Raw genomic sequence first — 56,437 nt, forward strand, 5'->3', positions numbered from 1 at the left:
CGTCGCCGCCCAGCTCAACGGCCGACCACGCAAAACGCTCGGCTGGGAAACCCCAGCCGAGCGCCTGCATAAACTCCTCGCGGCCTGAACAACCAACCACGTGTTGCGACGACCCCTAGAAACCGCCCTCCTGGCGGAGGGACGGGGGCCGTTCTGTGGTGCTAGACCAGCCTGATGGGACTAGGCGGGCAGGGTGTTGCGGAGCGCGGTCGGGGCGTGGCCCAGCTCGGTCGCGACCTCTTCGAACTCGGTGACATCGCTCATGTCGACCGTCTTGCTCATCGAGATGTTGGTGATGCGCTCGAGGATGGCCTCGACGACGACCGGGACCTGGTGCTCCTGGGCCCACTTCTTGGCCGTCTCGAAGGCCTCGCCCAGCTTGTCCGGGTCGGTGACGCGGATCGCCTTGACGCCCAGGCCCTCGGCGACCTTGACGTGGTCGACACCGTAGACACCCAGCTCGGGGGTGTTGATGTTCTCGAACTCGAGGTTGACCTCGAAGTTGATGCCCAGGCCGCCCTGCGCCTGACGGATCAGGCCCAGGTAGGCGTTGTTCACGAGGACGTGAACGTAGGGGACCTTGTGCTGGGCGGCGACCGCCAGCTCCTCGATCATGAACTGGAAGTCGTAGTCGCCGGACAGCGCGACGATCGGGGTCTCCGGGTCCGCGGTGGCGGCACCGATCGCTGCCGGGATGGTCCAGCCGAGGGGGCCGGCCTGGCCACAGTTGATCCAGTTGCGCGGCTTGTAGACGTGCAGCATCTGCGCACCGGCGATCTGGGACAGACCGATGGTGGTGACGTAGCGGGTCTCGGGGCCGAACGCCTTGTTCATCTCCTCGTAGACGCGCTGCGGCTTCATGGGGATGTTGTCGAAGTGCGTGCGGCGCAGCAGCGTCGCCTTGCGCTCCTGGGCGGAAGCGGCCCAGGCGCTGAAGTCGGGCAGCTTGCCCTCGGCCTTGAGCTCCTTGGCGATCTCGACGAAGAGCTCCAGGGCCGCCTTGGCGTCCGAGGCGATGCCGAAGTCCGGGGCGAAGATCTTGCCGATCTGGGTCGGCTCGATGTCGACGTGGACGAACTTGCGGCCCTTGGTGTAGGCGTCGAGGTTGTAACCGGTGTGGCGGTTGGCCCAGCGGTTGCCGATGCCGAAGACGAAGTCCGACTCGAGGAACGTCGCGTTGCCGTAGCGGTGCGAGGTCTGGACACCGACCATGCCGGCGGCCAGCTCGTGGTCGTCCGGGATGACGCCCCAGCCCATGAGGGTGGAGATGACCGGGACGTTCGTCAGCTCGGCGAACTCGACCAGCAGGTCGGAGGCGTCGGCGTTGATGATGCCGCCACCGGCGACGATCAGCGGACGCTCGGAGTCGAGCAGGAACTGCAGGGCCTTGCGGGCCTGGGCGCGGGTGGCGCTCGGCTTGTAGACCGGCAGCGGCGCGTAGGTCTCGGGGTCGAACTCGATCTCGGTCAGCTGGACGTCGATCGGGAGGTCGATCAGGACCGGGCCCGGACGGCCGGAGCGCATCAGGTGGAAGGCCTCCTGGAACACGCCCGGAACCTGGGCGGCCTCCAGGACGGTCGTCGCCTTCTTGGTGACCGGCTTGGCGATCGAGGCGATGTCGACGGCCTGGAAGTCCTCCTTGTGGAGCTTCGAGACCGGAGCCTGACCGGTGATGCACAGGATCGGGATGGAGTCCGCGATCGCCGAGTACAGACCGGTGATCATGTCGGTGCCGGCCGGGCCCGAGGTACCGATGCAGACGCCGATGTTGCCGGCCTTGGCGCGGGTGTAACCCTCGGCCATGTGCGAGGCACCCTCGACGTGGCGGGCCAGGGTGTGCGCGATTCCGCCCACGTTCTTGAGCTCGCGGTAGAACGGGTTGATCGCAGCACCGGGGACGCCGAACGCTTGTTCGACACCCTCGAGCTTGAGGATCTCCACTGCAGCGGCGGCGGCTGTCATACGAGGCATCGAGTTCTCCTGCGGGTCTGGCGGTCAGGCTTTTCCGTAATCCGGAAGTTTTGTTCTGCTATACGGAACAAGCTAAGCGGCGACTCCCCACAACGTCAAGGCGGTACGGCACCCCGGAACCCACCAAAAGCCGCCGATGGGGCAGTGAGTTGTACGAAAATCCAGTGCCCGACCGAAAATCGGGGGTCTGCCCACCTCTCCGGTGGCAGGTGGTGGACCATGGGCCTACGCACAGCGACGAAGAGCGACGAAGGGGGTCCGGTCCTCATGGCGGATGCGGTACCGGTGCGCTGCCCGGGGTGCCTGCGCGAGAACGGCTACGCCGTCCCGGTCTTCCCCTGCGCCTGCGGGAACCCGGTCACCCCTCCCCTGGACCTGGCGTCACCGCCCCGGGAGCTGACCCACCGCACCTGGACGGAGAGCTGGGTCGCGGTGCGGTGCGAGGCCTGCGGCCGGGAGAGCGAGTGGCCGCACCCGGAGGTGGGGTGCACCTCCTGCGGGACGGTGGTGCTGGTTCCGGTACATCCGCTGGAACCGGTGGGCGGGGTCGCGGGGGCGCTCGGCGGCGGGGCTTCGGGCGGGACCCCGGGCGGGGACGTACGTACTCCCCCTCGCGCGGCGGAGTCGCCCGGGCGGCCGGCGGCGCCCTCGGGGCCGGCCGCGGCGGCCTCGGCGCCCGGCCCGAGAGCCGATCCGGCGCACGGCCCGGCGCAGGACCCGGCGCAGGACCCGCTGCACGCCCCGCCGCACGCCCCGCCGCAGGACCCGTCGCACACCCCGGCCGGCCGGCCCCCGGCCGACCCTGCCGTGCCCCGCCCCGCTTTCCGCCCCGTGACCATCCGTACCGCCCGGGACGCGGTGGTCACCGCCGCGCTGTACCTGCGCTGGCTCGGTTTCCAGGACGTGCGCCAGCCCGACGGGCGGCCGATCCCGTCGACGGCGGTGGACCTGCGGGCCCCCGGCCTGGTCGCCCAGGTGGACCCGACCACGGCCCCGGCCGGGCTGCGGGCGGTGGAGTGCGTCTGGCTGAACGGGCTCACGGCCTGCGCGACCAGCGTCTACTTCTCGCTCGCCGGATACACGGAAGACGCGCGAGCCCGCGCGGACGACCTCGGGATACCCCTCTTCGTCATGGACCTCACGGGCATGCCCCAGCCGGTCAACGACCCGGCGGAGGACCTCCTCGGCATGGGGGCCTAGGCTCGGGGGGGTATGACGTGTGTTTGCCTGCCGAGGAGAGCTTGATGAGCCTGTACGACATCCCGCTGACCACCCTGTCCGACGAGCCCACCAGCCTCGCCGCGTACAAGGGCAAGGCGATCCTGCTCGTGAACACCGCCTCGCAGTGCGGCCTCACCCCCCAGTACTCGGGTCTGGCCCGCCTGCAGTTCAAGTACGAGGAGAAGGGCTTCACCGTCATCGGTGTGCCCTGCAACCAGTTCGGCGGCCAGGAGCCGGGCAACGCCGACGACATCCAGACGTTCTGCGCGGCCGGTTTCGGGGTCACCTTCCCGATGCTGGAGAAGTCCGAGGTCAACGGAGACGACCGCCACCCGCTCTACAAGGAGCTGGTGAAGGTCCCGGACGCCGAGGGCGAGGCCGGTGACATCACCTGGAACTTCGAGAAGTTCCTGATCTCCCCCGCCGGCGAGGTCGTGGCCCGTTTCCGCCCGCGCACCGAGCCCGAGGCCGCCGAGGTCATCGCGGCGATCGAGGCCCTGCTGCCGGCCTAGCACCACCCGGGGGCCGGTACGGGGCTGCGCGCGCAGCCCCGTACCGGCCCTCGGTCGTCCGTGGGGGTCGGGGTCAGTTCACCTGCCGCTCCTGGCCCGACCAGTACGGCTCGCGGAGCTTGAACTTCTGGATCTTCCCGGTGGCCGTACGCGGGATGCCGGCGCGGAATTCGACCGTCGTCGGGGCCTTGTACCCGGCCAGTCGCTCCTTGCAGTGGGCGATGATCTCCGCCTCCTGGACGGCCTCTCCCTCGGCGAGGACCACGAGGGCCTTGATCGTCTCGCCCCATTTCTCGTGCGGCACGCCGATGACGGCGACCTCGGCGACCGCCGGATGGCTGAAGATCGCGTCCTCCACCTCGATCGAGGACACGTTCTCGCCGCCGGTGATGATCACGTCCTTCTTCCGGTCGGAGATCGTCAGATGGCCGTCTGCCTCGTCGACCGTGCCCCCGTCCCCCGTGTGGAACCAGCCGTCCTTCAGGGCTGCCGCGGTCTCCTCCGGCTTGTCCCAGTACCCCTCCAGTACGACGTTGGACCTGGCCAGCACCTCGCCGCCCTCGGAGACCCGCAGCTTGACCCCGAGCGCGGGCAGCCCCGCGCGCGACAGCCTGTGCGCCCGTTCCTCGGCCGGCAGGTCCGCGTCGGCGGGCCGGGTCCGGTTGAAGGTGAGCAGCGGCGAGGTCTCGGTCAGGCCGTAGATCTGCGTGAACTCCCAGCCCAGCTCCTCGCCCATGCGCTGGATCGTCCGGCTCGGCGGCGGGGCGCCCGCGCAGACGACGCGTACCCGGTCGCGGCCCGGGATCTCGCCCTCCCAGCTCGCCGCCGCGTCCAGCACCGTGTTCCACACGGCGGGCGCACCGCACATCAGCGTGACGCCGTGCTCCTGGACCCGGCGCAGGATCTCGGTGCCGTCGACCTTGCGCAGCACGACCTGCTTGACGCCGAGCCCGGCCATCACGAAGGGCATGCCCCAGCCGTTGCAGTGGAACATCGGCAGCGTGTGCATGTAGACGTCACGCTCCCAGACCCGGGTGTGCAGGCCGAAGGTGAGCCCGTTCACCCAGATGTTGCGGTGGGTCAGCTGCACCCCCTTGGGGCGGGCCGTGGTCCCCGAGGTGTAGTTGATCGTCGCCGTCGCGTCCTCGTCCGGGTGCGACCAGGGGCGCGGCTCCACGCCGAAGCGCATCAGCTCCGCATCCGTCTGCGGCCCGAGGACGAAGCGGTGGCGGGCCGTGACGGCCGACAGCGACTCGTCCAGTTCCGGGTCGACGAGCAGGACCGAGGCCCCGCTCTGCCGGACCACGTACGCGACCTCCTCCGGCTTGAGCCGGAAGTTGACCGGCACGCAGACGCGCCCGCTCATCGGCACCGCGAAGAGCAGCTCCAGGAGCCGGGCGGAGTTGTGGCTGACCACCGCCACGCGCTCGCCCTCGCCGACCCCCAGCGCGTCGAATCCCGCCTGCCAGGCCCGTACGCGCTCGCCGAGCCTCCCGTAGGTCGAATCGGGGACCGGTGGACCGGGCTGATCCGGCTCGTCCACCACGCCCGGACTGGACGAGAACCCCAGCTCCGCCCGGTCGAGGAAGTCCGTGACGGTCATGGGAATCCGCATTGCTCTCTCCTAGGTCCCGAATCCCGAACAGCTGCCTGGATGACGCGCCGCGTCCCGTCGGTGGTCGAGCGGCCCGCCACGAACGAGAACGATTGCGGGTGATCTCGGTCGTGCCAGGCATCGTGCCGTGTCCGGCGTACGGGCCACCAGAGCGCGGCGGGGCCGGGTCGCCCGCCCTCCCGTGCCCGCCCGCCCGACCCGCCCTCCCTATCGACTCAGCCGCGGATGGACCCGAAGCGGACGGAGCCACCCGAACGGCCCTCGCCCTCACTGCCGCTGTCCCCCATGGCGGCGAGAAGCGCCTCCCCCTCGGCCACGATCTCCGCCTTGTCGGCCTTGCCGGCCTTGCCGGCCTTGCCAGTCTTGGAGACGTCGGCGAACAGCTCGACGGTGAGCGTCCCGCCGTCCAGCTTCCAGAGCCCGGCGAGGAAGCCGTCGAGGAGCAGCGTGCAGTGGGCCTGGTTCCCGGACCAGGTACGACCCTTCAGCTCGGGCGCGATCACCCGTGAGCGGTCGGCATGGGAGAGGAGCAGGTTGTCGAACTCCGGAAGGAAGCGGGGCGGCGCGGGCTGCTCGGCATCGGGGCGGGGCCCGTCGGGCAGATCGAAGAGCTCGACGCCGTTCTCGTCCTGGAACACCTCCAGGACCGGCCTGAGCCGCTCGAAGGCCTCGCGCAGCCGGGTGAGCCCGGCCCACGTCTGCATGTCCTTGACGGAGGCGGGCCCGAAGGCCCCGAGGTACCGCAGAACAACATCATCGATCCCCCGCCCCTCCCCACCAGGCTCTCCCCCCTCTCCCCTCTGCCCTCCCCTCTCTCTTCCTCCCTCTCCTCCCTCTCCTCCAACCCACTCGCTCAAGGTGGTGAGGCGGACCTGCCCGCTCTTCCCCCACACCCCGCGCGGGGTGACCTGGACGAGCGGCAGCCGGCAGCGCGCGGCGACGGACAGCGACTGCGGGTCGGCTCCGGGCCACTCCTTGAGCAGTTCCTCCCGTATCTCCGCCATGGTCCGCGGCTCGGCCTCCACGAACGCCCGCGCACGCTCGGTGAGCCTGTCCAGGTCCACTCCGACCAGGCCCTTGCGGAAGTAGTTGACCTCCCGGTCGCGGGCGGGCTGGACGAGGGGGCGCAGGGTGAGCGCGTCGTGGACCGTGTGGGTGTGGATGGTGGACCTCATGGTGACCATCCGGACCACCTGCCGGGACTCCATCAGCCCGGCGAGCTCGGCCGGCCCGAATCCGGCGAGGCGGGCGTGGAGCTGGAAGTAGGGCGGCTTCACGTTCTGGGCCTGCAGTCCCAACAGGTGCCGCGTGGCGTCCTGCGCGGACATCTCGGTGCGGGTCAGGAGCAGCTGACGGGCGAGCGTGGCACGGTTCAGCGCACGGGTATCGAGTACGGGACGCGTCGTCTTGGAGGCCATGACAGCAACGTAGCGGCCCATGCGGACACCTTCTGTCCGCAACTCCGGACCGGTCGCACCCGCGCGCACGGACCCGTTTGAACCCCGGGTTCCATTCACCCGGATATCCTGCCCCTTGCCCGTAAACACCCGTTCGACCGGGAGCTGACCTGCGATGTCGGAGCGACCAGACCGCCGCCCCTCGCCCCCGTCCACCTCCGCGCCCGCGAAGCGTACGGGATGGCGGCGCCCGGCCGCCCCTCCCTCCGCCCCCCCGGCCACACCCCCACGGGCGCCGAAGCCGCCCCCGCCGGCCCCCACCCCCGCGGACCACCGCAGCGTGATCGACTCCGCGGTCTACCGCGACGGCGTACGGGTCGCCTCCCCCACCACCCTCGCCGACACCTTCCGTCGGCTGCGCGAACAGCCCGACGGCATGGCCTGGATCGGCCTGCACCGACCCACGGAACCCGAACTCCACTCCCTGGCCGATGAGTTCAACCTCCACCCGCTCTCCATCGAAGACGCCCTGGAGGCCCACCAGCGCCCCAAGCTGGAGCGCTACGGAGACACCCTCTTCGTCGTCCTGCGGGCCGCCCGCTACCTGGACGCGCTGGAGGAGGTCGACTTCGGGGAGCTCCACATCTTCGTCGGCCCCGACTTCCTGATCACGGTCCGCCACGGCGCGGCCCCGGACCTCTCGGCCGTCCGCCGCCGCATGGAGGAGTCCCCCGAACTCCTCTCCCTCGGACCGGAAGCCGCCCTGTACGCCATCCTCGACGCGGTGGTCGACGGCTACGCCCCAGTCGTCGAGGGCGTCCAGATCGACATGGACGAGATCGAGACCGAGGTCTTCAGCGGCGACCCGGAAGTCTCCCGCCGCATCTACGAACTCTCCCGGGAAATGGTCGAGTTCCAACGCGCCACCCGCCCCCTGGTCGGCATGCTCCACAGCCTGATGGCCGGCTTCGCAAAGTACGGCACGGACGAGGAACTCCAGCGCTACCTCCGCGACGTAGCCGACCACGTCACCCACACCAGCGAGCGAGTCGACGGCTTCCGCCAGGCCCTGACCGAAATCCTGACGGTCAACGCCACCCTGGTCTCCCAACAACAGAACGCCGAAATGCGCGCCTTGGCCGAGGCCGGCTTCGAACAGAACGAGGAGATCAAGAAGATTTCCTCATGGGCTGCCATTTTGTTTGCTCCCACACTCGTCGGAACCATTTACGGCATGAACTTTGAGTCCATGCCTGAGTTGGGTTGGAGCCTCGGATACCCCCTTGCGATCTGCCTCATGGGGATGGTCTGCGTCAGTTTGTACGTAATTTTCAAGCGGCGGGACTGGCTCTAAGCCCCTCGCGTGACGCTCAGCCATCCTTCGCACTTCGCTTTCGCATCACTCACAGATCGGCCCAGAAGCGGCCGTGGGGGGTTTCTGGGGGGAATAGATGCGGGTGATCTCCTCACCTTGCCTCAGACAGACCTCTGACCAGGCCTTTTGTGGCGTCGGCAGGCCCTGGGGGGAATCTGGGGAGAATAGACTGGCAGCCTGCGCCTCGCGCCCGCCGCATCCGGGTTCTGCCGGAGAGGGAGACCTCGTCGCCACACTTCTCGCCCTGGGCACGTGTTCGCCGTAGACCGGGTGCTGGACACTCACAGTGAACGGATCCGCGACTGTCGGGGAGCACGGTCGACGCCCAGGCTTCCCCGTTGGCATTCTCGGCGCGATCACCAGAACGGTCCGGTCCTGCGACCCATCCCCGGGCCGAGGCGGCCACGCCTTCCGCGGTGCTCGCTGGGCCCACCGCGTCAGGATCTGACGCTCGTTGAGATCCACCGCCAAGTCGGAGAGGAAGTTCGCGAACACGACGATCGGGCCCGTCTCAGTCACCGCTCTGCTCGCCGCACGGCCGTCTACGGTCAGCGTGGGGGCACCTGCTCAGCCCCTACCGGGTGCGGTGCTCCACGAGAAGTCCCCACCTGAACGTGGAGGCAGGCAAGGGGAACGGTTCCCACGCCTCGGGCCCGGCCCCGCGCCACTCCACGAAGTCGGGGCCGGCGAGGTCGACGTCCTCCGCGTTCTCCAACCCGGCAGCGGCGAGGAAGGCTCGGTCATCGGCTGGGCGGTGCGCCACTCCGATGGCGACGCCGTCATAGCGGGCACGGCGCCAGCCTTGCTGGTCGGACGGGCAGATGATCAACTTCGCGGCCATGGGCCCAGCCTCTGCCGCACCAAGCAGCTGTCACCATGGGCCCGCTCGATGTCGGTCCACGCCATACCGTCCGCCCGCAGGCTGGAGCGTGCCCACGGACCACACGCATCCAGTCCCGCCTCTGCCTGCTTGACGGCCGGTAGAAACCAGCGCCACCCGCACCTCACCCCGCCTGCCCAGGCCGCACCCAGGGCCTGCGGCCAGCACAGGCCGTTCGGATTGGATTCCTACCCTGCGAGGAGGCGTGTAGCGGTGAATGACTTCTTCGTCCCATTCTCATCGGCGGTGGCCTTGTTCTGACCCATGAGACAAAACGGTGAGACGAACTCCCGTCTGATGCTTCGCCCGTACTAGTGGTGATCTGGTCTCGATCCATGCAGTGTCGTTTTCCTCCATGATCGTGGAGACGTCTCAGCGACCGAGGCCGGGGCTCTGCTCCCCGGTATTGCTGCTCGGTGCCGTGGCATACCTTCCGCTGGCGGCAAGGTCAGAAGCACTGCTCGGGTACGTGCTGGCTCTCCACGATGCGCGACCACGTCGTGACGAAGGCAGGCCTCCGCCGGCCATTCCCGAATGCGTGACCCCCGTCGGCGGTCCCCGAAGAACTGCGTGTGGCGGGGCCCGCATACGTGTGTACTGAACTACATCCGACCGAAAGGGAAAGCACAGTGCTCTCCGCAACGACGGAACCGCTACCGATAGCGCAGTTGTGGTGTCCTATCCCAGCCTCGGTGCACCCTGGCCGCAAGCTGCTGGAGCCGTCCATCGACACCGCGACGTTGAACTGGCTCGACCGGTTCGCCCTCATCGACGACGAAAGCCAGCGAAGACGCTTGAGGGGCACGCACATCGCGGAGCTCGCGCTGCGGGGCACGCCCCGGGGCAAGGAGGACCTCCTGCAGATCCAGGCCGACTACATCGCCTGGCTGTTTGCCTTCGATGACGCCTTCTGCGACGAAGGCCCTTACGCCACCGATCCCCAGCACATCCTGGGCATCACCACCGAGCTCTACCGCGCTATCGAGTTCCCCCATGCCGGCCCCCGCCCCGAGCATCCTTATGCCGCCGCGCTGCGCGACATCCGGCTGCGCCTGGAGGAAGCGTCCACGCCGGTACAGGCCGCGCGTTGGGTCGGCGCGGTGAGCCGCTACCTGCAGGCCCAGGTGATCCTGACACAGATGCGCGCCAGCGGTCATGTGATGAGCCTGCCCGAGTACGTGACGCTGCGGATCGATGGAGGTGCGGTCAAGAGCTTCGCCGTCATTCTCGACGCCATTGACGGCTATGTCCTCCCGCACAGCGTGTACACGAAGGGCGAGACCGGCGCGCTGATCGAGATCTTCTCCTCGGTCATCAGCTGGTCCAACGACATTCTCTCCTACGACAAAGAACGGCAAAACAGCAACGACCAGCAGAACCTCATCGACGTCATCGCCCACACCCGCCGCTGCGACCAGGCCACCGCGCTCGCAGAAGCCACCACCATGTACGAAGCTGCGATGACCTGCTTCCTGGACCTGCACGCCCACCTGCTGCAGCCGACGGCTCCACCAGCCATGGCCGACTACGCCACTACATGCGGTGCGTGGATCCGCGGCAATCTCGACTGGAGCCTGACCACCAAGCGCTACCGCGGTAGCGGACACCTACCGCAAATCGTCTCGGCTCATCCGGGCAGGCCCGCCAGCGCACCAATCTCCATACCGGCGATCTCCTGGTGGTGGTCCGTCATCCCCACCAAGCCGCCCTCCCCTACGACTCCATCCTGAGTCCTTCCGGAACCGCGGCCCACGGCTCCTTTCACCAGCGATCACACTCTGCACTGAGAAGGCGGGCACACATGAACAGCAGGAGTGAACACAACGCGCCCCCGGCAGCCGCAGCACGCGAGCGCAGCTACGTTCGGCCGACTGGCGTGACGGCGGCCTCCTCGCCATCGAGGAACGGGACATTCCAGTTGCGGGCCTACACCACTTGTGGGCTCGCATTTCTGATGTCCCATTCTCATTGACGGTGGCCTCCTTCTGCCCCAAGGGACAAGGCAGTGACGACGAACCCGGAGGTTCCGTTCGAGCCGCGCGGCAAGCACTGACGAATGCGCAGCCCTGTACAGGAGACGGTGGAGCGGAACAGAGCGCCCCGTACGAGTGATCATCGGTGTGTTTACGTGGAGTCATGGGCCGTCGTCGCCAAGGATGCGCGCATGCGCCTTACTTCCTCCTTTCTGAGCCGTGCGCTCGTCCCCTTCGTGGCCTCCATCGCACTGCTGACCACGACCGCCGCTGCTTCGTCTGCCGCGCTGGAGTCGTGCGGTTCGGTCATCACCGCCCCGCTCGCACCGGCGGTTCCCGCCGACGATCCCTGCCCCAGCACCGACCCGGTCGTGTGCCGCATCCGCGTCCTGCCGATGGACAAAAAGGTGGAGGCGCAGCGGACCAGGATCCGCTACCACGGCCTCCTGGAGGACATGCACCAGACCGAGGCGAACATGCGCGAGTCGGGAGCCTCCGAGGAGGAGATCGCGAGGGAACTGGTCGACATGCGCAACCAGGCCAAGGAGATCACCCGCGCCGGCATGACCCCGGAGGAGGTCCGCATCCTGGAGGAGCGGAACACGGCCAAGTACGGCAACCCGCTCGGGCCCACCGCGGACCAGCTCTACGCCAAGTACGGCTCCTGGGAGAAGGTCACCGACGCCTCGATGCGTACCAGCTACGCCGTCGACCGCGAACTCAGCCTCGAATACCGCCCCTGCCCCGTATGACAACCGGCCACCCCAAGGCCATCCACAGGCCACGGCATGGCAGCGGGTGAGCGCTTCGGAACCCTGGCTGTCACGGTCGGCTCCCTTCCGGCGGGAACATCCAGTCGGTGAGCCTGGCCAGGTAGGCCTCGTCCATCAACGGGGCGTTGATTCTCCTGGCGGTGAGTAGGGGCGTGACCCGGGACGGGGTGAGGGCCGGCAGTCGGTGCTCGGGGGTCGCCTGGATCAGGTAGGGGAGCATGTCGAACATCGCGTACAGCGAACGGGCGGGTTGTACGCGACGGTTGGACTCCAGCAGTGCCAGCCATGCGTCGACCGGTAGGGATGTGATCTCGTGCCCGGCTCGGCGCAGGGCATGGACAGCCTCGGTGAGCGGGAACGGGGCCGGGTCGTGCAGGTTGAACGCCTGGGGGTCCTGTGTGCGTGCCGCGCCCGGGGCCAGTGCCGTGATGGTACGGGCGGCGTGGTCGACGGTGCAGACCGGCACGTGGGGCAGCGTCTGGGGAGCCGCGCGGAGCTGGACGCACACCCTCATGAGGGTGCTGAGCGGTTCGCCCGTGGCGATCATGCCGGTGGCGCTGTCCCCCAGGACGAAAGGGGGGCGGTAGATCGCGGCGGGGACGCCGCGTGCGGCGGCCTGCCGCACCAGTTCCTCGGCCACGTACTTGGAGGCCGGGTAGCCGAACGTGCCGGAGTACCCCAGCGACGGTGTGCTGTCATCGCCGACGAGGTCGGTTCCGCAGGCACGCGCGGAGATGAACACCGCCATGGTCGAGACGTGGTGCACTGCCTTGACCGGCCCGTACGCGGCGAAGCGCAGGACCTCGACGGTTCCTTGGACGTTGGGGACCCGGGCCAGCTGGTAGGGGTCGTTCATATTGACCGACGCACCGCAGTGGTAGACGGTGCCGGTGCGGTCGGCGAGGGCCTGGTAGCGCTCGTCGTCCAGGCCGAACCGCGGCTGGGTGAAGTCGCCGACGACCGCGACGGCCGCTTCGGCGGGCACTCCGACCGCGGTGCAGCGCGCGGCCAGCCGTGCGGTCGCCGTCCGGTCGTCGGCGGCACGCACCAGGCACCGGACCGTTCCCGTGGTGAGGCTTTGCAGTTCGCGCAGCAGGTAGGCGCCCAGATAGCCGGTGGCGCCCGTGAGGAGTACGTCCGGTGGGGGTTCGTGCTGTGCCGTGCGGCCGGGGCGGATGTCGGCCGGGAGCCGGATGTCCGTGGCCGGAATCGAGAGGGTCGTATGAGTGGGGGTGCCCTGGGTCATGGCTTGGCGGTCGCTTCCCCTCGGGTGCTGTTCACTTCAGTGCGCCATCATCGAGGCGTATGCGGGATGGGTGATCGACAGGCCGCCGTCGGCGTGCAGGACCTGTCCGGTGATCCAGCTCGCGGCGGGTGACGCGAGGAACAGGACCACCTGGGCGAGTTCGTCGGGTGTGCCGATCCGACGCAACGGGGTGCTGGCGCGGGCGGCGGATTCCAGGCGGTCGTTGCCGGGCATTCCGGCCCGGGCGTCTCCTTCGATCAGGCCGCCCGACGCGGTGTTGACCCGGATGCCGGAGGGCCCGTACTCGACGGCCAGGTAGCGGGTGAGCGCCTCGAGCGCGGCCTTGGAGACGCCCGTGCTCGTATAGGCGGGCAGCACGGCGCCCGCCCCGGACGAGGAGACGTTCACGATGGCAGGCCGCCGTGCCCGCTCCAGCAGGGGCCGGGCCGCCTGCGCGCACCACAGAGGCCCGGCCGCGTTGGTGGACAGGGCCCGGAGCCAGTGCCGTTCGTGGACCGCGTCCACTGCGGCGAACCGGCCTGCCGCGGCGTTGTTGACCAGGACGTCCAGTCGGCCGTGTCGTTCGGCGACCGCGTCGAACAGGGCGTGGACAGCGGTCCGGTCGGCGACGTTGCCGGGAAGCAGGTCGGCCTTGCCACCGCTGTCCCGTACCTCGTCGACGGTGCGCTGGGCGGAGTCCGGGTCGCGGAAGCAGTTGACGAGGACGTGGGCGCCCTCGCACGCGAACGCCTGGGTGATGTGGCGGCCGATCCCGCGTCCGCCGCCGGTGACGAGGACCACCTCGTCGGCGAAGGTTCCCTTCACGACAGGGGCCTCCATCCGGGCGGAGTCAGGACGAGGCAGGAGTTCTGCCCGCCGAGGCCGAAGGAGTTGGACAGCACCGGTCGGCAGCCGGTGTCGCGTGGCTGTCCGGTCACCACGTCCAGCCCTGCGCAGTCGTCGGCGAGTTTGCCGTGGCCGGCGGTGGGCGGGACGAGGCCGCGGTACGCGGTGAGGGCGGCGACCGCGGCCTCGCCGGCGCCCGACGCCCCCATCAGATGACCGAAGACGCTCTTGGAACTGGTGACCGGTGGAGGAGTGCCGCCGAAGGTGGCGAGCAGGGCGCGGGTTTCCATCGCGTCGCCGAGCGGGGTGGATGGTCCGTGTGCGTTGACGGATCCGATGTCGGCGGGCGTGAGTCCGGCGTCGGCGAGGGCGGTGTTCATGCAGGAGGTGACCCACGTCCCGGCCGGATTCGGTGCGGTGAGGTGGTGGCTGTCGGTGCTCTGCGCGGTGCCGGCGATCTCCGCGTAGACCCTGGCCCCCCGGGCGAGGGCGTCATCGAGAGGCTCCAGAGCCAGGAAGGCAGCGCCCTCGCCCATGACGTAGCCGTCGCGGCCGACCGAGAAGGGGCGGGACGCGGTGGCGACGTCGTCGTTACGGGTCGACAGCGCGTCGGACTGGCAGAAGGCGGCCATCATCAGCCGGGTCACCCCGGCGGAGTCGGTGGCTCCGGCCAGCACGAGATCACAGCGCCCGTCGCGGATCAGAGCGACGCCGGTGCTGATCGCGTCGATCCCGGAGGCACAGGCGGTGGACAAGGTGGTGGATGGACCGTGCCAGTCCAGCTTCATGCCGATGAACGCGGCGGCGGAGTTCGGGATCAGCAGGGTGGTCGTGAGCGGGCTGACCTCTTCGGGGCCCCGGTCACGGCAGTTGAGCGCCTGGAGGGTGTAGGAGTGGGCCCCTCCGAAGGAGGAGCCGCAGACGATGCCGCTCCGGGTGGGGTCGCAGGGCGGCGCACCGGCATCGGCGTGGGCGTCCAGCGCGGCGCACAGGGCGTACTGGGCGAACAGGTCCGCCCTGCGCAGGTCTTTGCCGGACAGGTATCGGCCAGGGGCGAAGCCGGTGACCTGGCAGGCGAACCGGGTGGGGAGACCGGTCGGGTCGAACCGGGTGATGGGGCCGGCAGTCGGTGTGCCCGCCATCACCGTGCCCGTGAACGTGTCGAGGTCGCATCCGGCCGGGGTGGTGACGCCGATGCCCGTGACGACGACCCGACGGCGGCCCAGGTGGTCGAGGAGGTGCTCGCGGTACGTCATGGCCGCTCCGAGCCGCAGGGCGTGGGGATGATGAGCAGGGCGGCGTTGTGGCCGCCGAACCCGAACGAGCTGGACAGCACGGGGCCTGCCGGCACTGGCCGGGGCCGGCCGATGACCAGGTCGATCTCCAGGGCGTCGTCGACCTTGACGGTGTTGGCGGTCGGTGGCACCACCGCGTGGGCGAGGGAGAGGAGGGAGGAGACCACCTCCGCGGCGCCCGAGGCAGCGATCATGTGGCCGGTGACGCCCTTGTTGGCGGTGACCGGCACTCGGCGGGGGCCGAAGACCGAGGCGATCGCCCGGGCTTCGGCCGCATCGCCGACCGGCGTCGAGGTGGCGTGGGCATTGACGTGGGTGACGTCCGCCTCGTCGACAGCGGCATCGGCCAGGGCGGCGCGCATGCACTCCGCCGCTCCCTCGCCTCCCGGGCTGGGACTGGTCAGATGGTGGGCGTCGCAGTTGGTGGCGTAGCCACTGATCCAGCCGTACGCGCGGGCGCCCCGGCGGGCGGAGTGATCGAGGCTCTCCAGCACCACGAACGCCGCTCCTTCGGACGCCACTGTTCCATCGCGGTCGGCGTCGAAGGGCCGTGCCGAGTGCAGCGGGTCGTGGCCACGTCCGGACAGCGCTCCACTGGCTCCGATCCCGGCCAGCGACTTCGCGGTGAGCAGTTCGGCCCCGCCCGCGACGACGACGTCGGCGATGCCCTCACGGATGAGCCGTACCCCTTCGCCGACGGCCACCGCGCCGGTGGCGCAGGCGGCGCTGACAGCCAGCGACGGGCCGGTGAAGCCGGCGGTCAGACTGATCGTGGCGGACAGCGCGTTGTGCATGGCCATCGGCACGAAGAAGGTGCCCCGCTCCGGCGTCTCCAAGGTGGTGGAGGCACCGAACGCCGTTCCCGCCACCACCGCGAACCGGCCGGACCCTGCACGCCCCGCGCCCCGTGGCCGGTCGGCCAGGCCGGCGTCGGCAAGGGCGTTGAGCGCGGTGTACACGCCCAGCCGGGTGGCCGGGTCCAGGCGACGGCCCAACTTCCCTATCTTTGCGGCAAGTTGCTGTTCACCGGCGACGGCAGGCAATCGGCAGGCGAACCCCGGGGCTCCGCGGCTGACATCCGGCGTCCCGAACGCACTGGCCAGCGTCCCTTTGGCCGAGAGGAGTTCCCTCCACAGGTCTTCGGTGCGGACTCCGGCCGGCGTGGTGGTGGCCATCCCGGTGACCGCCACTGGTCGCCTGGTCGGCTGCGCGTTCATCAGACGGGCTCGGACGGTGAGCCGACGAGTGCGATGAGGTCGGCCACCGTCGCGGCCCGGGCCTTCACATCGGCCCTGTCCACGAGAAATCCGCGTGCGGCGAGCGCTGCGGCGATCTCGGCAAGGTCGAGGGAATCGGCGTCCAGGTCGTCCGCAAGCCGGGATTCGGGCGTCACTTCGTCCGCGGATACCGACAGGATGCGCATCAGGATCTCGGTGACGGCGCTGGAGACCGGGGTGTCGGGCTGGGTGTCGCTCATAGCGGAGTACTCCTTCAGGTGGGATTGCGGCGCGCGGGCGCGGCCGGTGGTGGGTGGGGGGAGAGACAGTCAGGCAGGGGCTCAATGACCCATGGACATCCCGCCGTCCACGGGCAGCACGGCGCCGGTGATGAAGCTCGCCTCCGCCGAGCACAGGAAGGCAGCGGCAGCGGCAACTTCGGGAACGGTCCCGAACCTCTTGAACGGGATCACGTCGGCCAGTTGGCGTCGGCGCTTGTCGGTCAGATGGCTGATCATCGCGGTGTCGACGGGGCCCGGCATGACCAGATTGCACGTGGTGTGCGGGGCCAGCTCACGGGCGAGCGATCTGGTCAGGCCGATCAGCCCCGCCTTTGCCGCCGCATAGTTCGTCTGCCCGGCCGAGCCGAGAACGCCCGCAGCCGATCCGACGGTGACGATCCGGCCCCACCGTGCGGCAGTCATGCCCGCGGCGGCGCGGGACGCGCAGAGGAAGGGACCGGTGAGGTTCACCTCCAGCGCGGCCCGCCACTGGGCGACGGTCATCTCGCCGACCAACGCGTCGGACAGCAGACCCGCGCAGTTGACCAGGATCTGGACATCCGAGCCGAAGTGCTCACCGACCTTGCGGAACAAGGCGTCGACCTGTGCAGGGACGGTGACATCGGCCTGCACGGCCAGACAGCCGGTCTTTGCGGCGGTCTCGGCGGCCGAGGTCTGGTCCCGGGAGAAGGCGATCGCGACGCGGTGCCCCTGTTCGGCCAGCGCGGCCGCGATACCGGCGCCGATGCCCCGCGACCCGCCGGTGACCAGAGCGACCTTGGCGCCAGGTTTCTGCACCTTCATGGGGAGGTGCCCATCTCGAAGGACGGCGCCGCACCGTTGTTCTCGCACCCTCGAACGTGCGCGGAGATCACGTCGCACGCGCCGGGTGCCGACGCGTTGTAGAGCCGCACTCGCCCCAGCGTGCGCTTGGCCAGGCCGGTAAGCGTGCGGCCGTAGCCCGCCTCGACGACGGCGTCGGCTCCGAGGCGAGCCAGTGCGTGCTGGGTGTCGCGCCACCGGACCGGAGTGGTGAGGTCGGCCGCGACGAGCTCGCGCCATGCACTGGGGCCGGTGGCGCCGGGCCGGTGCACGTGTCCGTTGTGAACGATCACCGTCCGCGCGCGGCTGAAGGGAATGGCGCGCAGCCCTGACAGGAACTCCTTGGATGCCCAGTGCATCAGCGGCGTGTGGAAAGGGCCGGCGACATCGAGCGGAATGACGTCGCCCGCTCCCAGTGCGGTAGCGGCCGCCTCCGCCTCCCGCAGGCTCGCGTGCTTCCCCGAAATAACCGTCTGCGTCGGCGCATTGTCGTTGGCGACCCAGCAGCCCGAGACATCGGCGCACGCTGCCGCGGCCCCGTCGACGCCGAGCAACAGGGCCGTCATCCCGCCCGTTCCATCACAGGCCGCTTCGGTGAGGCGAGCCCTCAGGGCCACGACGCGCGCGGTGTCCCCGGCAGTGAGAACGCCCGCCGCGTACAGTGCGGAGATCAGCCCCAGGGAGTGGCCGGCCAGCATAGGCTGAGTGTCCCGCTCACGGGCAAAGGCCAGGGCCAGCGCCTTCCAGGACATCATCGAGCACAGCACCACCGACAACTGCGTGTCCGTGGTCGAAGTGGGGACGGACCCGGCACTCAGCAGCATCGGTTCCAGCGTGCGCCCAAGGATGCTCTCGGCTTCCTCGACGACCGACCACGCGGGATCGTTCCGCCAAGCCGCACCCGCACCGCGGGAGATCTCAGAGGGGCTCTGTTCATTCCTTGCGCTCCTCGCTCCGCCCCGACGGCCGCGTACGACCAGGGCGGTGGTGACGGTGGCCCACGTCGGCGAGCCGGGTCAGCGCGCCCGGACTCGTTCGTAATGGCGGAGGATCGGTTCTCGTGGAGACGGGGAGGAAGTCCGGACGCGGCTACAGGTGGGGAACCGGCAATGGCCTGGTGCCCCAGAGGCACAGCTCCATGATGTCCCGATACGTGACCTCCGTCAGGGCGCAAACCACACGGCCATGATGCATACGCGGGGTATGGAGTACGCCGGGACGCATTCCCTACCAGCGCACGCCGTGGGTGCTGTCGCTGCTTCGGCGGCGGGTGGGGTGGTGAGCGGGAGCCGGCGGCCGTCGGGGAGTCCCGGGACGCGGGCGCGGACAGGTGCGGAGGGCGGTGTCGTCAGGGCGTGCAGGGTCGCGTCCACGAGACGCCCGAACGCGTGGTGGAGAACAGACCTCCGTTGCAGGAGGTGTTCTCGCCGAGGCGGGCCAGGTGTGCGGCGAATTGCCTCGCTGCACGGCGGCGCGAACGTCGGGTGGCGCTTCAGCTCGTAGGGCCGCCGAGCGTGGGCGCCTGCGGAGCCGCGTGCCGTCACGGAGGCGCGTGGTCCGGTCGGGGCATTTCCGGTGTCTGGCGCGATATCGATATGACCCATTTCAGGCGGTTCGCACGCCAAGGAGTGCTACGCGTTGATTTACTCGTGTGAGGCGATCATGAAGGAGTGCACGTGGGCAGGACCGCTCTGATCACGGGGATCACCGGGCAGGACGGTTCGTACCTGGCCGAATTGTTGTTGTCGAAGGGGTACGTGGTGCACGGTCTGGTGCGTCGTTCCTCGACACCGAACACGTCACGGATCACGCATCTCCTCGGCGTCGGAGAGGACGGCCGGTCCCCGCTGGTCGGGATTCATTGCGTCGAGCTGTCCGACTCCGGGGCGCTGATCGGGTTGCTCCAGCGGCTGTGTCCGGACGAGGTCTACCATCTGGCGGCCCAGTCGGATGTGAGGTGCTCCTTCGATTCTCCGGTTCACACGGCCGAGGTGACGGGGCTCGGAACGCTGCGGCTGCTCGAGGCCGTGCGCCTGTCGAAGCTGCCCGTTCGGGTCTACCAGGCGTCTTCGTCGGAGATGTTCGGTTCCAGCCCGCCGCCGCAGAACGAGGAGACTGCGCTGCGGCCGCGTAGTCCCTATGGGATCGCGAAGACCATGAGCTACTGGACGGCGGTGAACTACCGCGAGGCGTACGGGATGTTCGTCGCCAACGGCATTCTGTTCAACCATGAGAGCCCCCGGCGGGGTGAGGGCTTCGTCACGCGGAAGATCAGCCTCGCCGCTGCCCGCATCAAGGCCGGTCTGCAGCGCCACGTGTCGTTGGGCAACCTCGATGCGGTGCGCGACTGGGGGTACGCACCCGAATACGTCGACGCGATGTGGCGGATGCTGCAGGCCGACGATCCCGGCGACTACGTCATCTCCACCGGCCACGCCGGCACCGTGCGCGTCTTCCTCGACGCCGCGTTCGCCCATGCGGGGCTCGACTGGCACGAGCACGTGGTGCACGATCCGGAGCTGGTGCGGCCGACGGAAGTGCATCATCTGTTGGGAGACCCCTCCAAGGCGGCCGCGGAGCTGGGCTGGGCCGCGGGGGTGCGGCTGCCCGCGCTCGCGCGGATCATGGTGGACGCCGATATGGCGCGTCTGGGTCAGTGTCTTGCCGGGTCGTCGCCGGGGACGGGGCCATGAGGCTCCGCGGGCCGGTCCGTGCGGTACGGGTGTCAGGGGTGGCGGACGAAGAGCTCCACGCGGTTCGCAGAGGCTGTTGGAGCGGCCGCCGTGCGGGCTTGGAGGCGCGTGTAGCCGGCTCGGGTGAGGGTGGCGCGCACGGCGTTTCCGTCGAGGTACTTGTCGTGGATCTCCACCAGGATGTTCTCGACGCGGTCCAGCCACGGCTCGGCGTGGTCGAACAAGGCGGCCTCGCCACCTTCGATGTCCACCTTCAGGAGGTCGACACGGCTGATCCCGTGGGTGTCGAGGAGTTGGGGCATGGTCATGGCCCGTGCCCAGAGGTTCGGCCGGGCAAGCAGCGGCTCCAGCCGGTGAGGATCCTGACGGCGGGCCCGGGCGACGGCCGGGTGGGCGGTGCAGCTGTCCCACAGGGCGCTGACGAAGATCTCCACCTCGCCGGGTTCGGCTGCGACGGCGGCCTGTTCCACGATCCAGCTGCTCCCCGACAGGCGGGCATTGACCTGCAGTACGGCCAGCGTCTGCGGAACCGGTTCGACGGCCAGCAGGACGCGGGGCCGGTGGCGGGCGGTGAGGTAGGCCGCGGCAAGGCCGGTGTTGGCGCCCAGGTCGATGATCGTGTCCAGTCGGCCCGCGTCGAACCCGTAGGTCTGCTGAAGGTCGTAGGTCCGTTTCAGCAGTACCTCCCAGAGAATGATCAGGTCGCTCTGGTTGCGCCGTACGCGCACGGTCACCGGCTTGGACGGGGTGGCGAAGACGAATGTCAGGAGCCGGTCGTCGTCGAGCGGCTCGCCGAGCACACCGGCGAATCGTCGGGCCATCCAGTACGGCGCCGTGATCCGGCTACGGCCCCGGCCGTGCCACCCGGCCAGGGCCATGGAGTGCAGGCAGCGGGCAGCCTCCCGGGCCAGGACCCTCCACGCGGGTGTGGTGTGGTCGTGATCGGCCTGGGTCATCAGCCGGTGAACGTGTACGGGCATACGAGCCTCCGAGCAGGTGGCGGGCATGCCCAGAACCGGCACTGCGCCCAGCGGACTGCGGCCTGCGGTTCGACAGCCGACCGCGGAATGCCGCTTCCCTTCCCCGGCACAGCCGGACCGCCGGCAGCCACAGCGTCACCGGAAGGTGTGAGGGCCACATGAAGCGCCGCCGCAGGGCTCCCGGCACGCCCGGCGGCCCCCAAAGGCTGCCCGGCGGCGATTCGGGCTGGCAGCACCTGGGTGGTGAAGTGCTGCAAGCAGGGGCCTTCCTGACGCTCCACAGGGACCGGGTGGTCCAGCCGGACGGGACGCACAGCACGTACGACCATGTCGGCATGGCAGACGGGGCGCGTGTCGTGCCAGTCGACGAGGAAGGGAGGGTCGGTCTCGTCGAGGACGGCTTCTACCTCCTGGGCCGGCGTGCCCTGCACGTGCCGGGCGGCGGGATCAATCCCGGCGAGCGGCCCGAGGACGCCGCACGACGGGAGTGTGCCGAGGAGACCGGCTGGGAGCCCGCACGCCTGCGGTTCCTGACGGTCTTCCACCCGCTGCCCAACACCACGGCCGCCTCCACCCACGTCTACCTCGGTACGGGACTCCTCCCCCGCCCCGCCGCGCGGGACGGCAGCGAGTCCGCCATGACCCTGCACTGGACCGCGATGCAAGACGCCCTGTACGCCGTGGAACAGGGCACCATCACCGAGGCCGGAAGTGTCATCGGCCTCCTCCTGACCGCACGCCTCTTGGGAGATCGCACATGACCCGCGTCCTTGGACCGACCGTCACCGGGCCGCCCCGGCTCTCGCGCCTCGGCAAAGCCGCCTGGAACGCACAGGTAGCCGCCAGCGGCTTTCTGCGGACCATCGGCCTGGACCACGTCCCAGCCCGGGGTACCAGCTCCGCCGACCGGATCATCGAGCACTGGATGCGTGTCGCCGCCTGGCGGGCCTTCGGACCCGGCCCCGACACCGTCATCCACACGCCGCTGGGCCGCTTCCACCTCACCGACGGCATCACACCGCCCAGCGGACCGCAGGTCGCCGGCCTGCACGACGGCGAGGTCCGCCGCTGGGCCGACGACCACCTCCGGCCCGGAATGACCGTCATCGACGTCGGGGCCAACATCGGCTACTTCTCCGTCCCCGCCGCCCGAACGGTCGGCGCCACCGGCCGGCTCATCGCCATCGAGCCGGTCCCCTCCAACCTCGACCTGCTGCGCCGCAACCTCGCACTCAACAAGATCACCAACACCGACACGGTCGAGGCCGTCGCCCTGAACCAGCCGGGGACGGCCAGCCTGAACCTGTCCTCCTTCACCAACGCCCGCAGCAGCCTGCTCCGCAACGCCTGCGCCACCGGCCGGCCCATCCAGGTACGCGCCACCACCCTCGACGACGTAGCCGCCGAACTGGAATTGCACCGGATCGACCTGATCAAGATCGATGCCGAGGGCGCAGACCTGGACGTGCTCCTGGGCGCCCGCAAGGTCCTGACCCACCACCGGCCGCGCATGATCGTCGAGTTCTGGCCCCGCGGCCTGCGGCGCCTCGGCCGTGACCCGCACCAACTCTTCGACATCGCCGACGAACACGGCTACCGCATCACAGCCCACCACCGGGGCCGGACCATCACCGTCAACCACGACCGGGCCGCCTTCGCCGCCTTCACCGCCCACCTGGCCGGACGCAACTACGGCTACGCCAACGTGCTGTGCGTCCCCGCAACCACTCCTCCGAGCTGACCTGCTTGCGCGCCGGCGTGCGCCGGCTCGCCGCATACCGGATGGGTACCGCCGGCGAGGCGTCACCCGGCGTACCCGCTGCCCGCGGCCGTCACCGTTCAGCCCAGCGGGTGACCGCCCGCCCTCACTTACAACGCCCCCGGCCTGCCGCGATCGGGGTCGCTGCCACAGGCCGAGAACCGGTCATGGGCCCGGCTACGCTCGCGTCCCGGCCGGCTGCGGCCCCTGTAACCGAGTTGGTCACGCTGACTGGCCGAGAGCTGTGAGAGCGTGCCCTGGCCCGGCAAGAAAAACGCATAAGGAGGCCCTCCGTGGCTCTCAAGACGGCAACCGACGCTTCCTTCGACGAAGACGTCCTCATGAACGACAAGCCCGTCCTGGTCGACTTCTGGGCCGAATGGTGCGGCCCCTGCCGCATGATCGCCCCCTCTCTGCAAGCCATCGCGGACGAGCATGGCACCAAGATCGACGTGGTGAAACTCAACATCGACGAAAACCCGGCGACCGCAGCCAAGTACGGCATCATGTCCATCCCCACCATGAACGTCTACGTCGGCGGAGACGTCGTCAAAACCATCGTCGGGGCCAAGCCGAAAGCGGCCCTCGAACGAGAACTCGCCGAATACATCGCCAGCTGACCGGCTCCTCCGCCCCTCATCGGCCCAGCCCTTCGCCGAGGTCTGGGCCCGAGGCCAGGAACGTTGCCGCGAAGCCGCTGCGGTGGGGAGCCGCACCGCCTCTGGCACCGCCCACCGGTAACGAGGTGCGTGGCGTCATGAACTGCCGGGACAGGGCGCATTGCTGCTCAGCCCGCAGCTGCGGCCGTGCGCCGAACGGAGGCACATCCTCGGCCGCGCGTCCAGGCGCAGGCGCACGCACCGCACCGCGTGCCGGCACAGGCCCCCACTGCCGATCGCGACATCGGCACTGATCTCCGCAATTGGGCCGGGCCGAAAAGCGACCGCGCCGAGGAAAGCGCAGCGCCCCCTCACCGAGGAGAACTTCGCCCTGCTCCGCGAATGTCCCGCTGCGGCGACAAGAATCGAGCCAGAACGACAACCCATGTACAAACCAGTAAGGACGTACAGATGAGCCGTACGGGTGAATTCCCGCGACATTGGCGGTCTGTCGTCGCATGCGGAAACGATCGTCCGTGAGCACCGAGCGTAACGATCACCCTGAACAGCTCCTCGTGCGAAGGAGCTCCGAGGGATGAGGCTGTGAAGAGATTGCGCTCGATCAAGCTGTCCAAGCCCGTGGCGATGTGTGGTGTCCTCGCTGGTGTGGCTGCGGGGGTGATGGGAGGCGTCGCAATCGCGGACGACTCTGCCGTCAAGGCGAAGGCCCCGCATGCACAGGCGTCCGCGATGGTGAATACCGACGGCACACGCCACTACTCCAAGGGGATCAAGTCCCTCACTAAGCCCGAACTGGGCGTTTACTGCGTGACGTTCGACGACGACACAAGGATCGAGGTCGCAAGGAGCACGCCGACCGCCACTCTGTGGGGCATCCCGGGCACCACACCTTGGCAGTACCAGGTCTTCCTCAACACCCAGCCGACTACGCCGTGCGGCTCAGCCGCAGACACCCTTACCGTCTTCGTCGGCAACGGCAGCGGTCCGGCCGACTCCCCGTTCTTCCTCTTCGTGCCCTGATCGCGCCCACTCGCCGTAGACGAGAACGCTGCCCCCTCTCTCTCCGGACAATGACTTCGCTCCGTAGCGCCGCTCCATGACTCGACGAAGATCGACGTGGTCACAGGCATCCCGATGACGTCCTCGCCGGGCGTCCCCGAAAGTCCCTGGCCCACGGTCATGGTCTCCACCGAGGCGCCGCCCGGCAATGACGCGAACTCGCTCCGCTTGGACCGGTACCCCTTCACGGGCCCGACGACAACCCGTTCCGAATCACCGCCCTGCAGCCGCAGCAGCCTCAGTTGATCAACCGGCCACCGCAGGACCGAAAGAAGGAAACCCCTGACGCCTTCCAGCAAGACCCGCGCCGCCTGGATCACCGCCACCCTGGCAGCGGCCACCATGGCCACCGCCGGTGTCGCCCATGCCATCCCGGACACCATGTATGCCCCCCACGCCCAGGCAGCCGTCCGAGTCGCCGCGAGCGGCACCCCCCTGGCCAGCAAGGGCATCGACGAGGTCAACCGCCCGTCCGGCACCAACCGGACCGGGACCTACTGCATCACGTTCACCGCCCCCGACCTGGAACTCACCCAAACAGCGCCGCAGGTGACCATCGAAGCGGACGGCGGTACCGCCTCCATGCACACCACGCCTCACAGCTTCTGCAACAACGCGCAGAACACCCTCACCGTCTTCACCCGCAACGCCAGCGGGACCCGCACTGACCTCGCCTTCGCAGTGAGCATCCCTTAGCCCCCGGGCGCGCGTCACCGCGGCCCGAACCTCACCATCGGCTACAGCCGACGCCCGCAGTAACCAGAGGGCCCCGACGACACCTCCGCCGGGGCCTCTGCGCGCCAACCGCCGGATGATGCGCCGCAAGGGAAACATCCGCCCAAAGGCCAAGCGCAGCAGGGGTGGGGAGGTCCATCGAGCGGGCCTGGTGGCCTTGAGTAGCGGCGGCCGTTATCACCGGACGCCAGCATGGGCGACGCGGTCGCGGACGACGTCGGCGTACGACCTGGGAACTAAAGCCGCGGACCACCAGGACGAGAACGTACGCGAACCGAGCCATCCGGTCAGATGCCGGCACAGAATGTCCTTCCCCGCAGCAACGAACAGGGCCCGCCTCTGGCTTACGGAAGCGGTCGAGGCGGAACCAGCCAGGCGTCTGGGCGACGAAGGCGCCGGCGTCTGGACAGTCCGACGGGACGTCACTTCGCCAACGGCGTCGATCAGTTCGGGAAGGCGGCCCTCCCGGCGGACGCGGGGGCAGCTGCACGGACCGCCGCCGGTACATCGGCGGCGTACGCCCTCTATGCGCGCTTGAGCGCGCCGCACACCAGCCCTACGCCGCGTCGCGCCAGGATGGGGCTCCCGTAGGTCCGGAGCCTTCGGGTCACGGGAGCAGAACATTGATCAACGTTGATGTCCAGCACTGCGGTAGCTCGGTTCTGATCAGCGCAACCGGGGAGCTCGACGAGGGTGCGGGAGAACTCCTCCAGCGCGCCCTGGACTACGTGACCGTGGACGAGCGCGATCTCCTGGTGGATCTGCACGCCGTCGCGGCCATGGACGTCGACGGCCTGCTCCACCTCCTCAACCTGCACCGGCGCGCAGAGCGCATGCGCCTACGGGTTCAGGTCGCCGGCTGGCAGACCCAGCCCCAGCAGTGCATGGCCACCGTGGCCGGCATCCCCGGGCCCAGAGCGGCGACGGGAGAACGCTACGCCCTGGCAAGCTTCCGCCGACTTCTCGAGGAAAGAGCGCAGCGCGCACGGGAGCGCTCCGACTTCGCCGACGGCTGGCTGCCCCGCACCTAGCGTTTAGGGGAGGGATCCCGCTCCTCTGGGCCGGCCCCTCGCCACTCCGCCGAAGTCGGCAGCGGTGAGATCCACGTTCTCGAATTTCTCCAAGCCGGCGGCCGCGAGGAAGTCACGGATGTCGGCCGGGCGGGTGCGCGACTCCGATGGCGATGCCGTCGTAGCGCACCCGGCGCCATCCCTGCTCGTCGGGCGGGTAAACGATCAGCTTGGCGGACATGCGCCCAGCCTCTTCCCACACTTTTCACCGGAGCCCTGCTGCGTCCGAACAGGTGGGCCGGCATCGAATGACAGCGCGACCAGCTCGCTCGGCGGCGGGATACGCTCGGCCGTACGCGGTGCGGCCCTGGCCACCAGGCCGCACCGGGAGCCGCGGCCGGCGGGACAGAGGCCAGGCGCGGGATCGGGGCCGACTGCGAGCGGAGCGCCTGAACCTGACTGACCAGCAACCGCGCTCGGGGTCCAGCCACCACCGACTGAGTGACAGCGAATCGTTACAGCACCTACTTGTGCGCTCCGGCCCGGAGGCGATGGCGGAAGCTTGGCCGTAACCCGCCCCCTCCGGAAGGACCATCCATGGCCCGGTCGATCCCCCTAGTCGTCGCTACTGCCGTCCTGTTGGGACTCCTCGCTTCGCCCGCAGCGGCAGGCATCGTGTGGACACCCGGGGACCCGAACAGCAGCTATCCAGACTGCTGCCCCAAGGCGGGTTTCGACGACGACGTGGAAGGGGATCTGCCCCAGCCGCCTGCCCCCGAGCGCTGTGTGCAGGTTGTCTACGAGCCGGCCACCGGGCGTATCGAAGAGGTGCGTTGCGCTACCTGGTGAACTACGGCAGGGGTTTACCTTGCCGCCCGCTCCTTGCTGTCAGCTGATCAACAAGGGATCCGATTGCACACACTCCGCCAACAATCTGGCGACGGAGACGCTGCGAGGCCACATCCGCTGACTCAAGGGAGCCAGGCAGACGCTGGTGCTCAGCCTGCGACGGCCCAACCGACAGACGGCCCAAAACCGGCCGGCCGTCAACCGATCAGCCCCTCCCAGTGCGCCCCGACCGGGGTCACAAAATCGCGGCACGTCGTCGATGGTGGCGTCCAGGCGCAGGAGCACGTAGCGCATCGGATGCTGGTCGCCGCCCCTGGTCGACGGCAGTGGCGGCACTGACCTGCGACGAGCTCCGGCTGGACGAGCGTGGTGACGAGGACCTCGAGGGTGCCCTAGCGGGAAAGCAACATCGCGGCGATCCACGGCTGGCGGGGGCCGGCCGAGGTGAGGTCTCGGCGAGCTCGCGGCCCTCGTCGGGACGCAGCGGCACGGTGCGGCCGACGGGGGCGGAGGCGGCCGGTCGCATCGTGGCTGCCGCGGATGAGGAGTTTGGGGGCGGGCAAGGGTGCCGGTGATGGCGCCGACAATCGCTTCGGCCGTCTCTGCGTGTGATCTTGGTCCTTCTCTGCGTCAAGCCGGGTGTTGTCAGGTCAGTCGTGCCGGGCGAGCTTGACGGCGGAGACGAGCAGCATCACGGCCAGCAGGGGGATCAGTATGAGGTCCGGGAACACACCCAGGAGTAGTCCGCCCAGCACTGCGCCGAGGATCGAGCCCGCGGCCATGGTCACGGTGAAGCGGATGTTGGCGCCGAGGACGGCGAAGCTGTCGTCACGGCCGTAGCGGGCGAACGCGACGAGCATGGTCGGCAGGGAGACCAGCAGGGAGAGGCTTCCGGCGGTCTTGATGTCCTCGCCGAACAGCAGCACGATCGTCGGGATCAGCAGCTCACCACCAGCAACGCCCATGATCGCGGCCACGACCCCGATACCGAAGCCCGCCACGACCCCGACGGGGACCTGCGCCCAGAGCGGCAGCGCGAGGGAGTTCAGGGTCGTGGTGTGGGTGACCACCAGGGCGGCCGCCGTGACGACCATCAGCGCCGCCAGCACCTTGTAGAGGGTGCTGCTGCGCATGCGGATCGCCCAGCCCGATCATCCCGCCCAGCACTCCGATCGCGGCTCCAGCGCCGAAGACGGCGAGGGCTGAGTGCGCCGGGCGGAGCACAGTGAGGTTCTGGTCGGTCGTCATGGCGGGCATCCTCGCTGGTGAAGGCCGCCTTTTGCCATGACAAGAAGGCACGGGGCGTCCACTGAGGGTTCGTGCGGTTCTCCGAGCATCTCTCCCCTCACCCAACGAACGAGTCCAAGAAGGTGCCGTCAACACGCCAGCCCCAGGATCCGGGCTGGTAGCGCTGGTTCATGTTCTTGAGGACCAGCCCTGGAGGCCGGGGATATCCATGGGATCTCCGGCCTCTCCCCCGCCGTGGCCGGATCGGTAGTCATCGGGCACAGCGCCCTGGCCGTGAAGAGGACTTCGAACCTTCGGCGGCGCTTCAGAGTAGGGCAGCGCCCAAAGCGCCGGCCGAGAGCACACACGATCCGCTCTCGCGCCCGCAGGCCGATGCGGCTGCTCCCGCCAGCCCAATGGGGTCCCCCGTGCGGGGGCGAGGAGACGTTTCCGCTGTTCCGGTCGCCTCATACGCCGAGCCATGATCGCGACACCCGCCCGTACCGGAACCTGCACGCCGTCCTCGGAGGCATCCGCCCGTGACCCTCGTCATCGTCGTCGCCGTACTCGCCCTGCTCACGGGCCTCGCCGCCAACCGCTACCTGCGGCCCCGGCTGCTCAGCGAAGACGACGACACGGGCATGGCCGTGAAGGACCTCGTCGGTCCCCTGCTGACGCTGACCGTCCTGCTGCTGGCCTTCGTCCTGGTCACCGCCAACGGTTCCTACGGCAAAGCCGAAGTCGCCTCGCGCGGTGAGGGCCGGGCACTGGACCAGCTCGTGGAAACCGCCGAGTACGCGCCCCAGGTCCAGCGTGCCCGTATCCAGGCCGACGCCGTCTGCTACGCACGCGCTGTCCGCACACAGGAGTGGCCGGCCATGGCCGACGGCAAGGGCTCCGCCGCACCGAGCGTGTGGTCGACGGACTTCCGGCAGACTTTCCGCGATCTGGAGGGCAAGCCGGTCTTCGGCATGCTGATCGCCGCCGACAACAAGCGCTCCGACGAGCGGGAGGAACGGCTGACCCAGGCCACCGCCAGCATCCCCAGCGCCATCCTCTGGTTCCTGCTCGCCACCCTGGCCATCACCGTGGTGGCCCTCGGCGTCTGTCTGCCCCGCAGGAACAACCGCGGCCAACTGGTCACGCTCGTCGTGATCACCGCGTTGCTGACGACGGCCCTGTGCATCATCCGGGACGTCGACCGCCCCTTCGGCGGCATCATCAACGTGCGGTCCACCGCGATCAGCGAGGCCGAACGACAAGCGGCCCGTGACTTCACGACCAACCACCCCGCCTCCGAACTGCCCTGCGACGACCAGGGCAACCGCAAGGCCGCCTGACCCCCGCACTGCCTGCGACGGCCACCGTCTCGCTGCCGTACCCGACCCCGAAGCTACGCAGATCCGGTGTAGCGGCAGGCCGCCACCATGATCGAGCTCGGCAGGCCCTGACCGTCCGGGGACTGACGGTCATGGAGTTCCAGCAGCTCGAAACCCTCCGCTCCCAGCAACTGCTCCAGCTCTTCGGGCGCGAGCATCCGAAACCGGACGAAGTCCTCCTCCATCGGCTTCCCCGATTCGTCCTGCCAGGAGCGCCGACGGAGGAGAAGACGGCTGTCTGGATCGACCTCGTAGCGGACCTGCGCCGTGGCCCGGAATCCGGGAGTATCGATGGTGAACTGCGAAGGCAGGGTGAGCGGTGTGTCCGGCTGGAACGCGAGAGCTTCCAGGAGCAGGAGCGTGCCCGCTCGCGCGTGCCGGGCCATCGAGTGCAGGGCAGCGGCAATGTCCTGGTTGCTGTGGAGGTTGGCGATGGCATACCCGAAGCTGATGATCGCCTCGAAGGAACGCTCCAGGCGCAGCCGGCGCATGTCCGCCTGCACGAACCGGGCGCCGGGGAACTTGTGGGCCGCCCGCTCCAGCATCTGGGGCTGCAGATCAACGCCCACCGCGTCCACGCCCCTGGCCGCGAAGTAGGCGACGTCCTCACCGGTACCGCAGCCGACATCGAGCAGCGAAGCCGGCGTGCCGTCGAGGTACCGCTGGAAGGCCCGCTCGCACAGCAGGACATCGTGGTGGTGGCTGTCTCCGTAGACCTCGTCGTACAACTGCGGATTGCGGTACAGGAAATTCCTCAACTGCCCCTCCACGACGCACTCCCCTCGCACCACGTCCCTGGGCCGTCACCGGCCCCCGCACCGCCGGAAGCCGACGGCGGCGCGCTCACCCTGCCCGGAGCCCGCTCCGCATACCAGGGGCATCTGGCGGCGCACGGGTGCACCACCACCTCACGCAGAGACGGGCACCCGCGGCCAGAGTCTGCAGAGGAATGCCGGGATGGCCCGGGAGGACAAGGCTTGGTTCTCCGCGCGGCACCCCCATCGCCTGTTCCGTGCCGACCTGCAGCCGGATCACCGACGAGTGGAGCTCCAGGCCGTCGTTCTCCGTCACCACGTCCAGCGCGGACCTGGGTCGCGGAACAGCCGTCCAGGCCGCCGACGAGCTTGACGTCGTCCCAGCCGGCTCCCGACAGGGAGGGGATGCCCAGGCGGGCCGCGGGCTTCACCCCTGGACGTTCCGCTACGGTGCGCGACAACGGCATCACTCCTGGTGCTGGGGTGCAACAAGGAAGGGACGGGCGGGCGATGGATCGGCTGGCAGCGGCGGCGGAGCCTTTCGACAGGCTTGGTGCGGAGTACGAGCGGGCCTTCGGGCGCCTGCCGGAGCAACTCGCTGCGGTTCAGTGGCTGGCGGCGCGGCTGCCGCAAGGGGCCAGGGTGCTGGACATCGGCAGCGGGACCGGCCGGCCGGTGGCCGAGGCGCTGGTCCGGGCCGGGTTCCGGGTGACCGGGATCGACGTGTCGGCGACGATGGTCGGTTTGGCCCGCGAGCGGGTGCCCGGCGGCCGGTTCGAGCAGCAGGACGTACGGGACTTCCGGGCGCCGGACGGCTCGTTCGAGGCGGTGTGCGCGTTCTTCCCGCTGCTGCGGATGTCCCGCGTCGAGCAGGCGGCGGTGCTGGAGCGGATCGCCGGCTGGCTGACCGCCGGCGGCCTCTTCGTGTCGGCCACGGTCCCCGCCGACATCGAGGACCACCCCATGGTGTGGATGGGCATGCCGATGAAGGTCACCAGCTTCCCGGCCGAGCAGTACCTGAAGGAGATCGAACGGACCGGGCTGAGCGTCCTGCACTCGGCCCGCTCGGTGTTCTCGCCCGACAGTGAACTGGCCGAACCGGAAGACCACCTCTTCGCCTATGCCCGCCGCCCAGGCGGGCCCGTAGTGCCCGAGCACACCCTGCTGGGCCCCTACCCGCTGCCCGAGGAGTACCGCGGTCCGCACGGGCTGAGCGGACAGGCCTGGGCGGCGTTCGAGCCGCATTTCGAGCGCGAGGACATCCCCGCTGTCGTCGACGCGCTCGAAGGCAACGAGCGGGTCCTGGACGTCGGCGGCGGCACCGGGGCCGGGGTGCGGGCGATCGCGGCCCGGCTCGGGCAGTGCACCACCGTGGAACCCCACGCCACGAGGGAGGAGGCGATCCGCACCGCGCTGCCGGGCATCGAGGTCCACTCCGGCCGGGCCGACGCGCTGCCGCTGCCCGACGACTCCTTCGACGCCGTCGTCGCCACTTGGGTCCTGCACTACACGGACGACCCGGACGCCGCGGTCGCCGAGATGCTCCGTGTCCTGGACCTGTCCCACCCCGCGGCGAAGGTCGTCCTGATCCAGGGCACCCCCGACAACGAGATGGTCCGCCTCCTCAACACCCACTGCACCGCCCTCGCCGGAGAGGAACCCGACCACCAGGGCTACCTCCTGACCCGCGCCGCCCACCTCCTGGCCGAGGCCGGCCTGGACGACGTCTCCTTCCGCCGGGTCGGCGCCCGCCTCACCCTCGACGGACCCACGCCACAGGACTCCGCCCGTGCGGCGGCCGGCATCCTCGCCGACTTCTGGCACACCGACCACCCCCACAACCCCGCCATGCGCGAAGCCCTCCAAACCGAACTCGCCCCGGCCTTCGCCTCCGGCCCCCACACCGTCCAGGACGACGCCGTCCTCCTCATCGCCCAAGCCCGCCAAAGCAGCATCCCGCGCTGAGACCCCAGCCGTGCCGATGCCCGTATATTCACACCCCGGGAGCGGCTGCCCATTGAGACCACGGCGCCCTCTCCGCCTGCGCACGGCCGCCGGCCGCCCGCGCCCAGCGGCGGCCACCCGCCCGGACGCCCCGCCGCCGGGCCTCGCCGAGCTGGTCCGGCCCCGCCTTGTCACCTGCTCCTGCCCTGCCGCCACTCCCCTGAGTAACCTGTCGTGAGCGACGTTGGACGGCCCCGACCTGCGGTGCCCCTCTTGGCGAGACAGTGTCCGCTGGGGGGGAATCTGGGGGGAATGAGGCCTCGTTGGGGGGCGGCTGGGGGGAATCGGCTGCATATACGGGCAGCAGGGTGAAAGACTCGGAAAGGTCGATCGCTGCAGGTCAGGCCGCCTGCGTAGGCAATTTCCGCAGGTCAGCGGCGTGAGGGTGACGACTTCAAGAAGATCTCCTCGTGGGCTGCCATTTTGTTTGCTCCCACACTCGTCGGAACTATCTACGGCATGAACTTCGAGTCCATGCCTGAGTTGGGATGGACCTTCGGATACCCCCTTGCGATCTGCCTCATGGGGATGGTTTGCGTAAGTTTGTACGTGATTTTCAAGCGGCGGGACTGGCTCTAAGTGGTCGGCTCCGGAAGTCCTTCGGGGGTTGACTTGAGCACTGGTCGTGTGGGGTGCATGGGTCGATGGCGGAGCGATTGCGCCCTGTTGTGTGGTCATCAAGTCAATCGGTTCGCAGGGCCTGCAGCAGTTGCGTCAGCGCGGCTTTGGTGTGGTCCAGGTCTTCGGGGTCGGAGGAGGACGCGAGCCACAGGGCAGCCTCGTTCATTGCCCCGGAGAGCAGGTGGACCAGTGGTGCGACTGGCTGCGGGGCGATGATCCTTGCGTCGATGAGGGAGGACAACGCGTCGGCGAGGTGGCGGGCCGAGGCGGCTTCGTCCATCGCCCGCCATTGGCTCCATCCCAGTACGGCAGGCCCGTCGACCAGCATGACGCGTTGGATGTCCGGATCGGTGGTCGCGGTGAGGAACTCCTGGCAGCCGACGGTCAGCTGGGTCCAGGGATCGTCGTAGGCGTCAGCGGCCGCCGCCACGCGCCGGCCCACGTCCTGCTGAATCTCCTCCAGGACGGCGCGGAAGAGGTCCGCCTTGCCGGTGAAGTGGTGGTAGAGCGCGCCCTTGGTCACCCCGGCTGCCTGGACGATTTCCGCCAGGCCCACCGCGCCGTAGCCGCTGCCTGAGAACAGGCGCCTGCCCTCCCGCAGCAGCGCCTGCCTGGTCTGCTCCCGCTGCTGTGCCCGGATGCCCATCGCACTCCTCGTTGACATACCGAAGGTATGCGAATAGCGTCATTCGCATACTGATGGTATGCGAAAGAGGTTCAGGTATGAAGCTGACCGGTTTCTATCCCGTGATCGGCACAGCGAAGCTGCGAGAGTCTCGCGACTTCTACACCCGGCTGCTGGGGTTCGAGACGACGTTCGAGGCCGACTGGTATGTCAGCCTGCGCCAGCCGGGAGATCCCGGGTACGAGCTCGCCCTCCTCGACCACAGCCACCCGACGGTTCCCAAGGGCCACCGGGTCCCTGTACAGGGACTGCTGCTCAACTTCGAGGTGGAGGACGTGGACGCGGAATGGGAACGGCTCGTCACCAGCGAGGGGCTGCACCCCGTCCTTGAACTGCGCAGCGAGGACTTCGGGCAAAGGCACTTCATCGTGGCCGATCCCAACGGTGTCCTGATCGACGTGATCACGCCCATCGCCCCCACCGCGGAGTACCGCGAGCAGTACGTCACCAGCTGACCCCCGAGGGGCGTGTTCGTCAACGACCTATCGGGCACGCCCTGGCCACCGGGGACTTGAGGGCTGTGCCGGTGAGGGAAGCCGGAGCTGTCCCTCCCGTTCACCGCCCCGAGAGATGGGCCGCTCTCCTTCCATGCCCGTGTGCTCTGCCGTGCCCGTGGAGCTGACCGCTTCCGAGCGCCACCGGCTCAAGAAGATGGCCTTCGGCCACAAAACTCCGCACCAGGCACGCCAGCGGGCGGCGATTGTGCTCCTGGCGGCACGAGGTCGCGGCAATGCCCGGATCGCAGCCGAAACCCACCTGCACGTGGATACCGTGCGCCGCTGGCGCGGCCGATTCACGGCCGGCAGGGTGCCTGCCCTGGCCGACCGCAAGCGATCGGGACGACCGCCGACATTCACCGCGCTGCAGATCGCCGAAATCAAGGCGCTGGCCTGCCAGTTACCCACCGAAACCGAAACTCCGCTCTCCCGCTGGTCATGCCCCGAGCTCGCGCGCGAGGCCGTCACCCGGGCCATCACCGAGACGATCTCCGCCTCCACGGTGCGCCGCTGGCTCAAGGGCGACGCACTCAAGCCCTGGCAGCACCGCTCCTGGATCTTCATCCGCGACCCGAACTTCCGCGCCACCGCTCAACGGGTCCTGGACCTCTACGCCCGCACCTTCGACAGCGTCCCGCTCGGCGAAGACGAGTACGTCATCTCCGCGGATGAGAAGACCTCCATCCAGGCCCGCTGCCGCTGCCACCCCACCCTGGCCCCCGGCCAGGCCCGCGCAATGCGCGTCAACCACACTTACGGGCGCGGCGGAGCCCTGGCCTACCTGGCCGCCTACGACATCCATCGGGCCGAAGTCTTCGGCCGTTGTGAACAGACCACCGGCATCGTGCCGTTCATGAAACTGGTCGAGCAGGTGATGACCAGCGAGCCCTACGCCAGCGCGAAACGCGTGTACTGGATCGTCGACAACGGCTCCTCGCATCGCGGCCAGTCGGCCATAGACCGCCTGGCCAACAGGTTTCCGAACGCCGTCATGGTCCATACACCCGTCCATGCCTCCTGGCTGAACCAGATAGAGATCTTCTTCTCCATCGTGCAGCGCAAGGTCGTCTCACCCAACGACTTCACCGACCTCGACCAGGTCAGGGACCGTCTCCGAAGATTCGAAGACCGCTACAACACCACGGCACAGCCGTTCCAGTGGAAGTTCACCACCTCCGACCTGGACGATCTGCTGGCCAGACTCGACCGGCACGCAGGCACCGACCTACTGGAGGAATCCTCCACGGCACTCGCAGCATGATCAACCCCCGAAGGACTTCCGGAGCCGACCACTAAGCCGCTCGCTCCCGCTCAGTCATCCTTCGCGCTTCGCTTTCGTATCACTCACAGATCGGCCCAGAATCGGCCGTGGAGAGTCCCTGGGGGGAATAGATGCGGGTGATCTCCTCGCCTTGCCCCAGACAGGCCTCTGGCCAGCTCTTTTGTGGCAGCGACAGGCCCTGGGGGGAATCTGGGGAGAATCGACTGGCAGCCTGCGCCTCGCGTCCGCCGCGACGAGCCCCTCCGGGTTCGCTGCCGGAGAGGGAGGCCTCGTCGCCACGCTTCTCAGCCTCGGGCACGTGTTCGTCGCAGACCGGGTGCTGGACTCTCACAGTGAACGGATCCGCGACCTATGGGGATCACGGCCGACGCCCGCGGGGCTTCCCCGGCGATCGGGGCTCGCCTCCGGAGGTCTGGGCGGCCATGGCTGCGGCCGGGGAACTGCTGGCGGCCGAGGAGGGCCCGGCCAATCAGAGGCGACGGCAGGACCGAAAACGATCAGCCTGGGCGAGGCCGACACGGCCGCACGACCCAGTGGTTGCCCTCGTCGGTGGCCACCGACATGGGCAGGCCGCCACGCGCAAACTCGGTGATGCCGGGGATCATCGGCTCGCGCCGCAGGCCCAAACCTGGCAGCACCCGCTCACGTCTACTGTCCCCTGTCAGCGTCAGGTGTGGCCACGCCCGCCGGAGCTCCGTCGGCGGTGTCGGGCTCCAGGACGTCGATCGGGATCCACTCGTGCTCCAGGATCGAGTAGGTGATCGAGTCTCGCCAGGCTTCGTGAACGAAGACGTGCTCGCGGATCCGCCCGTCCTCGGTCATGCCCGCTCGCAGGAGGGTGCGCGCGGATGCCTCGTTGAGTGGTGAACGCGCAGCCCATATGCGGTGCAGGCCCAGGACCTTGAAGCCGAGCGTGCACAGCAGGTGGACGGTCTCCGTGCCGAGGCCGCTGCCCCACTGTGCCGGGTGCAAGGCAAAGCCGATGGTGGCCGCCTGATGCGGTTCGGTAGCCAGGCGTGCGTAGCCGATCAGGCGGTGTTCACCGAGCAGGGTGAGGGCAAGGCAGTACTCGGTTCGCGGGCTGTCCTTCGCGGAGGCGATGGACCGGTCGGTGATCGCCTGGACCTGGTCGCGGGTGCGGGGTTCGAAGCTGAGGTGACGGGTGGCCTCGGGGTCGCCGTAGATGGCCAGGATCGCGGCGGTGTCCTCGGGTTCGACTTCGCGCAGCGCCAGGCGGGGGCCGGCCAGGTTGACTGGGGTCATGCCTTCGGAGCCTACCGGCGGGGTCACCGGACGAGGACCGACGGTCGGAGACCGCCGTCGCCGCGTACCGCACGGCCCCGGAAACGACCTCGCCCTCCAGGCCAGGACCACCCATAGCTCCGCGTCGCGCGAACGGGCCTCCGCGGCATCCCTGTGCAACGCGGCCAGACTCCCCGGGGTGCCCGTAGCACCGACCACGACTCTCCGCACGGCCTCTTCCTTCTCTTCGTCGTCCGTCGCCTCCCATGGACGGACGACGAGGGAGGGGAGGGGCGGTTGTTGATGGCCTTCTCACGCGGGACAGCAGAGATTTGAAGGATTCCTGATGGTGGCGGCCTCGTGCCGTCAGTGATCCGTATGGACTTTGCCGCCCGTCGTCAAGGGCCCGTCATGGGGTGGGCTCGGGGGCGGGAAGCTGGGTTAGCTTCGATGTCGTGCCCCCGGTCTGTCTCCCCGGATCCGGGGCCTCACCTGCCATTCGTGGTTCCTCTGGGAGGGCCCCATGCGTTTGTTCCAGTACGACGACGACCCGGAGCCTGAAGAACGCGTCCCGGCCGGACCCCTGTACGTACCGGTCCTGCCGGGAAGGGCGGAGGTGGTGGTACACCTGTTCCGCACCCCGCTGGGAGCCCGTACCGCCGTGGGCTTCACGACCGCGGAGCGGCTGGCGGCCACGCTCGGCGCCGGCCGGCCCTGGATCCGGCTGTCCGAGTCCGCGCTCCGTGCGATGGCCGGGCCCGTCGGAGCGTCGCTGCTGACCGTCGATCCGACGCTGACCGCTCCTGCGGTCACCCCGGCGGCGACGGCGACGGCGACCGGTCCGGTCACCACACCAGTGCCGCAGGATCCTGACGTCGCTGCCCGGACCGTCTGAAGGGGGCCCGCACCATGACCATCACCGACCTCCCCGATGCTCCGGCTGCTGCCGGCGAACTGTCCGTGTGGCCCGCGTCCACGACCCTGCTGCCGCACGGCGACCTGGCTGTCGGTGGCGTGTCCTTGGCAGAGATCGCCGACCGCTTCGACACACCGGCCTACGTACTGGACGAGGGCGAAGTCCGCGACCGGTGCCGCGCCTACCGCGCCGCCCTCCCCAAGGCCGACGTCCTCTACGCAGCCAAGGCGTTCCTCTCCCGCGCCATGGTGCGCTGGGTGGAGGAAGAGGGACTGGGCCTGGACGTGTGCTCCGCCGGGGAGCTGGAGCTCGCCGTGACAGCCGGTTTCCCCGCCGAGCGCATCGTGCTGCACGGCAACGCGAAGTCACCCCGTGACCTGGAGGCGGCGCTGCGGCTCGGGGTCGGTCGGATCGTCATCGACAGTCCGTCCGAGATAGCCCGGATCGCGGCCACGGTCGGTCCCGACGGACATCAGAAGGTGATGGTGCGCGTCGTGCCCGGCGTCTCGGCCGGGGGCCACGACAAGATCCGTACGGGTACGGACGGCCAGAAGTTCGGGCTCTCGCTCGCCGACGGATCGGCGCAGCACGCCATCGTGCGCGTACTCGGCCAGCCGCAGCTCGAACTGACCGGCCTGCACTGCCACATCGGCTCGCAGATCACCGAGGTGAAGCCCTACGTGGTGGCGCTCCGCCGGATGGTCGGGCTGATGGCCCGGGTCCGCGACGCACACGGGATCGTCCTGCCCGAGCTGGACATGGGTGGCGGCCACGGCGTCGCCTACCGGCCCGGCGAACCCGCCCTCGATCTCACCGCGCTCGCCCGCCGGATGCGCGCCGAGCTCGGCGGGGCCTGCGCCGCCGCGGGCCTGCCCGTGCCTCGGCTCGTCATCGAACCGGGGCGTGCCGTCGTCGGACCGGCCGGAGTCGCCCTGTACCGCGTACTGGCCGTCAAGCGCACGGGCGAGACCGTTTTCGTCGCCGTCGACGGCGGCATGAGCGACAACCCGAGGCCCGCCCTGTACGGGGTGCGCTACGCGCCCCGCCTCATCGGCCGCCACTCGACGGCCGCCCCGCGTACGACGACGGTCGTCGGCCGCCACTGCGAGGCTGGGGACATCCTCGCGAGCGGCGTAGAGCTGCCGGGCGACATCCACCCCGGCGACTTGCTCGCCGTACCGGTGGCGGGCGCGTACCAGCTGTCCATGGCCTCCGGGTACAACTTGGTCGGCCGCCCTCCGGTCATCGCCGTCCACGAAGGCACGGCCCGGGTACTCGTACGGCGCGAAACGCTGGACGACCTCCGGATCCGTGACATCGGAGACTAGGCCGTCTAGTGGCCGTCGGCCGGCGCCCTCAGCAGTCGGTTCAGTTCGCTCCCGGCCTCGTCGTAGCCGGCGTCGGAGATCCGTTGCAGCTCGCGGAGGTCGCCGGAGGCGACCGCGCGTCGAGTGAGCAGGAGCCCGGCGTGCATCGACCCCTCGTCCAGCAGCTCGCTCAGCTCCCGCAGGTCGCCGGCCTCGTCCGCGAGATCGGCCAGCCGGTCCAGTGCGGTCTCGTTGCCCTCGTCGGCCAGCTCGCGGAGGGTCTCCCGATCGACATTCGTGTTGTCCATGACGCCATGCTGCAGCCCTGCCCCTGGGGCAAGGTCAAGTGAGACGATGGCCGGGTGATCACCATCGGGCAGCTGGCCGGCTACATCGGAGTGTCGATCAAGACCGTCCGCGTCTACCACGCCAAGGGGCTACTCCCCGAGCCCGACCGCGATGCGTCCGGCTACCGGCGTTACGGTGCGGGCGACGCCGTCGCCTTGATCAAGATCAGGACACTAGCCGAAGCCGGTGTCCCCCTGGCCCGTATTCGCGACCTGAGGGCGTCGGGCGAGGAGGAGCTCCGACAGGCGCTGGGCGAGATCGACGACGAACTCGACGCCCGTATCCGCAGCCTGCAGGAAACACAGGCCCGTCTGCGCCGGCTCGCCGCGGGACGTCTGGTGCCGCTGCCCGACGAAGTCGCCTCCCATCTGGAAGACCTGGCCCGTTGGGGGTTCACGTCCAGATGGGTGGACCTGCAACGCGACCTGTGGATCCTCGTGTTCGCCACCCACCCGGACCGCGCAACCACCCTGTTCCACGACCAGGCCGACATCTTGGCCGACCCGAAGCTACGGCAGCTCTTCCTCGGCTACGACCACGCGCACGACCTCGACGCCGACGACCCGCGCCTCGACGACCTCGCCCTCCGTATCGCCGAGGCGAACCGGGAGCGCTACGGGTCCGGCGAACTGCCCGGCCTGGATGCGGACTCCGAGATCCCCGCCCTCGTCCAGGGCACGGTCAACGCTTCTTCCCCGGCATGGGAACGGCTCGACTCGCTCATTCGCGCCCACCTGAACGTATGACGTGAGCGGCCTGGAGCCACCTGCGCGACGCGCATCCCGACATGGCCGGCTGCACCCCAGGCACCCGTGAACGCGGCTCGCCGATCGCTGACACCCTCCACTACTCGGTGATACGGTATAGCTGTACTCGGTACTACGCAGTACTGATGACGCCGAGGAGGAAGACATGCAATGGACGACCTGACGGAGATGCTCAAGGGCACGCTCGAAGGGTGCGTGCTCGAAATCATCGACCGCGAGGAGACCTACGGGTACGCCATCACCCGCCAGTTGAACGAGCTGGGCTTCACCGACGTCATCGAGGGGACGGTGTACACCATCTTGCTGCGACTGGAGAGGAACGGACTCGTCCAGGTGACGAAGCGGCCGTCCGGCGTCGGTCCGCCGCGGAAGTTCTACGCGCTCAACGACGCCGGCCGCGAGGAACTCGCGAAGTTCTGGGCGAAATGGCAGTACGTCTCATCACGCATCGACAAGCTCAAGGAGGGCGGGCGATGAACTTCTGGGAGACCATCACCGGCAGCGATCTCACCAGGGAATGGAAGGCGTTCGAGGCCCGGGCCGCTGCCCTGCCGGACGACTACCGGGCGGCGTGGGAACAGATCAAGGTCGACCTCCTCCCCCACGGGGACTTCACCGGCCGCAACCTGATGCCGATCCTCGACGCCGCCCTGGGGCTGCTCGAAGAAACAGCGGCGGACGGGCAGAGCGTCAACGAGGTACTCGGCGACGACATCCGGGGCTTCTGCACGGCACTGGCCGGCGGCGAAGGGGCCCGAACCTACCGCGACCGCTGGCGCGAGCAGTTGAACAGGAACGTCGCCAGGAAACTGAGCAGGCTGGGAGGCTGACATGGGCATCCAGGACATCATCGAGGGCAAGAAGCAGTGGCGGGCGCACACGGCCCGGGTCAAGGCCCTGCCGCCGGACTACCAGATCGTCTACAAGGAGATGCAGAAGTACCTGTTCAAGGTCGGGCCCGTCGACCTGCCCGACGGGCCCCTGCTCCCTGGGATCGTCGATTTCTTCGAGGAGGGCGCCGCCACGGGCAAGGGGGTCCTGGAACTGATCGGCGACGACGTCGCCGCCTTCTGCGACGGCCTGATCAAGGACTCACGCACGTACGCGGACCTCTACCAGGAATCCCTCAGCAGGGAACCCGGCACAGCCGGGAAGTAACCTCCCAGAGGCCGCCGCAGACCCTGACCGCCGAGCAGGCCCGGCAAGGCCCGGCTCAGCCCTGCCAATGCAGGCCACTCCCTCGACGGTCAGGTCGCCGTGGCAGGGCGACCGCCCCAAGGCGATGTGACGTGACTGAGGCCCCGTCACAGACAGTCGCTTGAGCCGATTTCCGAAACAGCATCCACTCCCTCCCCGCGCATCCTGTCTTCGAAAGGGAAGCCACCATGGGTCTATTTGTCATGCCCACATCCACGCAGGGCGCCCGCCCGTCGCCGACCGCAGTCTCCGCCGTCGGACTGTGCAAGTCGTACGGCGAGAAGCTCGTCCTCGACGGGATCGATCTGCACATCCCGGCCGGGTCCGTGTTCGCGCTGCTCGGCCCGAACGGCGCCGGGAAAACCACCGCCGTGAAGATCCTTTCCACGCTCATCACCGCCGACGCCGGCGACCTGCACGTCGGCGGGCACGACCTGGCCGCCGACCCGCAGGCGGTCCGTGCCGCGATCGGTGTCACCGGGCAGTTCTCCGCCGTCGACGGCCTGATCACCGGCGAGGAGAACATGCTCCTGATGGCGGACCTGCACCACCTGTCCAAGCGCGAGGGGCGGCGGGTCGCCACCGAACTGCTGGAGCGCTTCGGCCTGACCGAAGCCGCGAAGAAGCCCGCCTCGACCTACTCCGGCGGCATGAAGCGCCGCCTCGACCTCGCGATGACGCTGGTCGGCAGCCCGCGGATCATCTTCCTCGACGAGCCGACGACAGGGCTCGATCCGCGCGCCCGCCACACCATGTGGGGCATCATCCGCGACCTCGTCTCCGACGGCGCGACCGTCTTCCTCACCACCCAGTACCTGGACGAGGCCGACGAACTCGCCGACCGCATCGCTGTGCTGAACGACGGCAAGATCGCCGCCGAGGGCACAGCCGAGGAGCTCAAGCGGCTCATCCCGGGCGGGCACATCCGGCTCCGCTTCACCGACCCGGTCGCGTATCAGGCCGCCGCCGACGCCCTGCGCGAGGTCCCCCGGGACGACGTGGCCCTATCACTGTCCATCCCCAGCGACGGCAGTCAGCGCGAACTGCGCTCCGTTCTCGACCGGCTCGACGCCTCCGGCATCGAGGCGGACGAACTCACCGTCCACACCCCTGACCTCGACGACGTGTTCTTCGCTCTGACCGGCCCGGCCAACATCCCCAACCAGCCCGAGGAGTCAGCCCGATGACCGCCCTCTCCCTCGCTGTACGCGACTCGAACACGATGCTACGCCGCAACCTGCTCCATGCGCGGCGCTACCCCTCAGGAACCCTGAACCTGCTGCTCACGCCGATCATGATGCTGCTGCTCTTCGTCTACATCTTCGGCGACGTGATGAGCGCCGGCATCGGCGGTGGCGGCGCCGACCGTTCCGACTACATCGCCTACATCGTCCCGGGCTTGCTGCTGATGACCGTCGGCAGCACCGTGATCGGGGCCGCAGTGTACGTCTCCATGGACATGGCCGAGGGGCTCATCGCCCGCTTCCGCACGATGGCGGTCTACCGTCCGTCGGTGCTCATCGGGCATGTCGTCGGCAGCGTGCTGCAATCCGTCATGAGCGTGGTCCTCGTCGGCGCCGTCGGCGCGGCCATCGGCTTCCGCTCCACGGACGCGACCGTCCTGGAGTGGCTGGCTGGGCTCGGGCTCATCGTGCTCTTCGCCCTGGCACTGACCTGGATCGCGGTCGGCATGGGCCTGGCCAGCCCGAACCCCGAGGCGGCCAGCAACATGGCCATGCCGCTGATCCTCCTGCCCCTCATCTCCAGCGCCTTCATCCCGGCCGACACCATGCCGGGCTGGTTCCAACCGATCGCCGAGTACCAGCCCTTCACCCCGGCCATCGAAACCCTGCGCGGCCTGCTCCTCGGCACCGAGATCGGCAGCAACGGCTGGATCGCGATCGCCTGGTGCGTCGGCCTGATCGCGCTCGGCTACCTCTGGTCGGCGGCACAGTTCAACCGCGACCCGAAGTAGCCGGGACGACGGCGTCGGCCGCCTCCCAGAACACGCCCTAAGGTCGGTAGACGAGCTCGATCACCATCGCCGCGATGAGCCCCCAGACGCCGATTCCCAAGAGCCACATGACGTCGAGGGCAGCGCCGGTGGTGACGACCACCAGGCCCCCGGCCCCGAGGGCGAGTACGGTCCTGTGGATGCCGCGGTCGGGACGCCAGTCGATGGTCACAGCAGTGAGAATCCCGCCGGATCCCCCTCGCGTCGAGGAGCCGGCGGGATTCCTGTCGGTTTCTTGACGCCCCGTCGCCTGACGTCAGCCGGCGTGGACGTGGGGGCGGCGGGCCCGGTCCGGTTCGGCCTCGCGGATGACCTCTCGGGTGACGGGGGCGACTTCGCCCTGGCCGAAGAGGAAGAAGCGGAGGAAGTTGGCCATCGGGTTGCCCTCGGTCCACTCGAAGTAGATGTGGGGGCGCTGTCCCGTCTCGTCGCGTACGTGGAGCAGGAAGGCGGCCAGGGCGTTGGGGATGCTGGAGCTCTCCAGGGTCAGGACGCGGTAGCGGCCGTGGAGCACTTCGCCGCGCACCCGCATGCCCGATTCGAACTCGGACGCGTCCAGGACCGTGACCTCGACGAACATGACGTCGTCGCCGGGCGGGATGTCGTTGTCCGCGCGGATCTGCTCCTTCTTCTGCCGGTACTCGTCAAGGTCGCGGTTGTCGGGCTCGTTCGCGATGAAGCGGATCGTGCGGTTGGACGTGTCGCGGATGAAGCGCTGCGCCATGTCGTCCAGTTCCACGTCCGTGACGCGCAACTCGAAGACGCGCGCGAGGCGGGAGAGGAGGGAGAGGGCCATGATGCCGACGATGAAGCAGGCGCCGATCTTCACACCGTCCGGGCGCTCTACGACGTTCACGGCCGTGGTGTAGATGAAGACGGCGGAGATGATGCCGAAGCCGATGGTCCAGCCGCGCTCACCGGCCCGGCGGGCGGCGATGGTCACGGCGACGGCGGCCGAGGTGATCAGGACGAGGACACCGGTGGCGTACGCGCCGCCCTGGGCGTCGACGTCGGCGTTGAAGATCCAGGTCACCAGGAACGCGACCAGGGTGAACACGATGACCATCGGGCGCAGGGCGCGGGCCCAGTGCGGGGCCATGCCGTAGCGGGGCAGGTAGCGCGGCATCAGGTTGAGCAGGCCGGCCATGGCCGAAGAACCGGCGAACCAAAGGATCATGATGGTGGAGATGTCGTAGACCGTGCCGAAGGCGGAGCCCAGGTACTCGTGCGCCAGGTAGGCCAGGGCACGGCCGTTGGCCTCGCCGCCCGGCTTGAACTGTTCGGCCGGGATCAGCAGCGTGGTGATGAAACTGGAGCAGATCAGGAAGACGCTCATGATGATGGCCGCGGTCGTCAGCAGCTTCTTTGCTCCACGGATCCGGCCGGCCGGGTTGGCCTGGGTGTCCTCGGGGTCGCCCTTGACGTGCGGCATGACCGCCACCCCGGTCTCGAAGCCGGAGAGGCCGAGCGCGAGCTTCGGGAACACGATGAGCGCGATGGCGATCATCATGAACGGGTTGCCGTGCTCGGTGGTCAGCGCGGTCGTCCAGTCGGTGACGACGTGCGGTTCGGTCATCACGTTCCACAGACCGACGGCCACGACCACGACGTTCAGGCCGAGGTAGGTGGCCACCAGGACCACGGCCACGCCGATGGCCTCGCTGAACCCCTTGAGGAACACGGCCCCGAGCAGCGCGATCATGATCAGAGTGATCAGCACTTCGTGACCGTGGAGCGTGCTGGTGAGGTGCGGGTTCTCCACCAAGTGCGCGGTGGCGTCGGCGGCCGAGAGGGTAATGGTGATGAGGAAGTCGGTCGCCGCGAACCCGAGCAGGGTCAGAACGAACAGCTTGCCCTTCCAGAACGTCAGCAGCCGCTCCAGCATGGCGATCGAGCCCTCACCGTTCGGGCTCTCCTGGGCGACCCTCCGGTAGACGGGCAGCGCGCCGAAGAGGGTGAGGAGCACGAGCACGATGGTCGCCAGCGGCGACAGCAGACCGGCTGCCAGCGCCGCGATACCGGGCTGGTAGCCGAGGGTGGAGAAGTAGTCGAGACCCGTCAGGCACATGACCCGCCACCACGGACGGCCGTGCGGCTGGGCCGCCGCCTCCTTGGCGGCGGGCGAACTGTTCTCGGCGGTCAAGCCTTCCAGCATCCACGCCCGCAGGCGCGACGTGCGGGCAGGGGTGGCCATCGTGGTGGGCTCCTGTCGTACGGCAAAGAATCAGCCATCGACGTCGACGGCTGAGCAAGCGTACGCAGCCTGATCACATATGCCCGGAGTTGAGCCAATCCTGACGCGTCCTTAACGGCCATCCTCCCGATGGCGCAGTCGACGTACTCCCGACGCAGCCGAAGCCTCGCCCGCCAGGTCGGCAGTCGGCTGGGCCGGTTCAGTCCTTCACGGAGCTCGGTGGCTCACCCGCAGCAGTCGCAGCCGGGGCTGCAACCGCACGCGTCCGCCGGAGCCTGAACGGACGGTACTGCCGCGACGGGGGCCGCGCAGCATCCCTTGCCTTGCCAAGCGTCACGCCCCTCCTTGACCGCGATGGCGGCGATGACCAGGGCGGCGATGGGGTCGGCCCAGGACCAGCCGAGGGTGGCGTTGAGGACCAGGCCGACCAGGAGGACGGCGGACAGGTAGGTGCACAGGAGCGTCTGTTTGGAGTCGGCGACCGCGGAGGCGGAGCCGAGTTCGCGGCCCGCTCGGCGCTGGGCGGCGGAGAGGAACGGCATCACCGCCAGGGAAAGGGCGGCGATGACGATGCCGGGGACGGAGCCTTCGGCCTCGTTGGCGCCGACCAGGGCGCGGACGGCGTCGACGGTGACATACGCGGCGAGCGCGAAGAAGGAGACGGCGATGATCCGCAGGGTGCGCTGCTCACGGGCCTGGCGTACGGCGTGGTCGCGGGCGGAGAACTGCCAGGCGACCGCGGTGGCGGAGGAGACCTCGATGACGGAGTCGAGGCCGAAGCCGATCAGGGCGGTGGAGGAGGCGAGCGTGCCTGCCGTGATGGCGACGATCGCCTCGATGACGTTGTAGGTGATGGTCGCGGCCACGAGGAGCCGTATCCGGCGGGCGAGCGCGTCCCGCCGGGCCGGAGAGGGCCCGAGGGATATGGATATCTCCGCGGTCATCGTCAGCAGCACCCCTTCTCGGCGGTATCCGGGCAGGTGCGGTCGGTTTCGATGGCCACTACGGCGGTGCGCAGGTCATCGAGTGCGTGGCCGAGGCGTTCGTCGGCGAGCTCGTAGCGGGTGCGGCGGCCGTCCGGCACCGTGATGACCAGGCCGCAGTCGCGCAGGCAGGCCAGGTGGTTGGACAGCCGGGTGCGGGAGATGCCGAGCGCGTCGGCGAGGTCGGCGGGGTACGCCGGGGCGTCGCGCAGCGCGAGCAGGATGCGGCAGCGGATGGGGTCGGCGAGCGCGCGGCCGAACCTGGCCAGCACCTCGATTTCGGGGGCAACAGTCAACACACCACGAGAGTACACCCGATCCTGAATTCAACACATCATGGATTGTTGGTACGGTCCTGGCCACGCGAGCCGTCCGACCCCCTGTTCCCCGCCGGGGCCGGACGGCTCATGTGGTGCGCGACGGCTGACCGGCGCGCGGTCGCATCGGCCCGTACCCCCACGGTGGGGCCATGCGTTTCCCCGGCGGTGTTCAGGTCACCGCCCACCAGCCGCGCGCCACCGGACCTCATCCGTTTCCGGATCCGGCTCCGTCGCCACATCACTCTGGGCCAGGCCGACAGCCGCGACAACACTTCCTGACGCGTTCCTTCCGCGCCGTTGTCGATCTTTGATGCCGCCCTGACCACCTGCACGAACCCGGCCGTGATTCCGTCACCCGAAGCACGTCAGAAGACTGTCAAGGACCCGTTCAGAGCCTTGTCCGCCCCTCCCGGATCCGCTGGGATGAGGACATGAACAGCGGTCCGCGCTACGAAGACCGGCCACCGTCACGACGTATCCGTCGCGCCGGGGCCACCTCTCCGCAGCCTGCAGCGCCCGCTGTCCGCCCGGCCTTCTGACACCGGCCGCCGCGATATCGACGTACCCGCGCCCTCCTTCAATGGGGGCTGCCGGAACGCGTCTTGACCATCACCGCATGAGCTGAGCCCGCACCCCGCCATGTGCCGGGGCGCCGGGCTCGCCGGCCATGCCCGCTTCCAGGATCCAGGAATCCGACATGACTTCATCCCTGTCCGGACGTACCGTCCTCGTCACCGGCGCCACCTCCGGCATCGGCTACGAGACCGCCCGCCAGCTCGCGGAGCGCGGTGCCACCGTTCTTCTCCACGGCCGTACACCCGAGGAAGCCGGGGCCGCCGCCGACCGGCTGATCGCCACCGCCGGCGTCGACGGCTCCCTGCTCCGTCCGCTCGCCGCCGACTTCGCCCGCCTGGAGGAGGTCGAGAACCTCGCCCACGGCGTCGTACGAGACCACCCGCGCCTGGCCGTCCTCGTCAACAACGCGGCCATCGCCGCGCCCGAGCGCCACACCCTCACCGCCGACGGCAACGAGATCTCCTTCCAGGTGAACTTCCTCGCCCACTACCTCCTGACCGATCTCCTGGCAGCCTCCCTCACCACCGATCCCGGCGGCCGGGTCGTCAACGTCTCCTCCTCCCACCACCGCACCGCGGCCATCCAGTGGAACGACCCGCAGCGCATCCGCCGGTACTCCCGCCTCGCGGCCTACGCGCAGTCCCAGCTGGCGCTGACCGTCTTCGCCTCCGACCCGCGCGTCACGGCCATCTCCGTCCACCCCGGCATCTGCGAGACCGGGCTCCTCCCCCTCTACGGGAACGAGGGCGAGTCCGCAGCCGACGGCGCGGCCCACGTCGTACGGCTTTGCGATCCGTCCACCGAGATCGTCAACGGCGCCTACTACGACCGGGGCGAGCGGGTCGCCCCGGCTCCCACCGCCACCGACGACCGCACCGTCAAGCGCCTCAACAAGCTCGCCGACCTCCTCGTCGGCCACACCGCCTGAAGGGATCCCCAGCCATGTCCAAGCGCGCACGCAAGAAGAGGGCCCGCCGCAAGAAGGCCGCCAACCACGGCGGCCGAGCCTGCAGCTGACCCTCGTCCCACCTCGCGGGGCGGCCCCCGACCAGGGCCGCCCCGCTTCCATGGCTCGGGGCCGGCCCGGCGAAGTCAGTCGTGACGGGCGAGCTTGACCGCAGACAGGAGCAGGACCACGGCCAGCACGGGGATGAGGACCGCGTTCGGGAACACACCGAGCAGGAGCCCACCCAGAACGGCGCCGGCGATCGAACCTGCTGCCATGATCGCGGTGAAGCGGAGGTTGGCGCCGAGGACGGCGAAGCTGCCGTCACGGCTGTAGCGGGCGAAGGCCACCAGCATGGTCGGCAGGGAGACCAGCAAGGAGAGACTCCCGGCGATCTTGATGTCCTCCCCGAACAGCAGCACGATCGTCGGGATCAGCAGCTCACCCCCGGCCACGCCCATGATCGCCGCCACCACGCCGATACCGAACCCGGCCACGACTCCGGCAGGGATCCGCGCCCACAGCGGCAGCGCAAGGGCGTCCAGGGGGTGTGGGTGACCACCAGGGCAGCGTGCGCATGACAGGCATCCTCGCTGGCCACAGACCCGACCGCTACGGACCGACCCCTTCTTCGGGGGAAGCCACCGGATACCCGCCCAGGACCTTGTCAGGACCTTGTCAGGACCTCCGAGCACCGGGCGCGTGGCGGTCCGCCGACTCGACGCACTCACGCGTCGAAGCGGTACCCCATACCGGGGGCGGTGATCAGGTGGCGCGGGTGCGAGGGGTCCACTTCGAGCTTCCGCCGGAGGTGGGCCATGTAGACGCGCAGGTAGTTGGTCTGCGTTCCGTAAGAGGAGCCCCAGACCTCCTGGAGCAGCCGCCGTTGGCTGACGAGCCGGCCCTTGTTGCGGATCAGGACTTCCAGCAGGTGCCATTCCGTCGGCGTGAGCCTGATGGTCTGCCCTCCGCGCCTGGCCTTCTTCGCGATCAGGTCGACGGTGAACTCCTCGGTCTCTACGACCGATTCGTCCGCGGTGACCGGGGCGTGCGCGGGCGTACGGCGAATGATCGATCCCAACCGGGCCATCAGTTCGTCCATGCCGAACGGCTTGGTGATGTAGTCGTCGGCGCCGGCGTCCAGGGCCCGGACCTTCTCCTCGGAGCCGTGGCGGGCGGAGACCACCAGGACGGGCACCCGCGACCACACCCGCAGCCGCTTGATCACGTCGATCCCGTCCATGTCGGGGAGTCCGAGATCGAGCAGGACCACGTCCGGGCGGCGGCTCGCCACGGCGTCCAGGGCCGTGCCCCCGTCCGGCGCGCAGTCCACGTCGAACTTCCGCGCCTTCAGATTGATGACCAGCAACCGCGCGAGCTGCGGTTCGTCGTCCACTACCAACACCCGGGGCATGGGCGTGCCGCCTTCCTCTCGTACGTCAGTCGATGAAACAACCATTTCCCGCTGTCTTGGCACGCCTTGACAGCGTCCATACGGCGAGGAACGCGAGCTTGACGACCTCCATACGGCACCCGCCCAGGGTGCCCCGGGCAGCCGCTGCAGGCACCCCGTCAAGATCTCGTCGCCGAGGCATCAGCAGTCCGTCAGGATGCGCTGCCGAGGGCCCGGTCCTCCATAACGTCGCACGCATGGGACGACGAATCACTCGGTCGGAGACCGGCATGCGAACCGGGCACGCGGGGCCGCCCGGCCCGCCGGCGCAGGACATCCACTGGGCCGGTGAGCGGCGGTCGGCGATCGGCGTCGCCTCCCTGCTCGGCACGGCCCTGTTCGTGATGGACGGAGGCGTCGGCCGACTCGACGTGATCCGCGGCGCCCTCTGGGGCGGGCTGACCCTCCTCGTCTTCGTGATCATGCTGCCGCCCAGGGTCTCCATCCGGCCCGGCCTGCTGAGCGCCCGCGGGCTGCTGGTGGAGCGCAGTGTCCGTACCGACCGGCTCGTCTCGGTCCAGTGGTCGGACGGGGTGTCCCAGCGGCTGGTCCTCCGGGACACGGAGGGAGGGTGGGTTGAGATCGACCCGACCGTGCTCGTACGCAATCCGGCGATGTGGCGGTGTCTGGACAAGGACACCCGCACCTCCATCCGGCGCTGTTCTCTGCGGTACGGCGCCACTGCCCTGTGCGGATTGGCCTCGCGCATAGACCGCGAGACGGCTCACACGGTCTTCAAGGTGTCCGGCTTGCGGTGACCATCGGCTCACGCCGCTTCCGCGCGCCCTCCGAGTCCCGGGCGGCGCGCGGGACCGGTCGCGTAGTGGACGTACTCGCGGGTCAGGCGGAACCCGGCTGACCAGGCCAGGAGCCGGCTGGGCCGGTTGTCGCGGGAGCAGGTCCAGCTCGCCGTACGGCCGCGGGCGGCGATGTCCTGGCACAGGGCGGTGACGCAGGCGAGGGCCAGGTGTTGCCGGCGGTGGCCGGGGTCGGCGAGGGCCGCGACGTCCTCGTAGCGGCTGCCGAGGAAGTACGTGCAGGCCAGTGAGAGGGCGCGGCCCCGGTGGAAGGCCCCCCAGCAGAGGCCGGAGGACGCGAGCTGCTCGGGGCCGCCCCAGGTCCGGTGGATCCAGGCCGCCCCGGGCCCGAGAACGACTACGGCCGCTGTGTCCTGGGGAGTCAGCCGGCGCACCGTGACGCCGGGGGCCGGGCGAGCGGCCAGGGCGGGCCCCTGGTGTACGTAGACCATGCGCTCCCACGGATCGACGCGCTGGAACCCGCCGCCGAGGACGGGCAGGAAGCGGGCCGGGGCTTCTACGTAGCTGCGGGCGAACGGCGCGAGCGCGTCGGGAGTCAACACGTCCGGGTCTCCGCGCAGCAGGACCTGGTCCCCACTGGACACCGCGACCACTCTCGGGTCCACGGCACGGTCCGCCCACCAACGGCCTCTGCCGGTGGCTATGACGTGCTCGGGGAGGGCCGCGACGCCGGGAGAGCCGCCGGGGAACCAGCGGGCCAGAGCGGGCAGACGGGAGGAAGAGAGCTCGATCACGACGGATGCCGCCTCGGTCGGAGAAATGGAGAGGGCGGGGGCGGCCCGGAACGGTGGGCCGCCCCCGCGGGGAGCCGGCGCCGGTGAGCGTCGGCGCCGGCCGGCCTTGTAGCCGGGGAGGGTGGAGTGGATGGGTGGGGCGCGGTCAGGCGCACTGCCCGACGAGTTGGTCCGCGAGCTTGTTCAGCCGCTTGACCGTGCGGTCCCCGGTTGCCGCGGCGGCGGGCTGCGTCCGCTCGCCGCGGTCGTAGTAGGCGCCGTTGACGATCTCGACGGCCGGGTCGCACAGCCGCACGACGTGTGCGGCGCCCTCGGCGGGCGTGGCGCCCTCGGGTCCGTACAGCGGCCTCAGCGCGGTCTCGCATACGCCCGGGTTGACGGATACGGCGGTGACACGGGGGTCGGCTGCGAAGACGGTGAGCGCGAGCTGGGACTGTGCGTAGGCCGCGAGACGCGAGTAACGGCGCGTGCGGTTCGGGTCGTTCCACATGATCGAGGCGGTGCGGTGCATCGAGGAGGAGACGTTCACGACGCGTCCACCCGGGTCGGTGGTGAGTGCGGGCTCCATCAGGTGCGTCAGCAGGTAGTGGGCGAGGAAGTTGACCTGGAAGGCGAGCTCGTTGCCGTCGGGAGTGATCGTGTGGCGCTCGGGGGCGGCGACGGCGGCGTTGTTGACCAGGACGTCGAGGTAGGGGTGACCGGTGATGACCCGGTTGGCGAGCCGTTCGACCTCGTCGAGCCGCGTGAAGTCCGCGGCGCAGGGCCGCAGGAGCTCCGCGTCGACATCAGCGGTGGCGAGGAGGCGCTTTACGGCCGACCGGGCCTCGTCCGGAGTTCGGCCGTGGAGAAGGACGGTGGCGCCGCTCTCGGCCAGCTGGCGGGCGGTCTCGTAGCCGATGCCGGAGGTGGCACCGGTGACCATGATGGTCCGGCCGGACAGGAACGAAGGCATGAGTGGATCCAGTGGACGGGCACGGTGGCGGGCGGCCGAAGAAGCCGGGGCTCAGCCGTGCGGTGAAGTGTGATCCCGTAGCGCGTATCGCGGGTGTCCCGTAGCGCGTACGGGCTGGGGGCGCCTGCGGATCCGCGGTTGGCCGCCGGCACCACGTCGTCCATCCAACTGGCCCGCGGCGCGGCGCTCAAGCGCCCTGACGATCCTCTGACGCGGTTTTGCCGGACTTCAGCCGAGGCCGGGGATCGTGGACACCAGCAGGTCGATGAGCTTGATGCCGACGAAGGGAAGGATCAGGCCGCCGAGGCCGTAGACCCCGAGGTTGCGGCGCAGCAGGTCGTGTGCGGAGGCCGGCTTGTAGCGGACTCCGCGCAGGGCGAGCGGGATCAGGGCGACGATGATCAGGGCGTTGAAGATGATCGCCGAGGTGATCGCGGAGGTCGGGCTGTGCAGGCCCATGATGTTGAGGGCTTCGAGGCCGGGGTAGGCCGCGGTGAACATCGCGGGGATGATCGCGAAGTACTTCGCCACGTCGTTCGTGATCGAGAAGGTGGTCAGGGCACCTCGGGTGATGAGGAGTTGCTTGCCGATCTCGACGATGTCGATGAGCTTGGTGGGGTTGGAGTCGAGGTCCACCATGTTCCCGGCCTCCTTGGCGGCCGAGGTGCCGGTATTCATGGCCACGCCCACGTCGGCCTGGGCCAGGGCGGGCGCGTCGTTCGTGCCGTCGCCCGTCATCGCGACGAGCTTGCCGCCCTCCTGCTCCCGCTTGATGAGTGCCAGCTTGTCCTCGGGGGTGGCCTCCGCGAGGTACTCGTCGACACCGGCCTCGGCGGCGATGGCGCGGGCCGTCAGCTCGTTGTCCCCGGTCACCATGACCGTACGGATCCCCATGGCGCGCAGCTCCGCGAACCGCTCCCGGATGCCCTCCTTGACCACGTCCTTGAGGTGGATGATCCCGAGGACCCGCGGGCCGTCCCAGTCGTGGACCGCGACCAGCAGCGGGGTCCCGCCGGACTCGGAGACGGCGGCCGACCACTCCGCGGTCTGCGTCGGTACCGTCCCGCCGCGTGCCACCACCCAGTCGCAGACCTGTGTCACCGCGCCCTTGCGGATGGCGCAGCCCGCGCCGCCCTCCCAGCTCAGGTTGATGCCGCTCATCCGGGTGCGGGCGCTGAACTCGGTGAAGCGCGGGTTGCTCAGTTCCTCCACGGCCACCGGCTCCAGCCCGTACTGCCGGGCGAGGACGACCACCGACCTGCCCTCGGGAGTCTCGTCGGCGAGGGAGGACAGCTGGGCGGCGTCCGCGAGCTTGATGTGGTCCGTGCCGGGCAGCGGGATGAAGGCCGCGGCCTCGCGGTTTCCGAGGGTGATGGTGCCCGTCTTGTCGAGGAGGAGCGTGTTGACGTCTCCGGCCGCCTCGACGGCACGCCCGCTCATCGCGATGACGTTGCGCTGGACGAGCCGGTCCATGCCCGCGATGCCGATCGCTGACAGCAGAGCGCCGATCGTGGTGGGAATGAGGGTGACGAGGAGGGCCACCAGCACGGTCGTCGACTGGGCGGCGCCCGCGTAGGCAGCCATGGGCTGGATGCTGACCACGATCAGGACGAAGATGACGGTCAGCGCGGCCAGCAGGATGTTCAGCGCGATCTCGTTGGGAGTCTTCTGCCGGGTGGCGCCCTCGACCAGGGCGATCATCCGGTCGATGAAGCTGTTCCCGGGGCGCGAAGTGACCCGTACGACGACCGAGTCGGACAGCACGGTCGTACCGCCGGTGACTCCGGACCGGTCGCCGCCCGACTCCCGCAGGACCGGGGCCGATTCACCGGTGACGGCCGATTCGTCCACCATCGCGGCCCCGTCGACCACATCACCGTCGGCCGGGATCAGCTCGCCGGCCTCGACGAGGACGAAGTCGAAGGGCTGGAGCTCGGCCGGCGTCACCACCTCGCTCTCGGCACCGCGCAGGTTCGCCCCGTACGTCCAGTGGTTCAGCCGCACCGCGACCGTGTCCGTACGCGCCTTGCGCAGGGACTCGGCCTGGGCTCGGCCGCGGCCTTCGGCGACCGCCTCGGCCAGATTGGCGAACAGGACGGTGAGCCACAGCCAGACGCTGATCACCCAGGTGAAGACGGACGGGTGGAAGAGCGCCGACAGCGTGGTCAGGACGGATCCGACGGCGACGACGAACAGCACCGGCTTCTTCACCAGTTCGCGTGGGTGGAGCTTGGCCACGGCCTCCCGCACGGAGGCGGCGAGGAGCTCGGGGTCCACCACGTTCGCCTGGCCGGGCCGTTTCCGGGAGGGCCGGTTGATTGGAGTCCGCGGAGGGGAGCCGAGACCTGGGGGAACGTGCTGCGCGGAGGCGGCGGGAGGCATGAAGCGACCTTCTGATTCAGTCCGGGGGCGTGGCGGAGCCCCGGCAGTTCGTGGCCGGGGCGGCGCGGGAAAGGGGGTGTCGCCGCCGGGGCTGCCCTCCATGGACCCCCTCGGCCGTCACGTGAGTGGGCGAGACCCCGGCGGCGCAACAGGCAGGAAACTACTGCCCGTTCTGCGGAGAATTCCCATCCGGGCGGGGGAATTGGCACCTTCTTGACGGCGGCGCACGAGACGCGTCAAGCCGCCGTCAAGGGCGCGTCAGCATGCGACGTCGGTGATCCGGAAGCGCAGTCGGCAGATGACGGCGTCGGTGTCGCGGCGGACGGCGTGGGCGACGACGGAGCCTCGCTGGTTCTGGAGCATCCGCTGCCACAGGTGGGCCGGTTCGGTCTCCGGGATCAGTACGGTCACCTGGGCATCGGGGTGCGTCCGCGCGAGCTCCCGCACGTAGCCGGACAGTGGCCGCCCGAGCGACCGGGTGTCGGAGGAGAGCTCGGTCAGCTCGACGCCGGGCTTCCACAACTCCCAGTCCCGACGCAGCGCTTCGGCGGCCTCCCGGTCCTCGGGCGCCGGGTGGGTGACGGTCACGGCGTGGACCTCGTCACCGAGGGAGCGGGCTGCGGTCAACGCCCGGCAGGTCAGCTTCGAGAGCCCGGAGACGGGAACCACGACGAGCGACCGGGCCCGGTGCGGCGGCTGCGGGACGCGGCCGAGTTCGAGGCGTTCCCCGATCTCGGCGTAAGCGCGGTGGACCTTCTCGAAGCCGAGGACGATCAGCGGCAGCGCGAGGACGATCAGCCAGGCGCCCTCGGTGAACTTCGTGGCGGTGACGACGACCGCCGCGACGCCGGTCAGGAGTGCGCCGAAGCCGTTGAGGGCGGCCTTGCCCTGCCAGCCCTTCGGTCGCTCGCCGCACCAGTGCAGGACCATCCCGACCTGGCAGATGGTGAAGCCGACGAAGACGCCGATGGCGAAGAGCGGGACGAGGGTGTTGGTGTCACCGCCCGAGAAGACGAGCAGGACGGCCGAGACGAGCGCCAGCCAGACCACGCCGTGGCGGTGGACCTGGCGGTCGGCCTTGAGGGTGAAGAAGTGCGGCAGGAAGTTGTCGCGGGCCAGCAGGCTCATCAGCACGGGCAGGCCGCCGAAGGAGGTGTTCGCGGCGAGCGCGAGGAGCACCATGGTGGCGAACTGGACGACGTAGAAAGCAGCGTTGTGGCCGAAGGAGGCGTCCGCGAGCTGAGCGAGGACGGTCACGCCCTCGACGGGCTGGAGGTGGAAGCGGCCGATGAGGATCGACAGGCCGATCAGCATCACGCCGAGGAGGACACCGAGGGCGACCTCGGTGCGCTGCGCGCGGCGGGCCGCCGGGGCCCGGAAGGACGGCACGGCGTTGGCGACGGCCTCGACGCCGGTCAGCGCCGAGCAGCCGGCCGCGAAGGCCTTCAGCAGCAGGAGTACGCCTACGGTCGTGGCACCCTCGCCGAGCGCGGAGGCATGCCCGGCGGCGGAGGCCGTGCTGACCGGGCCGTCGCGGAAGAGGCCCACGGTAATCATCGCGAGGATCGAGCCGACGAAGAGCGCGGTCGGCACGAGGAAGGCCTTGGCTGAGTCGACGACCCCACGCAGGTTCACGGCCGTGACCAGCACCAGCACGGCCAGGCAGATCCAGACCCGCTCGCCGTGCAGGCCCGGGAACGCCGACGTCA

At 69.4% G+C, this 56,437-nt stretch carries 53 protein-coding genes and 1 pseudogene (1 of these 54 cut by a window edge); 27 read left to right on the forward strand and 27 right to left on the reverse strand.

All coding sequences use genetic code 11. From position 1 onward, the window contains the following. Positions 1 to 180: 180 nt before the first annotated feature. The gene (gene gcl / locus AC061S_RS26180) at positions 181 to 1,962 is read right to left on the reverse strand and encodes a glyoxylate carboligase (RefSeq protein ID WP_478688396.1); all 1,782 of its coding nucleotides are present in this window, start codon (positions 1,960 to 1,962) and stop codon (positions 181 to 183) included. Between the two features lie 276 nt (positions 1,963 to 2,238). Here gcl and AC061S_RS26185 point away from each other — a divergent pair, with 276 nt between their 5' ends. Both AC061S_RS26185 and AC061S_RS26190 read left to right on the forward strand, forming a co-directional pair. Then, a complete protein-coding gene (locus AC061S_RS26185; RefSeq protein WP_478688397.1) occupies positions 2,239 to 3,171 on the forward strand; it encodes a hypothetical protein in 933 nt (310 codons plus the stop codon). A 44-nt stretch (positions 3,172 to 3,215) separates the two neighbouring features. Next, positions 3,216 to 3,704, forward strand: coding sequence for a glutathione peroxidase (locus AC061S_RS26190; protein ID WP_478688332.1), 489 nt, complete (start codon positions 3,216 to 3,218; stop codon positions 3,702 to 3,704). 73 nt (positions 3,705 to 3,777) lie between these two features. On the opposite strand, the gene AC061S_RS26195 is transcribed toward AC061S_RS26190, so the two are convergent. Together AC061S_RS26195 and AC061S_RS26200 are read right to left on the reverse strand one after the other, a co-directional pair. Continuing rightward, positions 3,778 to 5,319 carry an AMP-binding protein gene (locus tag AC061S_RS26195; protein WP_478688333.1) on the reverse strand — a complete coding sequence of 514 codons (1,542 nt, stop codon included), beginning with the start codon at positions 5,317 to 5,319 and terminating at the stop codon, positions 3,778 to 3,780. Between the two features lie 215 nt (positions 5,320 to 5,534). Beyond that, positions 5,535 to 6,737, reverse strand: coding sequence for a winged helix DNA-binding domain-containing protein (locus AC061S_RS26200; protein WP_478688334.1), 1,203 nt, complete (start codon positions 6,735 to 6,737; stop codon positions 5,535 to 5,537). A 154-nt stretch (positions 6,738 to 6,891) separates the two neighbouring features. Here AC061S_RS26200 and AC061S_RS26205 point away from each other — a divergent pair, with 154 nt between their 5' ends. Continuing rightward, on the forward strand, positions 6,892 to 8,070 hold the full coding sequence (locus tag AC061S_RS26205) for a magnesium and cobalt transport protein CorA (RefSeq protein WP_478688335.1): 1,179 nt from the start codon (positions 6,892 to 6,894) through the stop codon (positions 8,068 to 8,070). 595 nt (positions 8,071 to 8,665) lie between these two features. Here the strand turns inward: AC061S_RS26205 and AC061S_RS26210 are convergent. After that, positions 8,666 to 8,932, reverse strand: a complete 267-nt coding sequence (locus AC061S_RS26210; RefSeq protein WP_478688336.1) for a hypothetical protein — start codon at positions 8,930 to 8,932, stop codon at positions 8,666 to 8,668. 731 nt (positions 8,933 to 9,663) lie between these two features. On the opposite strand from AC061S_RS26210, the gene AC061S_RS26215 reads away from it, so the two are divergent. Together AC061S_RS26215 and AC061S_RS26220 are read left to right on the forward strand one after the other, a co-directional pair. After that, positions 9,664 to 10,701: a terpene synthase family protein gene (locus tag AC061S_RS26215; protein WP_478688337.1), complete on the forward strand. Its 1,038-nt coding sequence runs from the start codon at positions 9,664 to 9,666 to the stop codon at positions 10,699 to 10,701. A 434-nt stretch (positions 10,702 to 11,135) separates the two neighbouring features. After that, positions 11,136 to 11,696 (forward strand): hypothetical protein, encoded by a 561-nt coding sequence (locus AC061S_RS26220; protein WP_478688338.1) that lies wholly within the window; start codon positions 11,136 to 11,138, stop codon positions 11,694 to 11,696. A gap of 70 nt (positions 11,697 to 11,766) precedes the next feature. Here the strand turns inward: AC061S_RS26220 and AC061S_RS26225 are convergent, their stop codons facing one another. The 7 genes from AC061S_RS26225 to AC061S_RS26255 all read right to left on the reverse strand — a co-directional run bounded on the left by AC061S_RS26225 (position 11,767) and on the right by AC061S_RS26255 (position 18,248). After that, the gene (locus AC061S_RS26225) at positions 11,767 to 12,963 is read right to left on the reverse strand and encodes a thioester reductase domain-containing protein (RefSeq protein WP_478688339.1); all 1,197 of its coding nucleotides are present in this window, start codon (positions 12,961 to 12,963) and stop codon (positions 11,767 to 11,769) included. A 36-nt stretch (positions 12,964 to 12,999) separates the two neighbouring features. Continuing rightward, a complete protein-coding gene (locus AC061S_RS26230) occupies positions 13,000 to 13,788 on the reverse strand; it encodes an SDR family oxidoreductase (RefSeq protein WP_478688340.1) in 789 nt (262 codons plus the stop codon). Further along, on the reverse strand, positions 13,785 to 15,065 hold the full coding sequence (locus AC061S_RS26235; RefSeq protein ID WP_478688341.1) for a beta-ketoacyl-[acyl-carrier-protein] synthase family protein: 1,281 nt from the start codon (positions 15,063 to 15,065) through the stop codon (positions 13,785 to 13,787). The genes AC061S_RS26230 and AC061S_RS26235 overlap by 4 nt, the downstream gene beginning before the upstream one ends. Then, complete coding sequence (locus tag AC061S_RS26240; RefSeq protein ID WP_478688342.1) at positions 15,062 to 16,321, reverse strand: beta-ketoacyl-[acyl-carrier-protein] synthase family protein; 1,260 nt, start codon at positions 16,319 to 16,321, stop codon at positions 15,062 to 15,064. The genes AC061S_RS26235 and AC061S_RS26240 overlap by 4 nt, the downstream gene beginning before the upstream one ends. Beyond that, positions 16,321 to 16,581: a phosphopantetheine-binding protein gene (locus AC061S_RS26245; protein ID WP_478688343.1), complete on the reverse strand. Its 261-nt coding sequence runs from the start codon at positions 16,579 to 16,581 to the stop codon at positions 16,321 to 16,323. Before AC061S_RS26245 ends, AC061S_RS26240 begins: the two co-directional genes overlap by 1 nt. An 81-nt stretch (positions 16,582 to 16,662) precedes the next feature. Next, the gene (gene fabG / locus AC061S_RS26250; RefSeq protein ID WP_478688344.1) at positions 16,663 to 17,406 is read right to left on the reverse strand and encodes a 3-oxoacyl-ACP reductase FabG; all 744 of its coding nucleotides are present in this window, start codon (positions 17,404 to 17,406) and stop codon (positions 16,663 to 16,665) included. Then, positions 17,403 to 18,248: an ACP S-malonyltransferase gene (locus tag AC061S_RS26255; protein WP_478688345.1), complete on the reverse strand. Its 846-nt coding sequence runs from the start codon at positions 18,246 to 18,248 to the stop codon at positions 17,403 to 17,405. The genes fabG and AC061S_RS26255 overlap by 4 nt, the downstream gene beginning before the upstream one ends. Positions 18,249 to 19,100: 852 nt before the next feature. On the opposite strand from AC061S_RS26255, the gene AC061S_RS26260 reads away from it, so the two are divergent. Next, the gene (locus AC061S_RS26260) at positions 19,101 to 20,117 is read left to right on the forward strand and encodes a GDP-mannose 4,6-dehydratase (RefSeq protein ID WP_478688346.1); all 1,017 of its coding nucleotides are present in this window, start codon (positions 19,101 to 19,103) and stop codon (positions 20,115 to 20,117) included. A 32-nt stretch (positions 20,118 to 20,149) separates the two neighbouring features. Here the strand turns inward: AC061S_RS26260 and AC061S_RS26265 are convergent, their stop codons facing one another. Further along, positions 20,150 to 21,097, reverse strand: coding sequence for an FkbM family methyltransferase (locus AC061S_RS26265; protein ID WP_478688347.1), 948 nt, complete (start codon positions 21,095 to 21,097; stop codon positions 20,150 to 20,152). A 158-nt stretch (positions 21,098 to 21,255) separates the two neighbouring features. On the opposite strand from AC061S_RS26265, the gene AC061S_RS26270 reads away from it, so the two are divergent. The 6 genes from AC061S_RS26270 (at position 21,256) to AC061S_RS26295 (ending at position 26,301) form a co-directional block, all read left to right on the forward strand. Then, positions 21,256 to 21,858: an NUDIX domain-containing protein gene (locus AC061S_RS26270; RefSeq protein ID WP_478688348.1), complete on the forward strand. Its 603-nt coding sequence runs from the start codon at positions 21,256 to 21,258 to the stop codon at positions 21,856 to 21,858. Next, entirely contained in the window at positions 21,855 to 22,838 is a 984-nt protein-coding gene (locus AC061S_RS26275; RefSeq protein WP_478688349.1) for an FkbM family methyltransferase, read from the forward strand. Before AC061S_RS26270 ends, AC061S_RS26275 begins: the two co-directional genes overlap by 4 nt. Positions 22,839 to 23,149: 311 nt before the next feature. Further along, positions 23,150 to 23,476 carry a thioredoxin gene (trxA, locus tag AC061S_RS26280; RefSeq protein WP_478688350.1) on the forward strand — a complete coding sequence of 109 codons (327 nt, stop codon included), beginning with the start codon at positions 23,150 to 23,152 and terminating at the stop codon, positions 23,474 to 23,476. Positions 23,477 to 24,058: 582 nt separating this feature from the next. Further along, complete coding sequence (locus AC061S_RS26285) at positions 24,059 to 24,496, forward strand: hypothetical protein (RefSeq protein WP_478688351.1); 438 nt, start codon at positions 24,059 to 24,061, stop codon at positions 24,494 to 24,496. A 381-nt stretch (positions 24,497 to 24,877) separates the two neighbouring features. Continuing rightward, positions 24,878 to 25,231: a hypothetical protein gene (locus AC061S_RS26290; RefSeq protein WP_478688352.1), complete on the forward strand. Its 354-nt coding sequence runs from the start codon at positions 24,878 to 24,880 to the stop codon at positions 25,229 to 25,231. A gap of 662 nt (positions 25,232 to 25,893) precedes the next feature. After that, on the forward strand, positions 25,894 to 26,301 hold the full coding sequence (locus AC061S_RS26295; protein WP_478688353.1) for an STAS domain-containing protein: 408 nt from the start codon (positions 25,894 to 25,896) through the stop codon (positions 26,299 to 26,301). A 1,478-nt stretch (positions 26,302 to 27,779) separates the two neighbouring features. Here the strand turns inward: AC061S_RS26295 and AC061S_RS26300 are convergent. Beyond that, positions 27,780 to 28,262, reverse strand: a complete 483-nt coding sequence (locus tag AC061S_RS26300) for a TSUP family transporter (RefSeq protein ID WP_478688354.1) — start codon at positions 28,260 to 28,262, stop codon at positions 27,780 to 27,782. 633 nt (positions 28,263 to 28,895) lie between these two features. Here AC061S_RS26300 and AC061S_RS26305 point away from each other — a divergent pair. Continuing rightward, the gene (locus AC061S_RS26305) at positions 28,896 to 29,696 is read left to right on the forward strand and encodes a bestrophin-like domain (protein ID WP_478688355.1); all 801 of its coding nucleotides are present in this window, start codon (positions 28,896 to 28,898) and stop codon (positions 29,694 to 29,696) included. A gap of 53 nt (positions 29,697 to 29,749) precedes the next feature. On the opposite strand, the gene AC061S_RS26310 is transcribed toward AC061S_RS26305, so the two are convergent. Then, the gene (locus tag AC061S_RS26310; RefSeq protein WP_478688356.1) at positions 29,750 to 30,493 is read right to left on the reverse strand and encodes a class I SAM-dependent methyltransferase; all 744 of its coding nucleotides are present in this window, start codon (positions 30,491 to 30,493) and stop codon (positions 29,750 to 29,752) included. Positions 30,494 to 31,000: 507 nt separating this feature from the next. Between AC061S_RS26310 and AC061S_RS26315 the strand changes: the two genes are divergently transcribed. Further along, complete coding sequence (locus AC061S_RS26315) at positions 31,001 to 32,455, forward strand: methyltransferase domain-containing protein (protein WP_478688357.1); 1,455 nt, start codon at positions 31,001 to 31,003, stop codon at positions 32,453 to 32,455. Positions 32,456 to 32,887: 432 nt separating this feature from the next. Beyond that, positions 32,888 to 33,073 (forward strand): annotated as a pseudogene (locus tag AC061S_RS26320) (CorA family divalent cation transporter); the annotation flags it as partial. Positions 33,074 to 33,176: 103 nt separating this feature from the next. On the opposite strand, the gene AC061S_RS26325 reads toward AC061S_RS26320, so the two are convergent. Beyond that, positions 33,177 to 33,761, reverse strand: a complete 585-nt coding sequence (locus AC061S_RS26325; RefSeq protein WP_478688358.1) for a TetR/AcrR family transcriptional regulator — start codon at positions 33,759 to 33,761, stop codon at positions 33,177 to 33,179. A 77-nt stretch (positions 33,762 to 33,838) separates the two neighbouring features. Between AC061S_RS26325 and AC061S_RS26330 the strand changes: the two genes are divergently transcribed. After that, positions 33,839 to 34,255, forward strand: a complete 417-nt coding sequence (locus tag AC061S_RS26330) for a VOC family protein (RefSeq protein ID WP_478688359.1) — start codon at positions 33,839 to 33,841, stop codon at positions 34,253 to 34,255. 157 nt (positions 34,256 to 34,412) lie between these two features. Further along, positions 34,413 to 35,558: an IS630 family transposase gene (locus AC061S_RS26335; protein ID WP_478688360.1), complete on the forward strand. Its 1,146-nt coding sequence runs from the start codon at positions 34,413 to 34,415 to the stop codon at positions 35,556 to 35,558. Positions 35,559 to 36,227: 669 nt separating this feature from the next. Here the strand turns inward: AC061S_RS26335 and AC061S_RS26340 are convergent. Further along, positions 36,228 to 36,842, reverse strand: coding sequence for a GNAT family N-acetyltransferase (locus tag AC061S_RS26340; RefSeq protein ID WP_478688361.1), 615 nt, complete (start codon positions 36,840 to 36,842; stop codon positions 36,228 to 36,230). A 502-nt stretch (positions 36,843 to 37,344) separates the two neighbouring features. On the opposite strand from AC061S_RS26340, the gene AC061S_RS26345 reads away from it, so the two are divergent. Together AC061S_RS26345 and lysA are read left to right on the forward strand one after the other, a co-directional pair. Further along, positions 37,345 to 37,716 carry an SAV_915 family protein gene (locus AC061S_RS26345; RefSeq protein ID WP_478688362.1) on the forward strand — a complete coding sequence of 124 codons (372 nt, stop codon included), beginning with the start codon at positions 37,345 to 37,347 and terminating at the stop codon, positions 37,714 to 37,716. Positions 37,717 to 37,730: 14 nt separating this feature from the next. Further along, positions 37,731 to 39,065 (forward strand): diaminopimelate decarboxylase, encoded by a 1,335-nt coding sequence (gene lysA, locus AC061S_RS26350; protein WP_478688363.1) that lies wholly within the window; start codon positions 37,731 to 37,733, stop codon positions 39,063 to 39,065. A 5-nt stretch (positions 39,066 to 39,070) separates the two neighbouring features. Here lysA and AC061S_RS26355 read toward each other — a convergent pair whose 3' ends face one another. After that, complete coding sequence (locus tag AC061S_RS26355; protein WP_478688364.1) at positions 39,071 to 39,352, reverse strand: hypothetical protein; 282 nt, start codon at positions 39,350 to 39,352, stop codon at positions 39,071 to 39,073. A gap of 54 nt (positions 39,353 to 39,406) precedes the next feature. Between AC061S_RS26355 and AC061S_RS26360 the strand changes: the two genes are divergently transcribed. The 6 genes from AC061S_RS26360 (at position 39,407) to AC061S_RS26385 (ending at position 43,331) form a co-directional block, all read left to right on the forward strand. Then, complete coding sequence (locus AC061S_RS26360) at positions 39,407 to 40,138, forward strand: MerR family transcriptional regulator (protein WP_478688365.1); 732 nt, start codon at positions 39,407 to 39,409, stop codon at positions 40,136 to 40,138. A 171-nt stretch (positions 40,139 to 40,309) separates the two neighbouring features. Further along, complete coding sequence (locus tag AC061S_RS26365) at positions 40,310 to 40,636, forward strand: PadR family transcriptional regulator (RefSeq protein ID WP_214346405.1); 327 nt, start codon at positions 40,310 to 40,312, stop codon at positions 40,634 to 40,636. Next, positions 40,633 to 40,989 carry a DUF1048 domain-containing protein gene (locus tag AC061S_RS26370; RefSeq protein WP_478688366.1) on the forward strand — a complete coding sequence of 119 codons (357 nt, stop codon included), beginning with the start codon at positions 40,633 to 40,635 and terminating at the stop codon, positions 40,987 to 40,989. The genes AC061S_RS26365 and AC061S_RS26370 overlap by 4 nt, the downstream gene beginning before the upstream one ends. A gap of 1 nt (position 40,990) precedes the next feature. Continuing rightward, entirely contained in the window at positions 40,991 to 41,317 is a 327-nt protein-coding gene (locus AC061S_RS26375; RefSeq protein WP_478688367.1) for a DUF1048 domain-containing protein, read from the forward strand. Positions 41,318 to 41,559: 242 nt separating this feature from the next. Next, entirely contained in the window at positions 41,560 to 42,543 is a 984-nt protein-coding gene (locus tag AC061S_RS26380) for an ATP-binding cassette domain-containing protein (RefSeq protein ID WP_478688368.1), read from the forward strand. After that, positions 42,540 to 43,331: an ABC transporter permease gene (locus AC061S_RS26385; protein WP_478688369.1), complete on the forward strand. Its 792-nt coding sequence runs from the start codon at positions 42,540 to 42,542 to the stop codon at positions 43,329 to 43,331. The genes AC061S_RS26380 and AC061S_RS26385 overlap by 4 nt, the downstream gene beginning before the upstream one ends. Positions 43,332 to 43,368: 37 nt before the next feature. On the opposite strand, the gene AC061S_RS26390 is transcribed toward AC061S_RS26385, so the two are convergent. From AC061S_RS26390 to AC061S_RS26405, 4 genes are all read right to left on the reverse strand, one after another. Further along, positions 43,369 to 43,542, reverse strand: a complete 174-nt coding sequence (locus AC061S_RS26390; RefSeq protein WP_327256453.1) for a hypothetical protein — start codon at positions 43,540 to 43,542, stop codon at positions 43,369 to 43,371. Between the two features lie 84 nt (positions 43,543 to 43,626). Beyond that, entirely contained in the window at positions 43,627 to 45,564 is a 1,938-nt protein-coding gene (locus tag AC061S_RS26395; RefSeq protein WP_478688370.1) for an APC family permease, read from the reverse strand. Between the two features lie 224 nt (positions 45,565 to 45,788). Beyond that, complete coding sequence (locus AC061S_RS26400; protein ID WP_478688371.1) at positions 45,789 to 46,508, reverse strand: cation efflux transmembrane domain-containing protein; 720 nt, start codon at positions 46,506 to 46,508, stop codon at positions 45,789 to 45,791. A gap of 2 nt (positions 46,509 to 46,510) precedes the next feature. After that, positions 46,511 to 46,846, reverse strand: coding sequence for an ArsR/SmtB family transcription factor (locus AC061S_RS26405; RefSeq protein ID WP_478688372.1), 336 nt, complete (start codon positions 46,844 to 46,846; stop codon positions 46,511 to 46,513). Between the two features lie 718 nt (positions 46,847 to 47,564). On the opposite strand from AC061S_RS26405, the gene AC061S_RS26410 reads away from it, so the two are divergent. Further along, positions 47,565 to 48,371, forward strand: a complete 807-nt coding sequence (locus AC061S_RS26410; protein WP_478688373.1) for an SDR family NAD(P)-dependent oxidoreductase — start codon at positions 47,565 to 47,567, stop codon at positions 48,369 to 48,371. A 164-nt stretch (positions 48,372 to 48,535) separates the two neighbouring features. Here the strand turns inward: AC061S_RS26410 and AC061S_RS26415 are convergent, their stop codons facing one another. Together AC061S_RS26415 and AC061S_RS26420 are read right to left on the reverse strand one after the other, a co-directional pair. Then, a complete protein-coding gene (locus AC061S_RS26415) occupies positions 48,536 to 49,120 on the reverse strand; it encodes a TSUP family transporter (RefSeq protein WP_478688374.1) in 585 nt (194 codons plus the stop codon). Beyond that, positions 49,117 to 49,803: a response regulator gene (locus AC061S_RS26420; protein WP_478688375.1), complete on the reverse strand. Its 687-nt coding sequence runs from the start codon at positions 49,801 to 49,803 to the stop codon at positions 49,117 to 49,119. The genes AC061S_RS26415 and AC061S_RS26420 overlap by 4 nt, the downstream gene beginning before the upstream one ends. Before the next feature lie 236 nt (positions 49,804 to 50,039). On the opposite strand from AC061S_RS26420, the gene AC061S_RS26425 reads away from it, so the two are divergent. Further along, positions 50,040 to 50,600 (forward strand): hypothetical protein, encoded by a 561-nt coding sequence (locus AC061S_RS26425; RefSeq protein WP_478688376.1) that lies wholly within the window; start codon positions 50,040 to 50,042, stop codon positions 50,598 to 50,600. An 8-nt stretch (positions 50,601 to 50,608) separates the two neighbouring features. On the opposite strand, the gene AC061S_RS26430 is transcribed toward AC061S_RS26425, so the two are convergent. The 4 genes from AC061S_RS26430 to AC061S_RS26445 all read right to left on the reverse strand — a co-directional run. Next, positions 50,609 to 51,394, reverse strand: a complete 786-nt coding sequence (locus AC061S_RS26430; RefSeq protein ID WP_478688377.1) for a GNAT family N-acetyltransferase — start codon at positions 51,392 to 51,394, stop codon at positions 50,609 to 50,611. A 145-nt stretch (positions 51,395 to 51,539) separates the two neighbouring features. Then, positions 51,540 to 52,346: an SDR family NAD(P)-dependent oxidoreductase gene (locus AC061S_RS26435; protein WP_478688378.1), complete on the reverse strand. Its 807-nt coding sequence runs from the start codon at positions 52,344 to 52,346 to the stop codon at positions 51,540 to 51,542. 228 nt (positions 52,347 to 52,574) lie between these two features. Further along, on the reverse strand, positions 52,575 to 54,728 hold the full coding sequence (kdpB, locus tag AC061S_RS26440; protein WP_478688379.1) for a potassium-transporting ATPase subunit KdpB: 2,154 nt from the start codon (positions 54,726 to 54,728) through the stop codon (positions 52,575 to 52,577). Positions 54,729 to 54,986: 258 nt separating this feature from the next. Beyond that, positions 54,987 to 56,437, reverse strand: partial view of an APC family permease gene (locus AC061S_RS26445; RefSeq protein WP_478688380.1) — the 3' portion only. 427 nt of this gene lie beyond the right edge of the window; only the last 1,451 of its 1,878 coding nucleotides appear in the window; its start codon lies off the right edge, out of view; the stop codon is at positions 54,987 to 54,989.

The organism is Streptomyces sp. CA189 (assembly GCF_056428985.1).

Coding starts and splice junctions, on each gene's coding strand:
- gcl (WP_478688396.1), bottom strand. CDS start 1,962: ATGACAGCCGCCGCCGCTGCAGTGGAGATCCTCAAGCTCGAGGGTGTC.
- AC061S_RS26185 (WP_478688397.1), top strand. CDS start 2,239: ATGGCGGATGCGGTACCGGTGCGCTGCCCGGGGTGCCTGCGCGAGAAC.
- AC061S_RS26190 (WP_478688332.1), top strand. CDS start 3,216: ATGAGCCTGTACGACATCCCGCTGACCACCCTGTCCGACGAGCCCACC.
- AC061S_RS26195 (WP_478688333.1), bottom strand. CDS start 5,319: ATGCGGATTCCCATGACCGTCACGGACTTCCTCGACCGGGCGGAGCTG.
- AC061S_RS26200 (WP_478688334.1), bottom strand. CDS start 6,737: ATGGCCTCCAAGACGACGCGTCCCGTACTCGATACCCGTGCGCTGAAC.
- AC061S_RS26205 (WP_478688335.1), top strand. CDS start 6,892: ATGTCGGAGCGACCAGACCGCCGCCCCTCGCCCCCGTCCACCTCCGCG.
- AC061S_RS26210 (WP_478688336.1), bottom strand. CDS start 8,932: ATGGCCGCGAAGTTGATCATCTGCCCGTCCGACCAGCAAGGCTGGCGC.
- AC061S_RS26220 (WP_478688338.1), top strand. CDS start 11,136: ATGCGCCTTACTTCCTCCTTTCTGAGCCGTGCGCTCGTCCCCTTCGTG.
- AC061S_RS26225 (WP_478688339.1), bottom strand. CDS start 12,963: ATGACCCAGGGCACCCCCACTCATACGACCCTCTCGATTCCGGCCACG.
- AC061S_RS26235 (WP_478688341.1), bottom strand. CDS start 15,065: ATGACGTACCGCGAGCACCTCCTCGACCACCTGGGCCGCCGTCGGGTC.
- AC061S_RS26240 (WP_478688342.1), bottom strand. CDS start 16,321: ATGAACGCGCAGCCGACCAGGCGACCAGTGGCGGTCACCGGGATGGCC.
- AC061S_RS26245 (WP_478688343.1), bottom strand. CDS start 16,581: ATGAGCGACACCCAGCCCGACACCCCGGTCTCCAGCGCCGTCACCGAG.
- fabG (WP_478688344.1), bottom strand. CDS start 17,406: ATGAAGGTGCAGAAACCTGGCGCCAAGGTCGCTCTGGTCACCGGCGGG.
- AC061S_RS26255 (WP_478688345.1), bottom strand. CDS start 18,248: ATGCTGCTGAGTGCCGGGTCCGTCCCCACTTCGACCACGGACACGCAG.
- AC061S_RS26265 (WP_478688347.1), bottom strand. CDS start 21,097: ATGCCCGTACACGTTCACCGGCTGATGACCCAGGCCGATCACGACCAC.
- AC061S_RS26270 (WP_478688348.1), top strand. CDS start 21,256: ATGAAGCGCCGCCGCAGGGCTCCCGGCACGCCCGGCGGCCCCCAAAGG.
- AC061S_RS26275 (WP_478688349.1), top strand. CDS start 21,855: ATGACCCGCGTCCTTGGACCGACCGTCACCGGGCCGCCCCGGCTCTCG.
- AC061S_RS26290 (WP_478688352.1), top strand. CDS start 24,878: ATGGCCACCGCCGGTGTCGCCCATGCCATCCCGGACACCATGTATGCC.
- AC061S_RS26300 (WP_478688354.1), bottom strand. CDS start 28,262: ATGCGCAGCAGCACCCTCTACAAGGTGCTGGCGGCGCTGATGGTCGTC.
- AC061S_RS26315 (WP_478688357.1), top strand. CDS start 31,001: ATGGATCGGCTGGCAGCGGCGGCGGAGCCTTTCGACAGGCTTGGTGCG.
- AC061S_RS26325 (WP_478688358.1), bottom strand. CDS start 33,761: ATGGGCATCCGGGCACAGCAGCGGGAGCAGACCAGGCAGGCGCTGCTG.
- AC061S_RS26330 (WP_478688359.1), top strand. CDS start 33,839: ATGAAGCTGACCGGTTTCTATCCCGTGATCGGCACAGCGAAGCTGCGA.
- AC061S_RS26340 (WP_478688361.1), bottom strand. CDS start 36,842: ATGACCCCAGTCAACCTGGCCGGCCCCCGCCTGGCGCTGCGCGAAGTC.
- AC061S_RS26345 (WP_478688362.1), top strand. CDS start 37,345: ATGCGTTTGTTCCAGTACGACGACGACCCGGAGCCTGAAGAACGCGTC.
- lysA (WP_478688363.1), top strand. CDS start 37,731: ATGACCATCACCGACCTCCCCGATGCTCCGGCTGCTGCCGGCGAACTG.
- AC061S_RS26355 (WP_478688364.1), bottom strand. CDS start 39,352: ATGGACAACACGAATGTCGATCGGGAGACCCTCCGCGAGCTGGCCGAC.
- AC061S_RS26365 (WP_214346405.1), top strand. CDS start 40,310: ATGGACGACCTGACGGAGATGCTCAAGGGCACGCTCGAAGGGTGCGTG.
- AC061S_RS26370 (WP_478688366.1), top strand. CDS start 40,633: ATGAACTTCTGGGAGACCATCACCGGCAGCGATCTCACCAGGGAATGG.
- AC061S_RS26375 (WP_478688367.1), top strand. CDS start 40,991: ATGGGCATCCAGGACATCATCGAGGGCAAGAAGCAGTGGCGGGCGCAC.
- AC061S_RS26380 (WP_478688368.1), top strand. CDS start 41,560: ATGCCCACATCCACGCAGGGCGCCCGCCCGTCGCCGACCGCAGTCTCC.
- AC061S_RS26385 (WP_478688369.1), top strand. CDS start 42,540: ATGACCGCCCTCTCCCTCGCTGTACGCGACTCGAACACGATGCTACGC.
- AC061S_RS26395 (WP_478688370.1), bottom strand. CDS start 45,564: ATGGCCACCCCTGCCCGCACGTCGCGCCTGCGGGCGTGGATGCTGGAA.
- AC061S_RS26400 (WP_478688371.1), bottom strand. CDS start 46,508: ATGACCGCGGAGATATCCATATCCCTCGGGCCCTCTCCGGCCCGGCGG.
- AC061S_RS26410 (WP_478688373.1), top strand. CDS start 47,565: ATGACTTCATCCCTGTCCGGACGTACCGTCCTCGTCACCGGCGCCACC.
- AC061S_RS26420 (WP_478688375.1), bottom strand. CDS start 49,803: ATGCCCCGGGTGTTGGTAGTGGACGACGAACCGCAGCTCGCGCGGTTG.
- AC061S_RS26425 (WP_478688376.1), top strand. CDS start 50,040: ATGGGACGACGAATCACTCGGTCGGAGACCGGCATGCGAACCGGGCAC.
- AC061S_RS26435 (WP_478688378.1), bottom strand. CDS start 52,346: ATGCCTTCGTTCCTGTCCGGCCGGACCATCATGGTCACCGGTGCCACC.
- kdpB (WP_478688379.1), bottom strand. CDS start 54,728: ATGCCTCCCGCCGCCTCCGCGCAGCACGTTCCCCCAGGTCTCGGCTCC.